We start from the raw sequence: 55,465 nt of genomic DNA, 5'->3' as shown, positions 1-55,465 counted from the left end.
TGGCACATTGACCGGCCTGCCAGTGCGCACCCATCCGCAGTACGGAAACTCTCATGGCTATCAGCAACGCTCAGTCCGCCGCCGCCACGTCGGCGCCCGCCACTTCGCAAAACAGTCCGCTGGTCATGCGCATCATCGGCGCGGTGGCGCTGGCACATCTGATCAACGACCTGATTCAGTCGGTGCTGCCATCGATCTATCCGATGCTCAAGGCCAACTATGGCCTGACCTTCACCCAGATCGGTCTGATCACCCTGACCTTTCAACTGACGGCCTCGCTGTTGCAGCCATGGGTCGGTTACCACACTGATCGTCATCCAAAACCCTGGCTGTTGCCGGCCGGTACTGTCTGCACATTGATCGGCATTCTGATGATGTCTGTGGTCGGTAGCTTCCCGATGATTCTGCTGGCGGCGGGGTTGATCGGTGTCGGCTCATCGACCTTTCACCCGGAAGCTTCTCGTGTAGCGCGATTAGCCTCGGGCGGGCGTTTCGGCCTGGCGCAGTCGACGTTTCAGGTCGGCGGTAATGCGGGCTCGGCTTTCGGGCCGTTGCTGGCGGCGGCGATCATCATTCCCTACGGTCAGGGTCATGTGGCGTGGTTCGGATTGTTCGCGCTGTTTGCGCTGTTCGTGCTGTATCGGATCAGTCGTTGGTACGCCAACCACCTGAACCTGTTCAAGCTCAAACAAGGTCAGGCCGCGACTCACGGCTTGTCGAAAGGCCGGGTGATCAGCGCACTGGTGGTACTGGGGTTGCTGGTGTTCTCCAAGTATTTCTACATGGCCAGCCTCACCAGTTACTTCACGTTCTATCTGATTGAAAAATTCGACCTGTCGGTGTCCAGTTCGCAGTTGCACCTGTTCCTGTTTCTCGGTGCGGTAGCGGCGGGGACCTTCTTCGGCGGGCCGATCGGCGACAAGATCGGGCGCAAGGCAGTGATCTGGTTCTCGATCCTCGGTGTGGCGCCGTTCACGCTGCTATTGCCCCATGTGGACCTGTTCTGGACCAGTGTGTTGAGCGTGGTGATTGGTTTCATTTTGGCTTCGGCGTTCTCGGCCATAGTGGTGTATGCGCAAGAACTGGTGCCGGGGAATGTCGGGATGATTGCCGGGGTGTTCTTCGGCCTGATGTTCGGCTTCGGCGGGATTGGCGCTGCGTTGCTCGGGCATCTGGCGGATGTCCACGGCATCGAGTATGTGTATTTCCTGTGTTCGTTCCTGCCGCTGCTTGGGGTGTTGGCGATCTTCCTGCCACGCACCAAAAAGGTCTGAACCGGACTGACCTGCATAGAAATTTTGTAGTGTTAACAGGGCGTCAGCAGCCGAGATTGCCATTTGCGCAAAAAGTCTGGACGCCCAAGTCAGCGGCGGCATCGGACCGCAACGCTCGGTGTCTTCCATGATCATCAAGTCCCAAGGAATATAGGCCCATGAGTCTCTACAGTCAGTATGCCTTGGCCTGCGTGGGAATGATGCTGCTGTACATTTGTGTAAGACGCTACGTACTCAGGAAATGGCTGGGTATTGCTCTGGTCGGTTTGGGCTTTGGCGTGATGTTTGTGCTGCCGCCCTACATTGGCGGCATCGATGTCGGGATCTTTGCAATCGCGGGAGTGGGGGCGGGGTCTTCGATGTTCTTCAATCGGAGTAAGTACCGAGTCTGAACATAACGTTGGCGGCTCCCGATAAAGGAGCCGCCATAGCATTTGTTGTGCTGGTTTTACCCATAGGTTCAGGCGCCCGTAACTACCGAAACATCAGCCGAGGACGATGAGCGAAAACCGTAGAACAATGCCATGAGGGCCCCGACGGTGCCCATGATTACGCAATAGCCTACGCAAACCCAAGGGCTCCATGGCATCAGCCCGATCAGCAGCAACGGCGTGGTACTGGCCCAGAGTGCGTAGGCAATATTGTAGGTAAAGGAAATGCCGGACACCCGGATCCGAGTCGCAAACAACCCCACCATTACCGAGGGCACGGCGCCCACCACGCCGCAGGTCAGGCCAGCCAGGGCATAGGCCCCGCCGATCCAGAAGCCGCCATTGATCAGACTGGCGTAGAGCACCGCCGTCCCTACCGGCAGCAGCAGGCTATAAATCAGCACCGCACGCCAGGCGCCGATTCGGTCAACCAGTAATCCCGCCAGTACACAGCCGATATTCAGGAACACAATGCCCAGGCTACTCAGCGCGAACGTATGGCTGGCACTCATGCCGAAGCTTTTCTGCATGACGGTGGGGGTGATCACCACCAGCACCACCACCGCCGATGTCAGCACGCAGGTCAAAAGCATCGCCGGCAGGATGGCCTGGCGGTGATCGCGCAACACCGTCAGCAATGGCAACTCCGCATCCATCTCACGTCGCGCCTGCAAGGCCATGAACACTGGGGTTTCGCTCAGCCAGCGCCGCAGCCAGACCCCGATCACTCCGAATACACCGCCGAGCAGAAAGGGGAAACGCCAGGCGAAGTCGAGGATTTCGACGGGGCTGTAGACCCTCGCCAGGAGGGTCGCGGTCAATGCCCCCAGCAAATAGCCGAACGTCAATCCTGCCTGCAATACACCCAGGGCATAGCCACGATGCCCGGCCGGGGCGTGCTCGGCCACGAACACCCAGGCGCTAGGCACTTCGCCACCCACCGCGGCACCTTGCAGCACCCGCAACAGCAGCAGGATCAAGGGGGCCCAGTAACCAATCTGTTCATAGGTCGGCATGATCCCGATCAGCAGGCAGGGCAAGGCCATCATCAGAATGCTCAGACTGAACACCCGCTTGCGCCCCACTCGATCAGCGAAGTGCGCCATCAGAATGCCGCCCAGCGGGCGTGCCAGATAGCCGGTGACGAAAATCCCGAAACTCTGCAGCAAGCGCAGCCACTCAGGCATCTCTGGCGGAAAGAACAACTGGCTGAGGGTCAGGGCGAAGAACACAAAGATGATGAAGTCGTAGATTTCCAGTGCGCCACCCAGCGCCGCCAGACCCAGGGTCTTGTAGTCAGACCGGGAAAAGCGACCGGGTTGTGAATAAATGTGGGCCGTCATAAAGGGACTCTAAGCAGGTATTCATGAACATTCGCGACTGAAACAGCATTCGAAACCAAGCCCTCAAACAGGCCATGCCGTTCAAACAATGCCGTATATAAGTCGGCAATGGTCCATCCAATTACCGGTCAGGACAACCAGACAATGCATCTGGGTTGCTTTTTAGCGCCGGGGGAGATCCCAAGACGCAAAAAATCCCCGTATCAGCAAGTGATTACGGGGATTTTTAGTTTACCGAGGTCCGTGTAAATCCACGGTCATCGTTAGACGTTGACTCTGCCCTGGGTAGAGGCAGATATGCGGGACTTGGATGATGGGCTGGTGGCCGTGTCGATTGCTGATGAGAGCCTCGGATGCATTCGCATCGACCTCTGCGTATAGCGCAACCGTCCCCGTTCGGTGGCGGTGCTCAAGTGCCAGGAAACGATGGCGGGTGCGATGCAGCACTGTGTTCGCTGAACTGAGCCTCAGAATAGGTTGATCGGCACGTTGGCGACGATGCGGAACTCGTCGTAACTGCCGTCAATCTGCCCGCCGCTGGCGCGGTGGTTGTAGACGATGGTGCGCAGCACCGAGTTTTTGAGTTTTCCGGACTGGATGATGTAGCCCAGCATCAAACCGTTTTCGTTGTGTTTCGCGTCGTCCAGGCCGCGCACGTTGTAGCCGGTATTGCGGCCGTAGCGGTCGCCGTCGTAGTGGGTGCCGTCGATGTCCCAGCCTTTGGCGTGCCACAGGCTGGCGGTGAGACCAGGGACTCCGTAGATCGTGAAGTCCAGGTCGTAGCGCAGTTGCCAGGACTTTTCGTTGGGGCCGTTGTAGTCCGCGTATAACGAGTTGGCCATGTAGTTGCCAGTGGATTCCCACACATAGTCAAAGTACTCGTTGCCGAATACTTGCTGCCAGGCAAGCGTCAGGCTATGGGTCAGGTGAGTGGCGGTGAAGGCCAGGCTGGCGGCGTTGTTGTCGATGTAGCCGAGGTTCTTCTTGCCTGAATCACTGGTGTGGTAGTAGTTGAAGGCGGTCTTGAGGGCCAGATCACCTGGGTCGCCCATGCGGTGCGTAACGCCGACGTAGGTCTGGTCCCACATGTCTTCGAAACGCGACGCGTAGACGCTGGCTTCCAGCCCATAACCCGGTTTGACCGTAGCCCCCAGGTAGCTGATGCGCGCGCCACTGTAGGCGCGGTTGCCGAAGGTGGTGGTCAGCTTTTCGGCGCCGGTGCCGGTGCGCGGAATCGCCCGTTCGAAGCTGCCGCCCTGCATCGACAGCCAGTCGAGTTCGTTGCTGAACAGGCCCACGCCCTGGAAGCTGGAGGGCAGGGCGCGGTTGTCCTTGTAGCGCAGGATCGGATTGTCGGTCATTAGCCGGCCGGCCTTGAGCTCGGTGTTGGACAGGCGAACACGCACATCACCTACACCCAGGCGACTCCATGTGGGAATCGCATCGCCGTCGCCGTCTACCAGCACCCGGTCGCCGCCGTTGGCCACCTTTCCGTGGCCGCGCTCCAGGTTTACGGCACTGAAGATCCCTGCATCCATGCCGAGGCCGATCAGGCCCTGGGTATAGCCGGAGCTGTACTTGAGCATGCTCGCCTGCACCCAGGTTTCGCGAACACGGGTGGGTTCGATGCCGCCGGGTTTCTTGATGATCAGGTGAGTGGTGCGTTTGGTGTGTTGGTTGGAATAGTAGTGACGTAGGTTCAGGTCCAGGGTACTGCCTTCCAGAAAGCCTGGCGCGTTAGCTTGGGCTTGCTCTCGGGAAAATGGCTGAGCGAAAGCCTGGGTGCTGGATGCCAAAGTGACGGCCAGCAAAAGACGTGGATACATGGTAAATCCCGTACAAATCAGATGTAAGGCAACCGTCCCGGAAAGGCCTGGGGACGCGTTTATCAGCGGACCTGGGCTTCTGCAAGCCGGATTTCGCGGGCGGGCCGTTCGGGCAGCGACGGACGCGTTTCCTTGGCGAACCAGGCGGCGGTCAGGCACACAAGGTTAGCGATCAGCAGGTACCAGACCGGTGACATCGGGTCACCGGTGGTGCCGATCAGCCAGGTAATGATGATCTGCGCCGTACCGCCAAACGCTGCTACACCGAAGGCGTAGACGATGGAGAAACCGGTGGCGCGCACCGATTTCGGGAAGCTCTCCACCAGCAACACGATCAACGCTGCGCCGCTCATGCCATGCAGACCCGAGAGGACCGCCAGGGTCAGCAGGAAGGTCGCCGGGCTGGGGTGCTCGGTCATCAGTTGCAGGGCCGGAAACAGGATCAACAGCAACACCACTCGGGGCGTCATCAGGGTCACCCGACGCCCGAAGCGGTCGCAGAGCATGCCACCCGCCACCGCGCACACAGCCATGGCAGCACCGGCCACCAGGGTCGAGAGCATGGAAATGCTGGTGGGCAGCTTCAATTCGGTGAGGGCGAAGGTGGTCATGTAGTTCAGGAAGTACTGGGTGATGGTGCTGCCGGAAAGAATCAGCAGCCCCAACACCAGAGCGCGCCGGTGTTTGCCGCCTATTTCCCGTACCAGGTCGCCGGTGCTGGTTTGCTCGCTATGGCCGTGGAAGGTTTCGGCAAGATTGCGGCGGATGTAGATACCGATCGGCAACACCAGCAGGCCGAACACGAACGGTACGCGCCAGCCCCAACTATTGAGGTCTTCCGGGGACAGGACTTTTGTCAGGATGAACCCCACCAGCCCGGCTACCATGGCGGCGACGCCCTGGGCAACCACTTGCCAGCAGGCGTAGGTGCCGCGTTTGTGGGGGGGGGCCGCTTCAAGGATGTAGGTGGTGGCGGGGCCGGCTTCACCGCCCCAAGCCAGGCCCTGGATCACGCGGGTGACCACCAGCAGGATCGGCGCGGCGATGCCGATGGTCTCGTAGCCGGGCAATATCGCGATGCTGCCGGTGCCCACAGCCATCATCACCAGGGTCAGAAGCATCGCCGGTTTGCGCCCGACGCGGTCTGCGTAGGCGCCGATCAGCACCGCACCCAGGGGCCGGACGATAAAGCCGGTGCCGAACGCGACGACCGATAGCATCAGGCTGACGAAGGCACTGTCGGACGGGAAAAACGTGTGGCCGATCATCACCGCAAAAGTTGCGTATACACCAAAGTCGAAAAATTCCACGGCGTTACCCAGGACTACAGCGAAGATGCTCTTCTTGCCGGCGTCCGGGGGTGATGTGTCGAGTGCAGGATCGGGTCGTGTCAATTGTTGTGTGGGCATTCCATTGCCTTTCAGGTCGATAGAGCTCTGGCCAGGACGGCCCGGAGCTACAAGATGGGAGGGGAGTTCTTGAAGGGTCGAAGTCAGGCAGGATTCGGCCAGCAGTGGATTGCGCCACGCCAGTTTTCGTAGGTTTTTGCGATTTGCAGCAGCCATTGATCGGCAAAGCGCGGGGCGATCATCTGCAGCCCGATGGGCATGCCGTCGGCGGCGAAACCGCAATTGATCGACAGCGCCGGTTGTTCGCCCATGTTCCAGGGCACAGTGAACACGATGTGTTCGAACGGTTGCTGCGGGTCATTGCTCGGTGACGGCCAGTCGGCCGCAAAGGCGTTGATCTGGTTGGTGGGGGAGAGCACCAGGTCGAATGTGTCGAACAACTGAGCGGTGCGGCGGCGCATTTCGAAGGTCTGATTGAAGCCCCGTACGGCTTCCACTCCGGTGATATCGGCGCCTGGGGCGGCCCAGTCGCGGATGTACGGCAAGACTTTGTCGAACTGCTCGCTGCTCAAGGCCGACAGTTCGGCCCATTGGCGAGCGCGCCAGAACTGGTCGAGGCCGTCGAGCTGGGCGCGGTCCATGATCGGCGCAATCAAGGTGACCTTGGCACCGTGGGCTTCGAACATCCCCGCTGCTTGCTCCACGGCTTTACAGACGAAATCTTCAGGTGCGAGGCCGGCGCCGGGTTCGAGCATCAGGCCGACACGCAGGCCCTTTACCGACAGCGGCTGATTGCTCCATTCAGTGGTGAGCGGTGGCAGGCTGGTAGCGTCGCGGGAATCGGGGCGGGCCAGGTGTTGCATCAACAACACGCAATCATCGACCGTGCGAGTCATGGGGCCGGCCGTGCGGCCGGTGTAATACGGGTCGATGGGGATGCGCCCCAGCGTCGGCTTGAAGCCGACCAGCCCGCACCAAGCCGCGGGCAGTCGCACCGATCCGCCAATGTCGGTGCCGACGTGTAGCGGCCCGTAACCGGCTGCTGCGGCGGCCGCCGCCCCGGAACTCGAGCCGCCAGTGTTGTTGGCTGTGTTCCAGGGGTTGCGGGTGATGCCGTGGAAGCTGGAAAGGCCTGAAGAGAGCATACCGAAATCCGGAACGGTGGTCTTGGCCAGGATGATTGCCCCGGCTTCACGCAAGCGCGCGGCGGGCGGTGCATCCTTCAGCGCCGGCGTCAGGCGGGTGGCGGCGCTGCCCAAAGGGATGGGCAGGCCCTCGGTGGCGATCAGTTCCTTGAGGGTCACCGGCACACCGTCGAGGGCGCCGTTGGGTTGGCCTTTGTTCCAGCGTTCGGTGGAGGCTTGGGCCTGCTGACGCACTTGTTGCGGGTCGAAGGCGTAGAGCGCATTGATCTGCGGCTCCCAGCGGTCGATGTGGGTCAGAAGCTGGTCGTAGTAGTCGATGGGAGTGAGTTGCCGGCTGGCGAATCGGGCCAGCAGTTCGGCGGCCGTGAGGGTGTGCAGGTCACGCATCAATCTCTTCCTTGGGATGGGTGCAGTGGGGCGACTATATACACCCCGCTGTGCATCGGCCATCACAATCGAGGCAGTTCAGTGTTGCGTTTTTGTATGCGACGGCGCCCCTGATCTGATCGAACAGGGGCTGTATTTGCCGTTGGACACCGTGCCGTTGTCCGCAATGCTGAAGACGTCGAGTGTGGCCGGCTGCCGGGAATTTGTTCGTCCACTGTCCAGCAAAAGCGCTGGGTCACATTTGTATAGACCTTTGTTTTTTAGCGCGGGGGGCTACGGAGAAGATTTGCCAAATTATTGGCCAGCGTCGGTTGCCAACAGTTCAAGCCATTGCTGTGCAGCTACCGACAGCTGTGCGTTTTTGCGCCAGATTACGACGAGTTGCCACTGCAGTTCGGTGCATTCGAGCGGGACGATTTCCACGCCTGGCGGGATATGGTGTTGAGCCAATAGCCTGGGTAATACCATCAGGCCTGCATTCGCGGCCACTAATGACAGGCAAAAGGCCAGGTTGTCGCTCTTGGCTGTCTGTAGACGGCTGACGTCCAGAGCAGGGCAACAGTGCTTAATGCGGTGATTGAGGATAGAGGCACCCTGTAGCTGTACCCATGGGTGATGCGCTAAATCTGGCAGCGTCAGTCGATGGCGGCTGGCGAGTGGGTGGCGAGGCGGCAGGACGACAACGAGTGGCTCCTCACAAATCGGAAGCCAAGCCAGGTCGTCGCCCTCTGGTCGCAGACTGATAGCCAGTTCGATCTCGCCCTTGCGAACGGCCTCTTCCAGGGCTTGTCCTCCTTGTTCACGCAATTGGAGTTCCACTTGGGGAAAGCGTCGCCGAAACTCGGTCAACACGACCGCTACTTGATCGGTACTACCTAAAGGAGGTAGCCCCAGCCGAAGGACGCCGGTGACGAGGCTATTAAGCAAGCTTACGTCGGTCAGCATTTGCTTGCTGCGGCTCAGTAACCCTTTGGCGTGGTGGAATACCACTTCGCCCGACGGGGTCAAGCGTGACGGCACGCCTGGACGGCTGCGAATCAATAGCGTCGTACCCAGTTCTTCTTCGAGCAATTGAACGGCTTTGCTAAGCGCCGATTGGGTGACGTGAATGTTGTGGGATGCCTTCGAGAAGCTGCCATGCTCTGTCACTTCCACGAAATAGCGCAAGTTCTTCAGATCCATCTGTATTCCATTTCCGCATAGAGTTTATAAAAATTGTTCACTCACTCTGGTTGGAAAAATCCTTCTACTATCCGTCCTCCAAAACGTCCGGATGCCAAGACGGGGAACGTCAAATCAGAAGTAGAGGCCAACCTTGTTCAATGATTGTATTCGGCTTGATCAGACGCTGGTTGAAGCTGCACAGCGCTATCCACAGAGGCCCGCGCTACAAGCGGAAGACGCGTCATTCAACTATCAACAACTGAACGAAGCGGTTAATAAATTATGCGAGTTGATGCGTGCAGAAGGAGTGCATGCCGGTGATCGAATAGGCATCTATATTGCGAAGAGCGCAGCCGCTGTTGTGGCGATTTATGCCGCATTAAGGCTGGGGGCATTAGTAGCTCCGATGGATGTCAAGGACCCCGCAGAACGGGGCGCACGGATGTTGGCCAACGCCGACCTGGATTTTTTATTGGCTACCCCTGCAAGCCAAGCAGCAGCATCTAAGGTGGTTTCCATTCATGGTCAGTCTGGCGACGCTCGCACAGTGGGCGGGCTATGGCTGTTCCCCTTGCGAGGACAACCACTTCGACATGCCGGGTGCGAGGGTGGCTATGTTTTGTTTACATCAGGCAGTACCGGCGCGCCCAAGGGTGTATGCCTGTCCCATGCCAACGTCCTACATTTTTCTGCCTGGGCGGCACGCGCAGTTGCTCTGGACTGTGAGGACCGTGTTGGATCACAAGCGGCACTCACATTCGATCTGACGACCTTCGATCTATTCTCGACCGCACTGGCTGGAGCCTGTCTTTGCCTGTTGCCAGACTATCTCAAGACTTTTCCTCGCGATGTGACGCGTTGGCTGGGTGAGCAGTGTATCTCAGTGTTCTACGCAGTACCCACCTTGTATCAGATGCTGCTACAGCAGGGCGGGATTGAGCAAGCGAGGCCGTCTGCACTACGCGCTGCGTTGTACGCGGGTGAACCGTTCCCGCCACAACTGCTTAAGCGCTATCTGACTGCATTCCCCGACTTGCCGTTCTACAACCTGTATGGGCCTACGGAAACCAATGTGTGCACCGCAGAACAGGTGAGTTTGCCGAGTATCGAGACGGTTTTGCCGTCGATCGGTTGGGCGATTGATGGAGTGGAAGTCGAAATCATCGGTGACGACGGTCGCGCAGCGTCGGAGGGTGAGATTTTCGTTGCAGGGCCGACGGTGTTCGCTGGTTATTTGGTTGATGGCGTATGTCGCGATGCCCGCCGTGCAGTGTATTTCCGCGATGGAGTGGAAAGGTTGGCCTATGGCACGGGGGATATCGGGTATCAGGCGGCGGATGGTCGCTTTCATCTGCAAGGTCGACGTGACCATCAGGTGAAGCGTCGCGGCCACCGCATTGATCTTCTGGACATAGAAAGTGCGGTATTGGCATTGCCGGGCGTTGAAACTGCCGCAGTTGTGGCTCGCCAAGGCACAGAGCCGGATTGCGAGATCTGGGTACATGTGGTGAGTGCTGGTGCAGGTCGTGATGACATTGTTCGCGGCTTGAGCGGAGCATTGCCGAAGAGGATGCGACCGGATGGAGTTCGTATGGCGCGAAAGCTGCCAGCCACTGCCAACGGCAAAATAGATCGACGTGCTTTGAGCATGTTGAGTGTAACCATGGAAGGGATAGGTAATGAAGAACATTGAAACGCTGTGCTCGCTGATTCAGTCAAATCTGCTGACGCAATACCAAAGTGCAGACCTTACTGTGGTACCGGATACGGCGTTACTGGAGGAAGGTTGGTTGGACTCTCTCACGATCATATCCATTGTCGTCGACGTTGAGAAAAAGTTCGAGATAGCTTTCCCTGAAAACAAAGTCGTCGCAGCTTCATTTCGCACGCCTGCCGCGCTATGGGCTGTAATTGAAGCCAGCCTGGTCGAGCTCGCTTGAGTCTGTGCCGATAACAGAGAGGGCGAGTGATGCTGTTCGGAGACGAAGACAAGATAGTTGAACAAACGGTGCAGGAGAGCTGCATCCAAGGGGAGGCTTTGCTGCCTAAGTTGGAAGGAAAAACCTTCCGCGAGCAATGGTTGTTGGCAGCGGCTACAGGGCTGCTGCGTTCTTCCAATAGCACGGTGACAAACAAGCTCGCCATGGTGGAAGGATTGGGCATGAGCGGCGTGAGTCCTGCCCTTTGCTATGCACTTGCTTCACAGTTGTTCGGTATGCAATTACCCATGCAGACTTGGCTGAATACCGAGCAGCGGAAACAACTGGCAGGCCTGGAAGATGGGGAGACGCTGTTGTGTCACGCGCTGACTGAAGCGCATGGCGGTAGTGATCCGATGTCGATGGAAACCGTGGCTGAACGTCAGGCGGACGGTAGTTATCGGTTGACGGGCGAGAAGCGCTTCATTACCGCTGCCCCGGTAGCAGATCACGCTTTGGTGTTCGCTCGTACCGGTAAGGGGCGATCACCATTCGATTTATCAGTCGCACTAGTTGACCTGTCGGATGCGGGCGTATTGCGTAGTGAGCCGCTGAACAAGGCCGCATTGCCCGGTGTACCGATGGGCGTGTTGACCTTTGACGGTGTGCGGTTGGAGGAGCACAGCCTGTTGGGAGGCGAGGGGGCGGGTTTCTCTGTATTGACCGCGACTACGACCTGGGAGCGAGCTCTCCTCATGGGGTATGCGCTGGGACCCATGCGCAGGATGCTGGTTCAGACGGTGGAGTGGAGCCGGGATCGAAGTCATTTTGGAAGATCCATGGGTTCCAGTCACTTGGTGGCCGGGCATGTGGCCGACATGAGCATGGCTCTTTATCGTTCGCGAAAATTGCTATATGGCATTGCGCGGCGCATCGATGCCGGAGTGACTATCCGTCAATTGAGTGGTGAGGCTGCGATGGTGAAGATATCGGTTTCTGAAGACTTTACGCGGCTGTCGCAATTGGCGGCCCAGTTAGGTGGTGTGCGTTCTTACATCGCCGATTCCGGTCGGGCGATCGATCTCATCAGTCCATTGGCTTCAATGACCTATGCGGGGGCGAACGATCTGCTACGTATCAGCGTGGCGCGCCAGGCTGGTTTGCCAGTCGAGAACTGAGCGCTAGAGTTTTTGAATCATATACATAAGGTCAACGCATATGGCTTTGCCACATCAAATCGATGAAATTCTCACGTTGGTGGATCGCATCGGTACACGGCTGGTCGACTTGGCTCCGTTGGTAGATAACCAACAATCGGATAGTAGCGAGAGCTATCAACTGATCAAGGAGTCTGGTCTGTTGGGGTTGCTGATCCCTCGCGAGGCTGGGGGGGCGGGTCTAAATTATTTGGAATATAGCCAGGTTCTGGCGCGACTTGCTCAGTATGACGCGGCAACTGCGCTGGGATTCAATATGCACAATGTGGCGCTTGGCTCGTTATGTGAGTCGGCGGGGAAATCGCTGTCAGCGGCTGCGGATGCCTTTCGCTCCTGGGTATTTGATGAGGTGATATCGCACAACAAGATGTTTGCATCTGCAACGTCAGAGCTGGGTAGTGGTGCGCGGTTACGAGGTATCCAGACACATTACCGCCCGCATGAAGGCGGTTTCCTGCTCAATGGCAACAAGTCTTTCGTGTCGTTGGCAGGCGCTGCAGACTATATCGTAGTAACGGCAAAACCTGAGGGTAACGACAGCGACAGCGAAATCAGCCACTTCGTGGTCGGTCGCAATGACGAAGGTGTGCGTTACGGCCAAGTTTGGGACGGGTTTGCCATGAATGGTACCCAGACCGCCAGCATGACTTTTGAAAATGTGCTTTTGACCCGCCAGCGTTTGTTTCTGGCAGTCGAAGGGATGTCTTTATTCAAGCTGGTACGTGAGCCTCATTGGATGATTTCCGGTTATACCGGTGTTTATCTCGGGATTGCTACTGCGTTGCTGCAACACATCACCGAGGCCGTGCGTTCCACGCCTTCCCAACTTGAATCTAGCGCGATCCATCAGGAAGTAGGCAGGCTATCGGCTGAATTACAAGCGGGTCGAGCGTTGCTGAATGAGGCTGGCACACTCATCGTGCAACGGCGCGGAACGATAGAGGCGAATGCCGCTGTGCATGCTGCTAAGTACTTCATCGGTGAGCTTGCGCCGAAGATGGCAATGGCGGCGGTTAAGATTTGTGGTGCGAGCACATTGAATCGTAGCCGACCGCTGGAACGATTCCTGCGCGAATCGTTCTTTTGCAGTGTTATGCCGGCCAAGCCAATGGACTGTCTGGAATACTTAGGCAAGGCCCAACTGGGGGTTAATCTGTTCGATGCACGACAGATTAACTGGTAGTGGCTCATGCGAATTCCAACCCAATTCGGACGCGCCGCCTGGCTCAGCACTTATCTGTTGTTGGTGGTAATGATGGTGGGTACGTTGCCGACGCCGTTGTATCCGCTCTATGCCACGCAATTAGGCTTGTCTCCATTTGTGGTGACGTTGGTATTCGCGTCCTACGCACTAGCCATCCTGTTCAAACTGATGGTGTTTGGTCGATTGTCTGATTTGTTGGGCAGACGAGCAGTGCTGGGGCTCGGGATCGGGTTGACATTTGCCAGTCTGTTGAGTTTTTTACTCTGGCCCACGTTAGCCGGTTTGTTCGTTGGGCGAGTATTGTCCGGGATGGCAGTAGGGTTGATGGTGGGTGCCACGACTGCCTATCTGACCGAGTTGCTATGTAATCGGTCACTCGCGGCTCTGATCTCCAGCTTGAGCAACATGAGTGGTCTAGGGCTTGGAGCGTTACTGTCTGGCTGGGTGGCAGAGAATGCGGCGCATCCGCTCCATGCCAGTTATATAGCACTGCTGTTCATGCTGTTGCCAAGTGTGCTGTTGCCATGGCTACCCGAAACAGTGATGCATGGAGGTTCTCGCCCACCGTTACGATTGCAGCGATTGCGGATACCGAGTGAGATGCGGCAAGCCTTTATGGCCGTGGCGATGTCGGTGCTGTGCGGATTTAGCTTTCTTGGCTTGTTCGCAGCACTGGCAGGTCGTTTCCTCGCTGTTGGATTGCATCACAGTGGCCTTCTGTTGAGCGGAGGCATTGTATTTTTGACTTTTTGCAGTGCTGCCATTGGCCAGTTGTTGGTGTTGCGATTGTCGCCCCGTCGAGTAGTTCCAGTGGGTGTTTTGCTACTGCCCTTGGCTTTGGCCTGTGTATGGCTGGCATTTCATTTTGCATCCTTATCTTTGTTCCTGGGGGGGGCGGTGTTGGGAGGGATGGGCGCGGGTATGGTGCTCCGCGGAGGTCTGGGGTTGGTGACGATGTTGTCTCCTGCCGATCGTATTGCGGAAGTCAGTTCGGGCTTTTTCGTCGCGGCATATTTGGGGTTGATTGTGCCCGTGGTCGGGGTGGGCTTGCTTTTGTCCGTATGGGATATGTCTTCAACCATAGGCCTGTTCGGCGGATTAGTGACGATATTGGTGATTTTCAGCAGCCGTGCGGTTTTGGGGCTTGGCCCGGCACCGGAACCCGGTTTGGCTATTGCGGTAGGGGGTGAATGATGGCGACGATCTCGCTGAATGGCGGAGAAATTGATTATTTGCTGATCGACGGTGAGTCAGATCGTCCTCCGCTTGTACTGCTGCATGAGGGGCTCGGTTGCATTGCGATGTGGCGACGTTTCCCGTATCGACTGGCAGCAATGACCGGACGCCGAGTGCTCACTTATAGCCGCTATGGCTACGGTCACTCGTTTCGAGCGGATCTGCCACGCCGTTCAGACTATATGCACGTGGAGGCGCAGCAGGTATTGCCTGAATTGCTGGAAAAACTGGAGCTTCGTAATCCAGTGCTGGTTGGTCATAGCGATGGCGCTTCCATCGCGTTGCTCCATGCGAGCAAATCTCCTGTTGCGGGGCTGGTGCTACTTGCTCCACATGTTTTCGTCGAATCCATCACATTGAGCGGCATTGACGTCGCGCGAAAATCGTTCTTGGCCGGGAACCTGGAACGACAACTCGCTCTGTTTCATCCCGATCCCAAAGCAGTATTTGAGGGGTGGAGTGATGTCTGGTTGGCCGATCATTTTCGTGACTGGAATATTGAGCAATGCTTGGCCGATATTAGTTGCCCGGTCTTGTTGCTGCAGGGCGATCGGGACGAGTACGGAACGCTGGCGCAACTGAGCGCGATTCAACGGAAGATACCCGGAGTTGTCACCCAGCATTGCCTGATCGATTGCGGACACTCGCCGCATCTTGATCAGACGGAGCACACACTTGATCTGATAGTCGAATTCTTTGACCAGATGACGGGCGCGTCGCCCAAAGCCGACTTGGCGTCAGCCTCGTTTTAAGAGGTCTTTCCTTCAACGCTATTTTCGCGAGGAACTAACTTCATGAGTACCGCTGTCAGTGAAACCCGCCGTCTAACCGTACCAGATATCAGGGCTTACAAGGGCAAACGCAAGATCGTGTCGTTGACCGCGCACAATCGATCGATCGCTGAGATTGTTGACGAATTTGTTGACGTTATCCTGATGGGTGATTCGACCGCGATGGTTGCTTACGGGCAGCCCAACACGCTGGATTTCACATTGGATCAGACGATACAACATAGTCGCGCGGTAGTGCGTGCTACACGCCGCGCGTGTGTGGTGGCTGATCTGCCGTTCGCCTCCTACCAAGAATCACCGGCTCAGGCTTTCCGCAGTGCAGCGCGGTTGATGAAGGAGGCGAATATCGCAGCGGTAAAGGTGGAAGGTAGTGCGGTCATGGCGCCCACCGTGCAGTTTCTGGTGGAACGAGGCATTCCAGTGATGGCGCATATCGGGTTGATGCCTCAGTTTGTCAACACCATGGGTGGGTTCCGAGCCCAAGGTATGGACGATCAATCGGCGAACTCTATCCGTGATGCAGCCACGGCGATGGAATCAGCAGGTGCTTTTTGCATCGTGCTGGAGGGGGTAGCAGAGCCGCTAGCCCGAGAGTTAACCGAGGTACTGCGCGTGCCAACGATCGGAATCGGGGCCTCGCCCGCTTGCGATGGCCAAGTGCTGGTGATCGAAGATATCCTGGGTCTTGGCGGTGAGTTCGTACCGCGTTTCGCTAAACGTTATGTCGATGCCCATGCTGTTATCCGCGATGCAGTGGGCCAGTACGCATCGGATGTCCGCAATGGCTGCTTTCCTGAACTCTCGCAATGCTTTGGAGTTAAACGCTGACATTAATACTGCTTAACTCAGAATGCTAGGTAAGCGTCCGAGCTACACCCTCTTAAAACTCAGACCTTAAGGGGTTGCGCGCGCACTGATAGAGGAAGTCCAAGCTTCGTCAGTTTGCGAGCTGCGTCACGTTCTGAGCGTGCCTCGGCAAGACCAATCTCTGGGTAAGAGCCGATAGCAAAAACATTTTCCTTGCCATCGAGTCGAAATTTCCATCGTCATAGCTTGCTACCGCTTGGCTGCACCAAAAGAAAAAGCCCGCCGCCATCCCCAAGCTTGTAAGGGGCGGCAGCGGGCTTTGCAGTGCGTACTTTAGCGTCTGTGATCAGGTCTTTAGGCATTTGGGTATCTGTGAGGGATGAAGAAAATACCCCCATCCAGAAATCGTGATACCCCTGGTGCTACCCCGCTTTTCTCTAGAACACTATCACCCTTGCTGAACCGCACTGAGCTCTGGATATTTGGCAGACCCTTGTAAGAACAAGGGTTTCAGGCCGGTTTCAGGTTTGGTACGGTTCACTCAGGTTCAGTAGAAGCCTTTACACGTTGAAGCGGAAGTGCATCACGTCGCCGTCTTTAACGATGTAGTCCTTGCCTTCCAGGCGCCATTTACCGGCTTCTTTGGTGCCGGCTTCGCCCTTGTACTGAATGAAGTCGTCATAGGCGATGACTTCGGCGCGGATGAAGCCTTTTTCGAAGTCGGTGTGGATCACGCCAGCGGCTTGTGGTGCGGTGGCACCGACGCGGACGGTCCAGGCGCGGACTTCTTCGACACCAGCGGTGAAGTAGGTCTGCAGGTGCAGCATTTCGTAGCCGGCACGAATCACGCGGTTCAGGCCAGGCTCTTCTAGCCCTAAGGCTTCGAGGAACATGTCTTTCTCTTCGCCGTCTTCCAGTTCGGCGATTTCGGCTTCGATCTTGTTGCAGACCGGAACCACCATGGCGCCTTCTTCTTCGGCGATGGCTTTGACGATGTCCAGCAGCGGGTTGTTCTCGAAACCGTCTTCAGCGACGTTGGCGATGTACATGACCGGCTTGGTGGTCAGCAGATGGAAGCCACGAATCACCGCCTTGTCGTCGGCGCCCATGTTCTTCATCAGCGTGCGCGCAGGCTTGCCGAGGGTGAAGTGAGCGATCAGTTGCTCCAGCAGGCCTTTCTGGACCACGGCGTCCTTGTCACCACCCTTGGCGTTGCGGGCGACTTTTTGCAGTTGCTTCTCGCAGCTGTCGAGGTCGGCGAAGATCAGTTCCAGGTCGATGATCTCGATATCGCGTTTAGGGTCGACGCTGTTGGAGACGTGAATCACGTTCTCGTCTTCGAAGCAGCGGACCACGTGGGCGATGGCATCGGTCTCGCGGATGTTGGCGAGGAATTTGTTGCCCAGGCCTTCACCTTTCGAGGCACCGGCAACCAGGCCAGCGATGTCGACGAATTCCATGGTGGTCGGCAGGATGCGCTTTGGATTGACGATGGCTGCCAGGGCTTCCAGACGCGGATCCGGCATCGGCACGATACCGGTGTTCGGCTCGATGGTGCAGAAGGGGAAGTTCTCGGCCGCGATCCCGGATTTGGTCAGGGCGTTGAATAGGGTGGACTTGCCGACGTTAGGCAGGCCGACGATGCCGCAATTGAATCCCATGGTGTTTCCCCTCGGGTAAGAGTCAGGCCTTCTGGCTGTGCAGGTTTTTCATCGCGCGGTTCCATTCACCGGCGAGGATATCCGGCAGCACGCCGAGGGCAAAGTCGATGCTGGCATCGAGTTTTTCCTGTTCGGCGCGTGGCGCACGACCCAGGACGAAATTTGAAACCATACTGGCAACGCCCGGGTGGCCAATGCCAAGCCGCAAGCGGTGAAAGGTATTCTGATTGCCCAGTTGCGCGATGATGTCGCGCAACCCGTTGTGACCGCCATGGCCGCCGCCCTGTTTGAGCTTGGCAACGCCCGGAGGCAGATCGAGTTCGTCATGCGCCACCAGGATTTCTTCAGGCGTAATACGGAAGAAGCCGGCAAGTGCCGCGACGGCCTGGCCGCTGCGGTTCATGTAGGTGGTGGGAATCAGCAGACGAACATCCTGACCCTGATGCGAATAGCGCCCGGTCAGGCCGAAATATTTGCGATCGGCCACAAGGTTGACACCCTGCGCGTGCGCGATGCGCTCAACAAAAAGGGCCCCTGCGTTATGCCGGGTCTGTTCGTATTCAGCGCCTGGATTTCCCAGGCCAACGATCAGTTTGATGGCAGTCACGATAGGGGCCCTTCCTTGGAGTGGTGGATAACATCGCCGCAATCAGGGTGTGCGGCGAAAGTGGACGACAAGTGCTCATTTACCATTATGTAAACTCCGCGTTCTCGCCCGCTTTCTCGCTACGCTCTAGTCCGCGATGTTTCCGGTCACTCCGGCGAACAGAGTGAAATTACTCTGCTGCGCCTTCAGTAGCTTCTGGAGCAACACGTGGAGCGTGAACGTTGGCAACAGCCAGGTCGTTACCGTGAGCCAGAGCAACAAATTCAACGCCTTTAGGGGCTTTGAGGTCAGACAGGTGAATGATCGCGCCGACTTCGGCGTTAGCCAGGTCAACTTCGATGAATTCAGGCAGGTCTTTTGGCAGGCAGGTCACTTCGATTTCAGAAACAACGTGCGAGATTTCGCCGCCTTTCTTGATCGGAGCAGCTTCGCCAACGAAGTGTACAGGCACGATAGCGGTCAGTTTCTGGCCAGCTACAACGCGTACGAAGTCAGCGTGCAGCACGTGGCCTTTGGCCGGGTGACGCTGCAGGGCTTTGATGATTACGTTTTGCTTGGTGCCGCCAATGTTCAGCTCGATGATGTGGCTGTAAGCCGCTTCGTTTTCGAGCAGTTTGGCAACTTCTTTAGCCAGCATGCTGATGGATTCAGGGGCTTTTTCGCCACCGTAAACTACAGCTGGAACCAGGCTTGCGAGACGACGCAGGCGGCGGCTCGCACCTTTCCCCAGGTCGGAACGCACTTCAGCATTCAGAGTAAAATCGTTCATGTTGTATCTCCAAAATAACCACATTCGCCCCAGCGTTTGCGACCAGCGCTTAAAGGCGATATGGGCAAAAAAGCCCCGCCCCGACAGGAATGCCGGGGCGGGGCGCTTTTCGTCAACGAGATGTAATGAAAAGGGCAGGGCCCTTAACGGAACATCGCGCTGATCGATTCTTCATTGCTGATGCGGCGGACCGCCTCGGCAACTACCGGTGCGATATCCAGTTGGCGGATACGCGCACAGGCTTGTGCTGCAGCGGACAGCGGGATGGTGTTTGTTACCACCAGCTCGTCCAGCACGGAATTTTCAATGTTTTCGATCGCCCGACCCGACAGCACAGGGTGCGTGCAGTAGGCGAAAACCTTGGCAGCGCCATGCTCTTTCAGGGCCTTGGCCGCATGGCACAGAGTGCCGGCGGTATCGACCATGTCATCGACCAGAATACAGGTACGCCCTTCGACATCACCGATGATATGCATCACTTCAGAGTGATTGGCTTTCTCACGGCGTTTGTCGATGATCCCGAGATCCACGCCCAGGGATTTGGCAACAGCCCGTGCACGCACGACGCCACCAATGTCCGGGGACACGATCATCAGGTTTTCGAAGCGCTGATCTTCAATGTCGTCCACCAGTACCGGGGAGCCGTAGATGTTATCTACCGGAATATCGAAGAAACCCTGAATCTGGTCAGCATGCAGATCAACCGTGAGAACACGGTCGATGCCGACTACGGTAAGCATGTCAGCAACGACTTTCGCGCTGATAGCCACACGTGCGGAACGCGGACGGCGATCCTGACGGGCATAACCAAAGTAAGGAATAACAGCAGTGATACGAGTAGCCGAGGAGCGGCGGAAGGCATCAGCCATCACTACCAGTTCCATCAGGTTATCGTTGGTCGGAGCGCAAGTCGGCTGAATAATGAAGACGTCTTTACCGCGGACGTTTTCATTGATCTCGGCAGTAATTTCGCCGTCGGAGAACTTACCGACAGAGATGTCACCGAGAGGGATATGCAGCTGACGTACAACACGCCGAGCCAGATCGGGGTTAGCGTTCCCCGTAAAGACCATCATCTTGGACACGCGCAGTACCTGAAGGCTGAGGGTAACCTGGATGAGTATAGGAAAATGGCAGGGGCGGCTGGATTCGAACCAACGCATGGCAGGATCAAAACCTGCTGCCTTACCGCTTGGCGACGCCCCTGTATCTGTTGCAACGAGTACCCAGTACTCGATTCCTTTTAGAGCAGACTTTGCAGCTTGCGATGCAACATCGAAATGTTGCTTCCTTTTGCTACAAACCCTGTAAGGGTCTCTGTCAGAAGGGCCGAGACTTTATCAGCTTCAGCTTTGCTTGGGAAGCCCCCAAACACACAACTTCCAGTTCCGGTGAGTTTTGCTTCGGTAAATTTACCTAACAAATTCAATGCGTTACGTACATCTGGGTAACGCCTTGCTACCACCGGCAAGCAGTCATTTCGACTGTTTCCCTTGGGAACGGGGCGCACTTTAATGGGAGGAGTGTTACGTGTCAACAGTGGATCTGAAAAAATTTCTGCTGTACTTACAGATACTTGCGGCACCAGCACGAGATACCACGGTTCTTCGGGCTCTACAGGGGTGAGTTTCTCCCCCACGCCCTCGGCGAAAGCCGCGTGGCCACGCACGAAAACCGGGACGTCGGCGCCCAGTGTAAGGCCCAGCGCAGCCAGCCGATCCTCATCCCAATCCAGCTGCCAAAGATGATTGAGGCCCAGCAATGTGGTCGCTGCATTCGAGCTGCCACCACCGATTCCACCGCCCATGGGCAGGATTTTTTCGATCCAGATGTCGACACCCAGCGAACAACCGGATTGTTCCTGAAGTTTTTTTGCGGCTTTAACGATCAGGTTGCTGTCGTGAGGGACGTCGACGAATTCGGTGTGCAACCGAATCACGCCATCGTCGCGCACGGCGAAGGTGATTTCATCGCCGTAATCGAGGAACTGAAAAATCGTCTGCAACTCGTGGTAACCGTCTTCACGGCGACCCAGGATGTGCAGCATCAGGTTGAGCTTGGCGGGCGAGGGCAATGTCAGACGTGGCGCAGTCATGTTCATTGCCCCAGTTTGCGTGGTTGCCATTCCTTGATCACCAGCGTGACATCAAGGTCGGTGCCGTGCAGTTTGATCCGCTCGGGCAGCCAGTAGCCGTTTTGCTCGGCATAACTGAGGTACTCGACCTGCCAGCCATCCTGTTCAAGATTGGCCAGGCGGCTGTCGACATCGAGGGTCAGGCGACTTTTGCTGTCCGGGGCCGGGAGCCCGCGAACCCACCATGCCAGATGGGATACCGGTAATTTCCAGCCCAGTTGTTCTTCAACCAGGGCTTCTGGAGTCGATGCGTCATAGCGGCCCTGATTGGCCACTTCCAGCGAGACTTTGCCCGGGCGACCGGTCAAGCGGGCCGCGCCACGACCCAGCGGGCCGGAAAGACGGATGTCGTAGTAATCCTGGCGTTGCAGCCAGAACAACGTGCCGCTACCCGAATCTTTTGGCGCGCGGATGCCGATTTTGCCGTTGATCTGCCAGCCGTCGAGGCCGGTCAGTTGCTGTTTGTGCTCGCGCCATTGGGCCGTGTTGCCTTGACCCTGGACCGATTCGCGGGCGCCGAAGCCCGCGCAACCGGCGAGCAGGGCGATGAAGCAGAAAACAATGATGTGGCGCAAAAACATAATCTTAAAGAGTCTCTGATCCGGTCAGGCGCTTGATGGTGCCGCGCAGGGTAGGGCTGTCGGGCTGTTCCTTGAGGAACTTGCTCCAGATTTTCTTGGCTTCGCGTTGTTTGCCGTTGGCCCACAAGACTTCGCCCAGGTGAGCGGCGACTTCCTGATCGGGGAAGCGTTCCAGCGCCTGGCGCAAATACCGCTCGGCTTCATCGAGGTTGCCCAGGCGGAAATTGACCCATCCGAGGCTGTCGAGGACGGCCGGGTCTTCCGGATTGAGCTGGTGCGCCTGCTCGATCAAGGCCTTGGCTTCGGCGTAGCGTGTGGTGCGGTCGGACAGGGTGTAGCCGAGAGCGTTCAACGCCATTGCATTGTTCGGGTCACGCTTGATGATCAATCGCAGATCTTTTTCCATCTGCGCCAGGTCATTGCGTTTTTCTGCCAGCATGGCTCGGGTATACAGCAGATTCAGATCGTCCGGGTATTGCTGCAGGGCTTGCTGCAAGACTTTCCAGGCCTTGTCACCCTGTTTGTTGGCGGACAAGGTTTCGGCTTCGATCAGGTACAACTGGATTGCGTAATCGGGTTGCTCGCCGCGCTCGGCTGCCAGACGGCTTTGGGCTTCGGCGGTCTTGCCGTTGCCCATCAGAATATCGGCCTGACGCAACTGCGCCGGCAGGTAATCGTTGCCCGCTCCGACCTGGGCGTATTCGATCAGTGCGCCCTGCGGGTCGTTACGCTCTTCAGCAATGCGTCCCAGGTTCAAGTGTGCCGAGTCGACATGGCTTTCCCGGGCAATCAAGTCTTCCAGGTAACCTTTGGCCTCGTCCCATGCCTTGGCTTCCAGGCAGACCAGCGCCAGGGAGTAACGCAGTTCGTCGTCTTCGGGGTATTGCTGCACAAGGCTCGAGAATTCGACCTTGGCGTCGTCCATGCGATCCTGTTCAACCAGCATGCGCGCATAGGTCAGGCGCAGGCGTTTGTCGTCCGGGTATTTCTTGATGCTTTTTTGCAGCAGCGGCAGGGCTTCATCGCCACGGCTGAGGCCTTGCAGGAGGCGCGCGCGCAGCAGGATCGGCGCTATTTCGCCCTCCTCCGGCGGGTTGTCTTCGAGCAGGGTCAGCGCGCCCTTGGCATCGCCGTCCTGTTGCATCAGCAAGGCCTTGCCGAAAATCAGCTGGTTATTGTGCGGATGGCGCTGCAACAAGCGATCAAAACCTTTCATCAGGCCGTTGCGCGTATCCTGGTCGGTATCGGCGGCGGACAGGGCGAGGAAGTCGAAATGCGTGTCGCCTTTGCCTTGCAGGACTTTCTCCATATAGACCATGGAGTCGTCATAACGCCCTGCGCGGGCGAGTTGCACGGCTGCCGCCCGTTGCGCCTCGAGATCGTCCGGGGCGTTTTTCGCCCAGACCAGTGCGGTATCGAGGGCAGCCTGATCGGCACCCAGATACTCGGCAATGCGAAATGCCCGCTCGGAGATGCCCGGATCCTGGGTATTGATGGCCTGGGTCACGTAGTTGTCCAGGGCAATGTCGTAACGATTGCGCTGGCCAGCCAATTCGGCGCTCAACAGGCTGAAGACGGTTTCTTCACTGAACGAGCTGTAAACCTTGGGCTTTTCAGGAACCGGAGTGCTGTCTTCGACCGGCGGCGTACCGTCCGACGAAACGGGTGCCAAGGCCTGGCAGCCGCTGAGGAAGACAAAAGCGAGGAGCAACGCGGAAGATCTATTCATATAGGAAAAGGACGACTAACCTGCGGTCGGATCATCATGACACAAGCCTTCGGCCAAACATAACCGCCCGGCCAATTTACCCGCGCGGGCAATCCCCGCAGGCCCGGCGTCCTTGTAAACGAGAACGGATCGCAGCCTTTGGCCGTCCTTACAGGAGCGATAGATATCGAGTGGTTGTTCTGGCTCTGTCGAAGTAGGACAATTGTCGGCTTCACGTCACCATCAGCGACCTTGAATGGCCTTCCTTGCACTCGGTATTAACCACAAGACTGCTTCAGTAGACGTCCGCGAGCGCGTGGCCTTTACCCCTGAGCAGCTGGTTGAGGCCTTGCAGCAGCTCTGCCGACTCACCGACAGCCGCGAAGCTGCGATCCTCTCCACCTGCAATCGCAGTGAACTGTATATAGAACAGGATCACCTTTCGGCTGACATCATATTGCGCTGGCTGGCCGATTATCATCATTTGAGCCTCGATGAGCTGCGCGCCAGCGCTTATGTGCATGAAGATGATGCGGCAGTTCGTCACATGATGCGGGTCGCCTCCGGGCTCGATTCGCTGGTGTTGGGCGAACCGCAGATTCTCGGCCAGATGAAATCGGCCTACGCTGTCGCTCGCGAGGCCGGCACCATCGGTCCACTGCTCGGGCGGCTGTTCCAGGCCACGTTCAATGCGGCCAAACAGGTGCGGACCGATACCGCCATCGGCGAGAACCCGGTGTCCGTGGCGTTTGCCGCGGTCAGCCTGGCGAAACAGATTTTCAGTGATTTGCAACGCAGCCAGGCTTTGCTGATCGGCGCCGGCGAAACCATCACCCTGGTCGCCCGCCATCTGCATGAGCTGGGCGTGAAGCGAATCGTGGTTGCCAATCGCACTCTGGAACGCGCGAGCATTCTGGCCGAGCAATTCGGCGCCCACGCGGTGCTGCTCTCCGACATCCCGGCAGAACTGGTGCGCAGCGACATCGTCATCAGTTCCACCGCCAGCCAGTTACCGATTCTCGGTAAAGGCGCAGTGGAAAGTGCCTTGAAATTGCGCAAGCACAAGCCGATTTTCATGGTGGATATTGCTGTTCCTCGGGATATCGAGCCGGAAGTCGGCGAGTTGGACGACGTTTACCTCTATAGCGTCGACGATCTCCATGAAGTGGTCGCCGAAAACCTCAAGAGCCGTCAGGGCGCTGCCCAAGCCGCCGAAGAGATGGTGTCGATTGGTGCCGAAGATTTCATGGTTCGCCTGCGCGAACTGGCGGCGGTGGATGTGCTCAAGGCCTATCGTCAACAAAGCGAGCGCCTGCGCGACGAAGAATTGCAGAAAGCCCAACGCATGCTCGCCAATGGCAGCAGCGCCGAAGATGTGCTAGTGCAACTGGCCCGCGGCCTGACCAACAAACTCTTGCACGCCCCGAGCGTGCAATTGAAAAAGCTCTCTGCCGAAGGCCGCCTCGATGCGCTGGCCATGGCCCAGGAACTCTTTGCCCTCGGTGAGGGCTCATCGGATAGCTTTTCGGATAAAAAACCGCAATGAAAGCGTCACTGCTCAATAAGCTGGACATCCTCCAGGACCGTTTCGAGGAATTGACCGCCCTGCTTGGCGACGGCGAAGTCATTTCCGATCAAAACAAGTTCCGCGCCTATTCCAAGGAATATGCGGAAGTCGAGCCGATCGTTGGCACCTATAAACAGCTGCTTAAAGTGCAGGGCGACCTCGAAGGGGCTCAGGCGCTGCTCAAGGACAGCGACCCGGACATGCGCGAAATGGCCGTGGAAGAAGTCCGCGAAGCCAAAGAGCAATTGATCGAAATCGAAGCCCAACTGCAACGCATGCTGTTGCCCAAAGATCCCAACGACGGGCGCAACGTATTCCTCGAAATCCGTGCCGGCACTGGCGGTGACGAAGCGGCAATCTTCTCCGGCGATCTGTTCCGCATGTATTCGCGTTACGCCGAGCGACGTGGCTGGCGGGTAGAGATTCTCTCGGAGAACGAAGGTGAACACGGCGGCTATAAAGAAGTCATTGCCCGGGTCGAAGGCGAGAACGTTTACGGCAAGCTGAAGTTCGAATCCGGTGCGCATCGCGTGCAGCGGGTTCCGGCCACTGAATCCCAGGGTCGCATCCACACGTCCGCCTGCACCGTGGCCGTGTTGCCCGAGCCGGACGAGCAGGAAGCGATCGAGATCAACCCGGCGGATCTGCGGGTCGACACCTATCGTTCCTCCGGTGCCGGTGGTCAGCACGTCAACAAGACTGACTCGGCGATTCGTATCACGCACTTGCCGTCCGGTATTGTCGTCGAGTGCCAGGAAGAACGTTCCCAGCACAAAAACCGCGCCCGGGCGATGTCCTGGCTGTCGGCCAAGCTCAACGACCAGCAGACCAGCGCCGCAGCGAACGCCATCGCTAGCGAGCGTAAATTGCTGGTAGGTTCCGGTGACCGTTCCGAGCGTATTCGCACCTATAACTTTGCCCAGGGCCGGGTTACCGACCACCGGGTCAACCTGACGCTGTATTCGCTCGATGAAATTCTCGCCGGTGGCGTGGATGCGGTGATCGAACCGCTGCTGGCCGAGTTCCAGGCCGACCAATTGGCTGCGATAGGTGAGTAAATGACGATCATTGCCAGTTTGTTGCGCGCCGCTGATTTGCCCGACTCGCCCACCGCGCGTCTGGATGCCGAATTGCTGCTGGCGGCTGCCTTGGGCAAGTCCCGCAGTTTTCTGCACACCTGGCCCGAGCGTATCGTCCCGAGCGAAGCGGCACTGAAGTTTGCCGAGTACCTGCAGCGCCGCCGTAGTGGTGAGCCGGTGGCCTACATTCTGGAGCAGCAAGGCTTCTGGAAACTCGACCTGGAAGTCGCGCCTCACACGCTGATTCCGCGCCCCGACACCGAATTGCTGGTAGAGACCGCGCTGGAACTGTTGCCGGCCACACAAGCCTTGGTGCTCGATTTGGGCACCGGCAGTGGCGCCATCGCCCTGGCCCTGGCCAGCGAACGTCCGACCTGGAACGTCACCGCCGTGGATCGCGTGCTGGAAGCCGTGGCCCTGGCCGAGCGCAATCGCCAGCGGCTGAACCTGAACAACGCCACAGTGCTGAGTAGCCATTGGTTCAGCGCTTTGGAAGGCCAACGCTTTCAATTGATCATTAGCAATCCGCCCTACATTGCTTCGACCGATCCGCATCTGGCGGAGGGCGACGTGCGCTTCGAACCGGCCAGTGCCTTGGTGGCCGGCGTCGATGGGCTCGACGATTTGCGTCTGATCGTCGATCAGGCACCGGATCATCTTGAGGCGGGGGGCTGGTTGATGCTCGAACATGGTTACGATCAAGCCGCCGCCGTGCGCGATTTGCTGCTGACCCGCGGCTTTGAAGAGGTCCATAGCCGCACCGACCTGGGCGGTCACGAACGCATCAGTCTGGGGCGCTTGCCGTGCTGAATGATCAGGAACTACTGCGCTATAGCCGGCAGATTCTGCTGCAACACATCGACATCGACGGCCAGTTACGGCTCAAAGAAAGCCGCGTGCTAATTGTCGGCCTCGGCGGTCTCGGCTCACCGGTAGCGCTGTACCTGGCCGCGGCCGGTGTTGGTGAGTTGCATCTGGCGGACTTCGACACGGTTGACCTGACCAATCTGCAACGCCAGATCGTTCACGACAGCGACAGCGTAGGCCTGAGCAAAGTCGATTCGGCGATCCGTCGCCTGACCGCGATCAATCCCGAGATTCAGCTGATTGCCCATCGTACCGCCCTGGATGAAGATTCCCTGGCGGCGGCAGTTGCCGCAGTGGATCTGGTGCTGGACTGTTCCGATAATTTTTCCACCCGCGAAGCGGTCAACGCCGCGTGTGTGGCTGCGCGTAAACCGCTGGTCAGCGGTGCGGCGATTCGGCTGGAAGGGCAATTGTCGGTCTTCGACTCCCGTCGTCCGGAAAGCCCTTGCTACCACTGTTTATACGGGCACGGCAGTGAAGCCGAGCTGACTTGCAGCGAAGCCGGCGTACTCGGTCCGCTGGTGGGCCTGGTCGGTAGCCTGCAAGCCCTCGAAGCGCTGAAATTGCTGGTGGGGTTCGGCGAGCCGCTGGTGGGGCGCCTGTTATTGATCGATGCCTTGGGCACGCGCTTTCGTGAATTGCGGGTCAAGCGTGATCCGGGCTGCAGCGTCTGCGGGTCAAGCCATGCGTGAAGCGCCGATTGCAGTATTCGATTCCGGCGTCGGTGGGCTGTCGGTGCTGGCCGAGATCCAGCAGTTGCTGCCCAACGAATCTCTGTTGTACCTCGGCGATTGCGGGAATATTCCCTACGGCGAGAAATCCCCGGCATTCATCAGTCAGCGTTGCAGTGTCATGGCGCAGTTCTTTCAGCAGCAGGGCGCCAAGGCGCTGGTGCTCGCTTGCAACACCGCGACCGTCGCGGGTGTCGCGGATTTGCGACGCGATTTCCCCGAGTGGCCCATCGTCGGCATGGAGCCCGCGGTCAAACCGGCTGCTGCGGCGACGCGCAGCGGTGTGGTTGGCGTACTCGCCACCACCGGCACTTTACAGAGTGCCAAGTTCGCCGCCTTGCTCGACCGTTTTGCAACCGATGTGCGAGTGATTACTCAGCCATGTCCCGGGCTGGTGGAGCTGATTGAAAATGGCGATTTGCACAGCGAAGCTTTGCGTCAGTTGCTGCAAGGGTATATCGATCCGCTGCTGGCTGCAGGTGCAGATACGATCATTCTTGGCTGCACGCATTATCCCTTTCTAAAGCCGCTGCTTAAGCAGATGCTCCCGCCGAGCATCAGCCTGATCGATACTGGTGCCGCTGTGGCACGGCAGCTTCAACGATTGTTGGCCGAGCGTGAGTTGCTGGCCGAGGGACCCGCTCGCGCTGCCCGGTTCTGGTCGAGTGCGGATCCGGAACATTTCAGAAATATCTTGCCAGTTTTATGGCATTCGACGGGTGTTGTGCAAAGCTTCGACTTGTAGATAAAAAGTGATGATACGAATAATTGGGCTGAACCTCTGATCAAGCGTCTACTTCTATAGCGTTGTCTGTTGGTCAGCATAAAAACCATACGAAGTTGTTCGGAAAAGGATGTTTCTAATGAAGCGACTATTCTGCTTGGCCGCAATTGCGACCGCATTGATGGGGCACAGTTTTACCGCACAGGCAGCAGGGGTGGAATTCGGGGTCGGCCAGACCAGCGATTCAACCATGACCTACCGATTGGGCATGCAATTCGATTGGGACAAAAGCTGGCTTCAGAGTGACATCGGGCGCTTGACCGGCTACTGGAGCGGCGCTTATACCTACTGGGAGGGGGACAAAACATCAAGCAATCACAGTTTGTCGTTCTCGCCAGTGTTGGTATACGAGTTTGCCGGTCAGACCATCAAACCCTACGTTGAAGCCGGTATCGGCATCGCGGTGTTTGCCAACACCGAAATCGAAGACAACAAACTGGGCGGGGCCTTTCAGTTCGAAGACCGCTTCGGGTTTGGTCTGCGTTTTACCGGCGGACATGAAGTCGGAATTCGCGCCACGCACTATTCCAATGGCGGGATCAGTAGCCCGAACGATGGCGTAGAGAGTTACTCGCTGCATTACACGATGCCGTTGTAAGCATTACTGCACCTTTAATGTGGGAGCGGGCTTGCTCGCGAATGCGATTGAACATTCAACACTGATGTTGACTGACAATCCGCTTTCGCGAGCAAGCCCGCTCCCACATTGGGTCTTCGGTGGCCTGTTGTATTAGCTCACCGATACGCCGTCGCAATCCCCTGGCGTTCGGTGATGCATTCCGGTGCGCCCATTTCGAACTCCCGGCAGATCAGCGGACGTTTTTCGTAGATGGTGCACATCATGCTGTTGCGATCCAGCGCGGCGCACCAGCCGTCATCCAGGCGCAGCATGACTTCCCCACCCCAGTCGTCGGTATCGATAAAACGCTCGGGCACACCGGTGTCGGTGATCAACATGACTTCAAGCTGACAGCAGCAGGCAGCGCAGGTCGAGCAGGTGACCGCTGGTTCGGCGATTTGCGTGTGGGGAATGGTTTTCATGGCGCGCAGTGTAAGGCAGTGGGCCTGCGCTGTGTGAAAGGCCTGACGGACGCTCAGGCTTCACGGCAGATCCTCGATCGGCGGATTGCTTCGCTCCATGCGTTTGCCGATTGCCAGTCCCGTCTGGCCGGGCTTTTGTGGCAGAGGCCAAAGGACAGGCATGAGCAGTTCCGGTAAGGAGAGCTCCAGTGGCCGATGTTTGAGCATGTCGAAGAGGTATCGCGCAGCTTTGTCCGCCGACCAGTCGAGGTGTACTGGAACGTCGTTGCTCAGGGGGATATCGATAAGTCCTGGGCTGACTATGGTCATTTCGATGTTTTCTGGCGCCACATTGATGCGCAAGGACTCGAAAAGGTGACGCAACCCGGGCTTTGAATCGCCATAAGCTTCGGCCCGTGGCAGGGGCAACCAGGTCACCGAGCTGGCCATGCCCACCAGATGCGGCGCAGTGCCCGCCCGCAGCAGGGGACGGGCGGCTTCGATGCAATAGCTGCTGGCAAGCAGGTTGGTACGCACGATGTGCTCGATGATTGACGAGTCGAACTGATTGCCGTCGACGTATTCGCAGGTGCCTGCGTTGAGGATCATGGTGTCCAGAGAACCCCATTCCTTGGCAATCTGCTCGCCGATTTCGCGCACCCGTTGACCGTTGGTCAAATCCCCCGCGACCACCAGCACCTGCCCGGGATAACGCTGAGACAGGGCTTTCAATGGTGCCAATGAGCGGGAGCTGACAGCCAGATGAGCGCCGGCTTTCAGTATTTCTTCGGCCAGCGCGGCACCAATACCGTTGCTGGCGCCGGTCAACCAGTATCGCCTTGGAGGTGTACGACTCATTCCAATTCCCTTTTTTACCAGATGATTTCCCGGCTCAATACCGTGTTCATAACGTAACGCTGCGGCATCAAGATCATTCCAGTAGCGGTAAACCTTGTCGAGACGGCAGGTTCTTGAACGCCGCCAAGGCCCGTTCGCGGGAACTGCTCAGATTGACGATAGGCGATGGATAATCCGTCACACCGAACAATCCGTCGACTCTCGCGGGATTATGCAGGTCTTTTTTGTTCATTTCATTGATCTGCGGCAACCAATGCTTGATGAAAACCCCTTCGGCATCGAACTTTTCCGACTGGCTCAGTGGGTTGAAAATCCGGAAGTAGGGCGCCGAATCGGTGCCGGTGGACGAACTCCACTGCCAGCCACCATTGTTCGCCGCCAGATCACCGTCAATCAGATGCTGCATGAAGAAACGCTCGCCTTCACGCCAGTCTATCAGCAGGTTTTTGCTCAGAAACATTGCCACAACCATGCGCAAGCGATTGTGCATCCAGCCGGTTTCCAGCAATTGGCGCATGGCAGCATCAATGATCGGCAGGCCGGTACGGCCTTGTTGCCAGGCCTTGAGGTCTTGCGGGGCGTCACGCCAGGCGAGGGCTTCGGTTTCCGGGCGAAAGGCGCGGTGCCGAGAGACCCGTGGGTAGCCCACCAGAATGTGTTTGTAGAATTCGCGCCACAGCAACTCGTTGATCCAGGTAACGGCACCGACCTTGCCGCTTTCGAACTCCCCCTGATTGCTTTGCAACGCGGCATGCAAACACTGACGAGGGGAGATGACCCCAGCGGTGAGATAGGCCGAGAGCTGGCTGGTGCCGGGTTTTGCCGGGAAATCGCGCTCGCTGTGGTAATAGTCGATCTGCGCGTCGGTAAAAGTATCGAGGCGGCGTCGGGCTTCGGCTTCGCCGGCCGGCCAGAGAGCACGCAAACTGTCGCTGGGCGTGTCGAAACCCTCGACACGAGAGGGCGGTTCGTCGCTGGCGATACCCAGCGGCGCCTGAATGGCGGGGGCGGTAACCAGTCTCGGCAATGATGCGTGCAAACGTTCGTAGCAGACCTTGCGGAACTGGCTGAAGACCTGGAAATAGGTGCCGGTTCTGGTCAGCACGGTGCCGGGCTTGAGCAGCAGTTGATCGAGGTAGCGGTAAAAGTCGATGCCCTGGGCTTTCAGGGCTTGGGCCACCGCGGCATCACGGCGGGTTTCATCAATGCCGTATTCCTCATTGGCGTGTACTGCATCGATCTTCAATTGCTGGCACAACTCGAGCAGGACCTTCGGTGCCTCATCCCAGCGGGACGCTTTGCGAATCAGCAGCGGGATGTTCAGGGCGCCCAGCGCAAGACGTAATTCGCTCAGGTTGCGCAGCCAGAAATCCACTTTGCACGGCGCGTCGTCATGCGCCAGCCATTGCTGCGGACTCAGCAAATACACCGCCACACTCGGGCCCCGCGCTGCGGCGGCCGAGAGGGCGGTGTTGTCATGTAGACGCAAGTCGCTGCGCAGCCAGATCAATTGCATGGTGGTATCCGCGCGATCCATTAAAAATCCGATTTAAATGAGCCCACGCTGAATCAGGCCCTGATGGGCCGATAACGGGTCTTCGGCCAGGGACAAGTCAGCAATGGCGGCGGTTCTTGCGGATAACTCGGTGTGGTGAATACGCACCGTTGATCCGGCGATCATTTTTGGGCAACTGACGCCATTCAAAAGTTTCGTCAGCTGCGAAAGATTCATGGCTTTGCTGGAATACAGCAGTACGCCGCGGGCTTGCAGGTGATCGACCGCCAGCGCAAGTTCGCCAGCGGGGAGCGGCCAGTCGAAGACTTCCACCGGGCAATCGACGCTGCTGATCAGCCAGGCCGTGAGCCACAGATAAGGCTCCAGCGGCAGGTCGGAGTGATTGATCAGCAGCAGCGGCGCGGTGCGTAACTGACGGTTGTTATGGTAGATCCTCGCGCCGAATTTGCTGCGCAACCAGGAATAAACAAATACCCGCTCCATCTGCGCGCCGAACTGGCCTTGCCAGCGTTGTTCCAGTTCCGCCAGCAACGGCATCAACAATTTTTCACACAATGTACGTGGCGGATACAGCGCCATCGCCTGATTCACCGTGTCATCGAGGGTGCGTTCGGCCAGCTGAGTGACCGCTTGCAGCAGTGTCTGACGCAGCACCAACCAATCGTTCCCGATGGGATCGGTAAGCCCCTGAGGCGTGTCGAGCAGTTGTTTGACCTGGCTGACAGCCACGCCGCGATTGAGCCAGGTGAGGATCGTCAGGATTCGTTGAACGTGTTCGGCACAGAACAGCCGATGCCCCTTGGGCGTACGCTGGGGCACGATCAGCCCATAGCGTCGTTCCCAGGCGCGCAAGGTGACGGCATTGACCCCGGTCTGCCGGGCCACTTCACGAATGGGTAACCAACCAGCGTCAAGGGCCTTCTTGAAGTCGGTGCCGAGGTCTTCGCTGGCGCTGGTGTCCGGTGGATTTTTCATTAAATCGCGTTTCGCAGGCTGAGGTTTTCCGGATGCGGTTGCAGGTAAACCTGTTGCGCAATGTATGGATCCGGGTGTTGGCGAAAGTAGTGTTTGAGCAGCGTCAATGGCACCACCAGCGGCACGATGCCCTTGTGATACTGGCCGATGACGTGCTGCATCTCCTGTTTGTCTTCAGGGCTGATGGCTTGTTTGAGATAGCCGCTGATGTGCTGCAGCACGTTGGTGTGGGTGCGGCGTGTGGCGCATTTTTTCAGGGCCGTCATCAACTCGCTGAAATAGCGCGGGCCGATCTCTTCGAGATCGGACTGGCCCATATTGCCCAACAAGTTGCCCAGGGTTTTGTATTGCACCGGGTTGTGGGCCATCAACAGGTATTTGTAGCGCGAGTGAAAGTCAGTGAGGCTGCGCCGGGTCAGGCGTGTTTGCAGCAACTGCTGCCAGGCGCTGTAGGCGAACACGCGGGTGAGGAAGTTTTCCCGCAGCACCGGGTCGTTGAGGCGGCCGTCTTCTTCCACCGGTAGATCAGGATGCAATGCACAGAAGGCTTGGGCGTAGATACCACGGCTACCACCGTCCACTGGCGCGCCGTTGGCGTGGTAGACCTTGACCCGTTCCAGCCCGCACGAAGGGGATTTCTGCATGAAGATATAGCCGCAGATGTCGCCCAGCTCCATCGCCATTTTTTGACCATACTCGGCCAGCGGCCGGGTGACGTTGATCTCAGGGTGGACAGTGCCGACAGCCTTCGGGTGTTCGGGGTTGCCGACCAGACGGATCGGTTCGCGAGGGATACCCAGGCCAATGGCGACTTCCGGGCACACCGGGACGAAATCGAAATAATCGGTGAGGGTAATGCTGCACAGCCGCGATGCTTTGTGCCCGCCGTTGTAACGCACTTCGGCTCCCATCAGGCAAGCGCTGATGGCGATTTTGGGTTTCATGGCTGTAGGGGGCATCGGAGCGCCTCGAATCCAGGCCTGTACAGATTATTAGGTCTGTACAACATGACTTCATCATAGATTCAAAGGTGTACAAGTCAAATTTTTTGTATAGGTTTTTGCGGGGCTGCTGCCCATGTCGACAGCAGCGATGGGCCGGACTTGATTCAATTCACTGCAGGTGTTCATGCAGCCGGCGGGCTGCTTCCTGACCACTGAGCCAGGCACCTTCGACACGGCCAGACAGACACCAGTCGCCGCACACATACAGGCCCAGATCGGCATCGGCCAGGGCACCCCATTCATGGCTGCTGGCCGGCCGGGCGTACAGCCAGCGGTGAGCGAGGCTGAAAGTCGGAGCAGGCATGGCGTCGTGCAGCAGTTCGGCAAAGGCACCGTGCAATTGTTCGATCACCGCTTCCTTGGGCAGGTCGATATGCTGCCGGCTCCAGGCACTGGTAGCGTGCAGCACCCAGGTGTCGAGGGTGGTGTCGCGTCCTGGCTTGCTGCGGTTGCGCGCCAGCCAGTCGAGAGGACTGTCCTGCACGAAGCAACCTTCGATGGCGGTTTCCAGTGGCGTGTCGAACGCCAGGGCGACGGCCCAGGTGGGTTCCATTTTTACCCCGGCAGCGGCCCCGGCGAGTTTCGGCGCGGCCGCCAGCAGTGCGGTCGCTTGAGGGGCGGGCGTGGCGATGACGACATGGCTGAACGGGCCGTGAGTGAAGCCGTCGGCATCTTGCAGATGCCAATGTTCTTCACCGCGATAGACCTCGGTGATGCGGCAAGCGAAATGCACTTCCAGATCACCGAGCAGGCCGCGCGTGATCGCGCTCATGCGTGGTGTGCCGACCCAGCGTGTCTGTTCGTCCGGCGAAGGCCTGAGCTGGCCGCCGTGAAAGGTATAGAGCTGCGGCGTCCATACGGCGACCCAGCCGTTGGCTTGCCAGCGCTGGACTTCGGTGACGAAGCGACGGTCGCGGGCAGTGAAATATTGCGCGCCCATGTCCAGAGCACCCGCATCGCTGCGCTTGCTCGACATGCGTCCGCCACTGCCGCGGCTTTTATCGAAAAGTTGAACGACATGCCCGGCCTCCGTAAGGGCTTGGGCGGCTGAGAGTCCGGCGATGCCGGTGCCGATGATTGCGATAGGTACAGTCATAGGGGCCTCGTTTACCTGTCTGTACAGACTACGCCGTGGTTCAAACCTGTACAATGTTGTTTTTTGGTATAACTTTTAGCGTTCTCGTTCTGACAGCTTGGCCTATTGTTAAGCACAGAGCCTGCCCGATACCAAAGATCCCTGCTTATAAAAATAGACTAGTGATCAGGGTAAAACGCCACGCGAGGAAGATGTCATGCACATATTGCTGACCGGCGGTACTGGTTTGATAGGACGTCAACTCTGCCAACACTGGTTGAGTCAGGGACATCGCCTGACAGTCTGGAGTCGCACACCTGCAAAAGTTGCCCAAGTCTGTGGCACTCAAGTACGTGGAATCGCACGACTGGAGGACCTGGGTCAAGAGCCGGTGGATGCCATTATCAATCTCGCGGGGGCCCCGATTGCCGATCGGCTCTGGACTCATAAACGCAAAACCTTGTTGTGGAGCAGTCGGATCACCCTGACCGAAACCCAGCTGGCCTGGCTCGAAAGTCGCGAGCAGAAACCGCAGGTTTTGATTTCCGGCTCCGCGATCGGTTGGTACGGCGACGGTGGTGAGCGGGAGTTGACTGAAGAATCGCCACCGGTCATTGATGATTTCGCCAGCCAGTTGTGCGTCGCCTGGGAGGAAACCGCGCAGCGCGCCGAAGCCTTGGGCATTCGCGTGATCCTCATTCGTACCGGGTTGGTGCTGTCCGACGAGGGCGGCTTTTTGTCGCGGCTGTTGTTGCCGTTCAAACTGGGGCTGGGCGGGCCGATTGGCAATGGTCGGCAGTGGATGTCATGGATTCATATCAAGGATCAAATCGCCCTGATTGATTTTCTTCTGCATCGCAATGAGGCCAGCGGTCCATATAATGCCTGCGCGCCCAAACCGGTGCGCAATCGTGAATTCGCCCAGACGTTGGGTAGCGTGTTGCATCGTCCGGCGTTCATGCCGATGCCGACCCTCGTGTTGAAGGTGTGCCTGGGCGAGTTGTCTTTGTTGCTGCTGGGTGGCCAGAAGGCCATGCCGGCTCGCTTGCTGGAAGCGGGCTTCACTTTCCAGTTCACTGATTTGCGCGCGGCGTTGGACGATTTGTCCAGCCGCCTTAAGAAATAGGACGTTGCATGACCGATCACGCGTTGCTTCTGGTCAACCTGGGTTCACCTGCTTCCACCTCGGTGGCGGATGTGCGCAGCTACCTCAATCAATTTCTGATGGACCCGTATGTGATCGACCTGCCGTGGCCGGTGCGGCGTTTGCTGGTGTCGTTGATTCTGATCAAACGCCCAGAACAATCGGCCCACGCTTATGCGTCGATCTGGTGGGCGGACGGCTCGCCACTGGTGGTGCTCAGCCGTCGTCTGCAACGGGCCATGACCGCGCAGTGGACCCACGGGCCAGTGGAACTGGCGATGCGCTACGGCGAGCCATCCATTGAGTCGACATTGGTTCGTCTGGCGGCTCAGGGTCACAAGAAAGTCACCCTGGCGCCGCTCTATCCGCAGTTCGCCGATAGCACCGTGACCACGGTAGTCGAGGAAGCCAAACGGGTGGTGCGGGAGAAGAAACTCGACGTGCAGTTCTCGATTCTCCAGCCGTTCTACGATCAGCCGGAATACCTCGATGCCCTGGTGGCCAGCGCCAAACCTTATCTGCAGCAGGATTACGATCACCTGCTGCTGAGCTTTCATGGTTTGCCGGAACGGCACCTGAAGAAGCTTAATCCGGGTCACAGCTTCGAAGGTGGCGGCGATTGCTGCGCCGGTGCGCCGCCGGAAGTGGTCGCGACCTGTTACCGCGGTCAGTGTCTGCGTACCGCCGCAGAGTTTGCCAAGCGCATGGGCCTGCCGGATGACAAGTGGTCGGTGTCGTTCCAGTCGCGTCTGGGCCGGGCCAAGTGGATCGAACCCTACACCGAAGCGCGCCTTGATGAGTTGGCCAAAAGCGGCGTGAAGAAAGTCCTGGTGATGTGCCCGGCGTTCGTCGCCGATTGCATCGAAACCCTGGAAGAGATCGGTGATCGTGGGAAGGAGCAGTTCCGCGAAGCGGGAGGGGAGGAGTTGGTGCTGGTGCCGTGCCTCAACGATGATCCGCAGTGGGCCAAGGCGTTGAACGCGTTGTGTGAAAGGGCTCCGATAGCTTTGTAAGAACACACTTTGAAGTGAAGGTGGGCTTGTTGTGGCGAGGGAGCTTGCTCCCGCTGGGTCGCGAAGCGGCCCCAAAATCCTTGCTGTCGATGAAGATTTTGTGAGTGCTGCGCACTCAAGCGGGAGCAAGCTCCCTCGCCACAGGGTATTGAGTCGCCTGTTACAACAACTCTTCCGCCTTCTTGTGCTTCCAGCTGTCATTGCCCGGCAGCAACAGGTTCAGCGCAATCGCCACCACCGCGCACAGCGCGATGCCCTTGAGTCCGAAATCGTCCGGGCCAGTTCCTGTGCCGACCAATACGCCGCCAATCCCGAACACCAGCGTCACCGAGACAATCACCAGATTGCGTGCTTCGCCCAGGTCGATCTTGTGGCGAATCATTGTGTTCATCCCCACCGCCGCAATCGAACCGAACAACAGGCAGAGAATCCCGCCCATCACCGGCACCGGGATGCTTTGCAGCAGGGCGCCGAACTTGCCGATGAACGCCAGGCTGATCGCAAAGATCGCCGCCCAGGTCATGATTTTCGGGTTGTAGTTTTTGGTCAGCATCACCGCGCCAGTCACTTCGGCGTAGGTGGTGTTGGGTGGGCCGCCAAACAGACCGGCCGCGGTGGTGGCAATGCCATCGCCGAGCAAGGTGCGGTGCAGGCCAGGCTTTTTCAGGTAATCGCGACCGGTCACGCTACCGACCGCGATCACGCCGCCGATGTGCTCGATGGCCGGGGCCAGGGCTACCGGTACGATGAACAGAATCGCCTGCCAGTTGAATTCCGGCGCGGTGAAGTGTGGAATCGCGAACCACGGTGCAGCAGCAATCTTCGCGGTGTCGACCACCCCGAAATAGAACGCCATCGCAAAACCCACCAGTACACCGGAGATGATCGGCACCAGGCGGAAAATGCCTTTGCCGAATACCGCGACGATCAGGGTGGTCAGCAGCGCCGGCATCGAGATCAACATCGCCGTCTGGTAAGCAATCAGCTCGGTGCCGTCGCCGGCCTTGCCCATCGCCATGTTGGCAGCGATCGGCGCCATGGCCAGGCCGATGGAGATGATCACTGGGCCAATGACCACTGGCGGTAGCATGCGGTCGATGAACCCGGTGCCTTTGATCTTCACGGCAAGGCCGAGGAAGGTGTAGACGAAACCCGCCGCCATCACGCCGCCCATGGTCGCCGCCAGGCCAAACTGACCCTTGGCGAGAATGATCGGCGTGATGAAGGCGAAGCTCGAGGCGAGGAACACCGGCACCTGACGCCCGGTGACGATCTGGAACAGAATCGTCCCAAGGCCTGCGGTGAACAGCGCCACGTTCGGGTCGAGACCGGTAATCAACGGCATCAGCACCAGCGCGCCAAAGGCCACGAACAGCATCTGCGCACCCGACAACACTGTGCGCCAGAGCGGATCGTTGAACTCTTGCTGCATGCTCAAGCGTCCTTCTGCTTGGTGCCGAAGATCTTGTCACCGGCATCGCCCAAGCCTGGGATGATGTAACCGTGTTCGTTCAGTTTTTGATCGATGGAAGCGGTGTAGATCATCACGTCCGGGTGAGCTTTGCCTACAGCGGCGATGCCTTCAGGGGCAGCCACCAGGACCATCGCGCGAATGTCCTTGCAGCCGGCCTTTTTCAACAGGTCGATGGTGGCAACCATGGAACTGCCGGTGGCGAGCATCGGGTCGATGATCATCGCCAGGCGTTCGTCGATTTCCGGCACCAGTTTTTCCAGATAGGTGTGGGCCTGCAGGGTTTGTTCGTTGCGGGCCACGCCCACGGCACTGACTTTGGCGCCCGGGATCAGGCTCAGTACGCCTTCGAGCATGCCGATACCGGCACGCAGGATCGGCACCACGGTAATTTTCTTGCCGGCGATTTTCTCGACCGACACCGTGCCGCACCAGCCTTCGATGTCGTAGCTTTCCAGCGGCAGGTCTTTGGTGGCTTCATAGGTCAGCAGGGCACCGACTTCCTGAGCGAGCTCACGGAAATTCTTCGTGCTAATGTCGGCGCGGCGCATAAGGCCAAGTTTATGACGGATCAGCGGATGGCGGATCTCGAGGATGGGCATGGGAAAGGCTCCGGGGGCGGGCAAAAAAAACCGGCCCAGATTAATCTATCCGAGGGTGTTGTCCTATAGACATATAGAACGTTAGTCCACAAACGCTTGATCTGGCCGTGCGGGATGCGTACCTTTGCCCGCTTTTCCGAATCCGTCCCTCCCCCTCAACCCCCTGGAGAGCGCCATGTCCGCTGATCTCGAGCATATCCGTCAAATCATGCGAGAGGCTGACTGCCTGTACACCGAAGCTGAAGTCGAGGCGGCCATCGCCCGCGTCGGTGCACAAATCAACGATCAACTGGCTGAACGCAACCCGGTGGTGTTCTGCGTGATGAACGGCGGGCTGATTTTCTCCGGCAAGCTGCTGACCTATCTGAACTTCCCGCTGGAAGCGTCCTACCTGCACGCCACCCGCTATCGCAACGAAACCAGCGGCGGCGACCTGTTCTGGAAAGCCAAGCCGGAAGTCTCGTTCATCGACCGTGACGTGCTGATCATCGACGATATTCTCGATGAAGGTCACACCTTGGGCGCGATCATCGACTTCTGCAAACACGCTGGCGCCCGCGCCGTGCACACTGCCGTGCTGATCGACAAGGACCACGACCGTAAGGCTCGCCCGGACCTGAAAGCCGATTTCGTCGGCCTGCCATGCATCGATCGTTACATCTTCGGTTACGGCATGGACTACAAAGGCTACTGGCGTAACGCCAACGGGATTTTTGCCGTTAAAGGCATGTAAACAGGATGACTGTCTGGGGGCGACTTGCCGCCAGGCACGTTGAGGCTTGAATGCAAGGCCTCACATCGGAATGCGTGCGCAGTTTGCTTGAACTGCGCGCTCAGCCCTGTCCGGCGAGCCAGCGTTCGCTTTTGCGTCGAGCTTGTTCCAGGTTGTTCACGTAGGCCAACTGGCGCTGTTCCCGATGGATGCCCGCGCGCCTGAGTTTCAGGCGTACCCGTGGAGCCGTTCCGACCAGAATCAGGCCGATGCCGTCGGTGCGGTAATCCCTGAGGATATTGTCGAAGGCCGCCAACGCCGTCATGTCCAGCATGGGCACGGCACTCATCTCGACAATCACCACTTTGACCTCCGGGCTGAATTTGCGCAGTACGCCCAGGGCTTTTTCCGCAGCACCGAAAAACAGCGGTCCGCGTATCGCATAGCAACGAACATGCTCCGGCATATCCTGTAAGGCTTGATGGAACTCGCGAGGCAGTTCGGCGGTGTCCGTGAGGTCGCTCATGCGTTTGATGAACAACCCGGCGGCCAGTAGCAGGCCGACGGCGACGGCCAGCACCATATCGAACAGCACCGTCAGGCTCAGGCAGGTCAGCAAGACCAGCACATCGCTGCGCGGTGCAATGCGCAAGGTGTGCACGACGTGCCGGGCCTCGCTCATGTTCCACGCCACCATCACCAGCAATGCCGCCAGCGCGGCCATCGGCAAGTAGCTGAACAGTGGCGCGAGGACGAGTATCGCCAGCAACACCACCGCACTGTGGATAATCGCCGCCAATGGCGAAAACGCTCCGCTGCGCACGTTGGTGGCGCTGCGGGCGATTGCCGCGGTGGCGGTAATGCCGCCGAACAGCGGTGCGACCAGATTGCCCAGGCCTTGACCCAGAAGTTCGGCGTTAGGGTCGTGTTTGCTGCCCGTCATGCCGTCGGCCACCACCGCGCACAACAACGATTCGATGGCACCGAGCATGGCGATGGCAAAGGCTGGCGCCATTAATTGGCGGATCAGATCGTAAGACAGGTGCAGCGGCTGGCCGTAGGGCCCCGGCAGATTCCACGGCCAGTCGAAGCTCGGCAGAAACGGCGGTATGCCGGGGTGGCTGACGCCATCGACGATATAGCTGAAGCGCTCCCCCAGCGTCGCAACCGGTAACCCGCCGCTTTCCAGTGCCAGCCCCAGCAATGCGCCGACGGCCAGCGCCACCAGATGCCCCGGAATCCTCGGCACAAAACGCGGCCAGACGATCAGCACCGCCAGGCACATGCCACCGATGATCCCGTCCCCCAGACGAGCGCTGGGTAACGCCTGGAGCAGCCCGCCTAATTGCTCGATGTAATGTTCGGCATGCCCGGTGGTACTCAGGCCCAGCAAATCCTTTAATTGAAGGGTGGCGATGACAATGCCGATCCCGGCGGTAAAGCCCAAGGTCACTGGATAAGGGATGTACTGAATCAGCCGTCCGGCCCGAATCAGCCCCAAGGCAATCAGGATTGCCCCGGCTAGCATGGTGCAGAGCAGCAGGCCACCCAGACCATATTGTTGGGTGATTGGCAGCAGTATCACCACGAATGCGGCTGTCGGCCCGCTGACATTGAAGCGCGAGCCTCCCGTCAGGGCGATCAGGGGCGCGGCGATCAGCACCGTATACAGACCTTGCTGGGGCGCTACCCCCACCGCAATCGCCAGGGCCATGGCCAGAGGGATGGCGATAATCCCGACCGTCACCCCGGCGCTGATATCGCCGCGCAAACGTCTGAGGCTATAACCTGCGCGCCAAGTCTGACGCCAGGCGGCGAATAACGGGGGCATGGAGAATGACATGGGTACTCCACAACAGAGGGTGCACTGTCGAAATGGGGCTGAAAGCTCTTTCAGTATGCCCAGCCTTGTCTTCCAGAGTATTGACCGGGATCGGTTATTCGCCGGGTAGATCCTCATGCTAGAGTGCTCGGCCCCGCCCCCGGAGCCATCCATGAGCCTTTTGATCCGCAGCTGCGCCGCCCTGTTGCTGACCGTCAGCCTGCCCCTGGCCGCCGCCCCGTCGCCGATGCATGCGCAGTTTTTGCCCCCGGACGACCTGACCCTGCGCGATGCTGAACCCGAGCAGCAGCAACTGTTGCAGATCACCGAGTATTCGGTGGTGATCGGCAGCCAGCGCCAGTCCAACCAACAGCCGATCCCGGTCACGTCGCCCTTGCTGATCCGCCTCAAGGGCAAATCCTTGAACAAGGGCGCGACCATCAGCCAGGTGCTGGTCAACTTCGATGGCGAAAGCAAAAGCCTGAAAAAGCCAATCTACGATGAAAAAAGCAAAACTCTGACGCTCTATTACCCGTTGGCTCAGTACCGGGTGGTGATCGACTTGTTGCGCAATGACACGGTGTATTGCCAGTTCCTCAGCTACGCCAACGGCCATGTCTGGGCCGATCTGCACACCGGCAGCGTTCGTGCGCGTTGAGCCCTGTGCCCGCGCAGGGGTAAACTGCCCGCCCCGTGAAATGTCTGCGAGCTGGAGTCGGCAATGCGTAAAGATAAGAAGCAAGTGATTGGTGACGAGATCGGCGATGAGCAGATCAAGCTGTTCCTCGATTTTGAGCCGGTCGACGCCACTTCACCGTCGCTGCATAAACTGATCAAGGCCTACCGTGGCCTGCGCATCGATGACTTCGAGCGTTTTCTGACGTTCTTTGTTGAAGCCGGCTATGACCTGGATGGCAAGGATGAGCACGACAATGACTTCGTTGCCCTGATTCAGGATCAGCGCAACGCCGCCGAGTACATCGAGCTGATCAGCAAGGCTCGCGGTTAACGTCAACACACCGGCATTTGTGTCGAGGGAGCTTGCTCCCGCTTGAGTGCGCAGCGCTCACAAAAATCTCCGCCGTTCGCAGAATTTTGGGGCCGCTTCGCAGCCCGGCGGGAGCAAGCTCCCTCGCCACAAAGCTTGTTTCACCGCACATAAAAAAACGCCCCGCCCTCAATGAGGACAGGGCGTTTTTTTAGGCCGAATCAAGCGTAGCTTTCGGTCTCGTTACTGGCTTCAACCAGTTCCAGCGCGACGTTGTTGTGCGCATTGATCTTGCGATACAGCGTAGCGTCGGTTTCCAGAACCTTTTCCCGAGCCGGGAAGATTTCCGCCAGTTTGGCAGCCCATTCGCCGGAGGCTTTGTTCGGGAAGCATTTTTCGATCAGCTCAAGCATGATCGAAACAGTCACCGAAGCGCCTGGGGATGCGCCGAGCAGGGCCGCAAGGGAACCGTCCTTGGCTGCGACCAATTCGGTACCGAACTGCAGAACGCCGCCTTTCTTCGGGTCTTTCTTGATGATCTGCACCCGTTGGCCGGCCACTTCCAGGCGCCAGTCTTCGGCTTTCGCTTCAGGGTAGAAGCGACGCAGGGAATCCAGACGCTGCTCCATCGACTGCATCACTTCGCTGACCAGGTACTTGGTCAGGTCCATGTTGTTTTTGGCCACGGCCAGCATCGGGCCGATGTTGCCGGCGCGGACCGACATCGGCAGGTCCATGAACGAACCGTGTTTGAGGAACTTGGTGGTGAAGCCGGCATAAGGTCCGAACAGCAGGGACTTCTTGCCATCGACTACACGGGTGTCCAGGTGCGGCACGGACATCGGTGGCGAACCCACGGCGGCCTGGCTATAGACCTTGGCCTGGTGGTGCTTGACCACTTCCGGGTTGTCGCAACGCAGCCATTGGCCACTGATCGGGAAACCGCCGAAGCCTTTGCTTTCTTCGATGCCCGAAGCTTGCAACAGTGGCAGTGCAGCACCGCCGGCGCCAAGGAACACGAATTTCGCATCGACGTCACGGGTATTGCCGCTGTTGACGTCCTTGATGCTGACAGTCCAGCCACCGTTGTTACGCTTCAGACCCGTCACACGCTTGCAGTACTTGACCTGGGCATCAGGTGCGCTGGTCAGGTGCTTGAGCAATTGGTTGGTCAGGGCGCCGAAGTTGACGTCGGTGCCGTTCATCACGCGGGTGGCGGCGACGACTTCGTCAGCCGGGCGGCCCGGCATCATCAACGGCATCCACTCGGCCATGGTGGCCTTGTCTTCGGTGTATTCCATATCCGAGAAGGCGTGGTGTTTGCTCAGCGTCTTGAAACGTTCCTTGAGGAAGGAGACGCCGTCGTCGCCCTGCACGAAGCTCAGGTGCGGCACCGGGCTGATGAACGACTTGCACGAGCCGAACGTGCCTTTCCTGGTCAGGTAGGACCAGAACTGCTTCGACACCTCGAACTGGGTGTTGATGTGCACGGCTTTCTTGATGTCGACGGTGCCGTCGGCGGCCTGTGGCGTGTAGTTCAGCTCACACAGCCCGGCGTGACCGGTACCGGCGTTGTTCCACGGATTGGAACTCTCCGCGGCACCGGAATCCATCAGCTCGACGACTTCCAGCTTGATTGCGGGGTCGAGCTCTTTGAGCAGTACAGCCAAGGTGGCACTCATGATGCCGGCCCCAACCAGTACTACGTCGACTGCTTCGTTATGCGCCATTTAACGCGTCTCCAAAATCTGCAGCACCAAATTGTCGGCATAGCTGCCAGGAGTGACGGGGCGTGTCAGTGATGCCCCAGGTACCCATGGCCAGGATCGCCATGTCCGAATCTTCGCAATTTTTCGCAACTTCGACGGATGCATGCAGCCTGGCCTCAAGAGTCACATGAACTCATTTCGGCACGCGGCTGGCAATTCGACTTATGGTCGAGACATCCGTTTGTGCAACCAAATCCGTAGCGGACAGGCTTCAGGCTCCGGTGTTCGAGGAATACTCGGTCCTGTGTCGTTGGGCTGTTTCAGACGCTAATGGTGCATGTTCAGACGCAAAACTATTCATTTGCTCGCCACACTCTTGTGAAGTTGTGAAAACCCGTTTTTTTCACGCTCTTTTGAAGACGTGAACCTCAAAAAAGGGCTGTCCCAGCCTGGCACCGTGCCCGGATGGATTGCCGCCATGGGGTACATGACAAGCAAAACGGGCAAACAGCTCAGTGACCTAGCGTAATGACAGCTCTGCAGATTCGCGAAAAGTGGTGTTTTTGCTTAGGGAACAGCAAGCGCGCCAGCTTCACTCGATCTGTGTGGGCGGCTCTCTGTGGGCGGTGCGGGGGTGTCAATACCGAGGCATTGACGATGCTGCGAGGCCCGATCAGGAGACGTCCTTATAATCGGGGGGAGATTGTAACGAAGAAACGCAGGGAAATGGTCGTGTTTAATGACTTTTATTAGGCGTCCGGTCAGGTGGTCAACAGTTGTTGCGCACGAGCACGTGGCTGGTGCTGGCTGACACGGGCGCTGGCGGGCAGGGGATGGTGCAGCCAGTTGAGGCGGATTTCTTCGATTTCGACCCAGCCATCGCCCATGGGCTGCAGGCTGCACTGTTTGAACGCCTGGCAACGGCCATCGCGGTCGAGCAGGGCAAAGCAACGATGCAGTGGGCGTGGCGCGAACAGGGAGATGAGAACACGCATGGCAACGTACCTTGTGGGTGACTGTCGTGAAGCTTGCCAGTGAGCGATGACATGCCTGTGTCTGGGCGATGACAGATGTGTGACAGGAACCGCTCTGTGCCGGGTTTGTCAGAGATTTCAGTAATCGTTGTTCGAAGCTAGTTCGCCGCAGTGGCGCACCGCTATACTGCGGGTACTGTTTGTGCCTGATTCTGGAGAGAAGAGCATGTTGCAACGCCTGTTGTTCGGTTTGATCACTGTGACCAGTTTGACCCTCGTCGGCTGCGCCCACAGCCCGCAACAACTGAACCCGGAACCCAAGCTGACAGCTCAGCTGGCGCCGGTCGGCCGTGGCCAGCCGGTGGTGGTGCGTGTGGTGGACGGTCGTCCGTCGCCAACGCTGGGGACTCGTGGTGGCCTGTATCCGGAGACCAGCGCGATCACCGTGCAGGGCGCGCAGATTCTGCCGAAGCTGCAGGCTCAGGCTGAAGCGGCCGTGCGCTTGCTGGGCTTTACCCCGACGGCCAATGCGCTGAATGCACCGCAATTGACGGTGACCCTGGCCGAGCTGAAGTATCAGTCGCCCAAGGAAGGCCTGTATGTGACTGAGGCAACGATTGGCGCGACGTTCCGTTCGGATGTGCAGAATGCCAACCGTCGTTACAGCGGTCGTTACGGTGCGTCGCTGGATCAGCGTTTTGGCATGGCGCCGAATCAGGAAACCAATACCAAGCTGGTCAGTGATGTCTTGAGTGATGCGTTGACCCGCTTGTTCAAGGACCCGACGATTGGTCAGGTGCTGGCCGAGTAACGGTTTGCGGCTTGTTTAAATAACCCGGTGTCAGTGATGGCACCGGGTTTTTTTGTGCCTGCAGATTCATTGTGGGAGCGAACCTGCTCGCGATGGCGGCCTTTGGGCCGACCATGTTTTGGTTGGGTTGTGTGCATATCCGTTGCTGCGGTAACGGCGGCTTATGGTTTCGCCCTTACGGCGACTCCCTTTTTTACAAGCGCCTAAAAAAGGAAGCAAAAAACGCTCGCCCCAAGCGTCCGGCCCCTCGCTAAGGCTCGGCGTTCCTTCGCTCCGGTATCCATCTGGGGGCATCGCCCTACGGTCTGCTTCGCTACGACCTACATGCGATGGGTTCGAGTGCGTCGAACGGCGCTGCGCGCCAATCCCCAGATGAACACCTCCGCTCAGCCTCCCGAAGGGGCGGGTGGATCAAAATCAAAAGCAAGATCAAAAGCGGCAGGCGAGCTAACGCTCGGCCTGTCGAGTGGTGAGGGGCGGGTGTACGCCGCTCTACTGTGGGAGCGGGCTTGCCCGCGATGGCGGCCTGACAGCCGACCAATCTCTCGCAGATGTACACGGTTCAATTGTAGGAGCGAGGCCGTGGCGAGGGGGCTTGCCCCCGTTTGAGTGCGTAGCACTCACAAGATCTTTGGTGTATCAGAGATTTTGGGGCTGCTTCGCAGCCCAACGGGGGCAAGCCCCCTCGCCACAGGTCGCTCCCACAGGGGGATTAGCTGTGTGGCGCGGGTTTTGGTACGCCCACGTTATCCAGCATCCGGTTCACCGCCAGTTCTGCCAGCATGACGATCTGTTGAATCGCCATCGCCGTGTGCCGGTGCGGCCCTTCCAGATACCCCGCAAAATCACTCGCCATCACACTGGCCTGGGCCAACGATTCACAGGTATGGGCCAACAGGTCTTCGTCTTTGATATCCGGCGCAACCATATACATCGTGCTCGGTTTGCGGGCCACGGGTGATTTGAGGGCGGCTGGGTTGAGGTAGTGATCGAGCGCGCGGTTAGCGGCGTCGTGGAGTTTTGTTGAATCGAGGGATTCGTAGGGGGAAACGTCGTCGGTTTCCGGGGGATTCGGTGTTTCTTTGAACATGATGAAGCTCCAAGTAAGTAATGGAGCTGCCACTGATCGCCGCGACGCGATGGAGGGTGGCAGCTGTACGCAGGTTCGCGGACCGAGCTACTTGGAAACTCGGCATACCCGAAGGTATCCCGCGCACAGCCACCATGAGACCAAACGACAGGAACGTCGATTGGGGCCGGTGATTATGCACCAAGTAAGCTAATTCAGGCCGCGACGCCCGGTCGCTGATGTGCAGCGACCCCCAAAGCCTATCCACCCCATTTCCGAGCGACAACCTTCAAAACCTGTCGGAATCTTCCCTTTCAATCACTGCGTTTGTAGGACGCTCAAGCCGCCTCCGAATAAAAATCCAGAACACTCACCCCCGTCAGCAAATCCGCTTCCGGCAAATCCGCATGTTGATGCCCGCCCAGCGCGCAATACACCAGCCAATGCCGGTCCTGTACGTTGAAGGCGAGGCTGCCGACTAAGGTTTGTTGTTCGTCGCTTTGGGCAATGAGGTAGAGGCGGTCCTGGTTTTCGGCGTGGAGCATGACGGAGTCCGTGTCGGTTTCGAGGGGCGACAGACTGGCGGATTCAGATGACGGCGTCGTGACACAGGACAGTAATCGACTAAATGGTTTCGTTATTTGTCGGAAAGCCGGGGCAGGTCGGAGCGCTTTCGGTAGAATCTGCGCCGTGGTCGTCGGTCCGGCGTCTGCTACACCGGTTTGCCTGAGGTTTGTGATGTCGCTGCATTTGATTTCGCTCTTTACCGCTCATCCCGCCAAATTGATCAATTTGCTGGCCTTGCTGTTAGCCTTCCCGGGCGGCTGGTTGCTGCACGCCACCCGTCGCCGCGAACAGCGCGCCCTGGCCAGTATCGAAGCGCAGCGCCAACGTCGTCCCAGTGAAGAGCCAACGCTGGATTGGGCGACCCTGCGCATGAACCGGTTTTTCTATCGCTTCGGGTTTGCCTGCCTCGGGATGGCGTTGCTGGTGTCGTGGATCAGCACTCGCGTCTGAAGATCTGACACAAGCCCCTGTGGCGAGGGAGCTTGCTCCCGCTGGGCTGCGAAGCGGTCCCAAACCAGTCACCCTGGTAGTGTCAGATACACCGCGAGCGCTGATTTTACGACTGCTGCGCAGCCGGGCGGGAGCAAGCTCCCTCGCCACAGGTACAGTGCCTGACTGATCTACCGCATCCAAGACAAACAAAAACGGCGCCCGAAGGCGCCGTTGTCGTATCCAGTCATTGCCTTACAGCGGCAACCCGGCCTTCACCCGATACTGATTGCGCACCGGCGTCGCATATTGCAGCACCAGGAACGGACGATGCTCCTCAGGGCAGGCATCCAGCCGACGCTGCCATTCTTCCTGGGCCTTGGCCAGTTCATCAGCCGCAAACACCTCGGCCGCTTTCGGCACCTGCAGTTGCGGGTCGGCGTCTTTCCACTGCGCATACGCCAGGTAGTGCGCCGGGAACAACCGGTAACCGCTGAGGATCTGCTTGTCCATTTCGATCGCCAATTGCTTGGTGTCTTCGAACAGTTCGGTGATCGGCGCGGCGAAGTTCACGTGGACCCGGCCTTTGTAACCGGTGATGCCTTTGGCGATGCTGACGTCATCCTCGCCCGGCACCTTGGTGTAGCTGCCGGTGGTGGCGCGGATGTACAGCTCGCGGGCCTTGGCCTGGTCGCACGGGTCGTATTCGTAGCTGATCGACACCGGGGTGAGGTTCAGCGAGCGAATGACTTCGCCGAACGGCTCGTCCTTGCGGCTCATGTGGAACATCTTGAGGATCGCCGACTCGGTGCGATCGTCGCCGTCTTTGGCCCGGCCTTCAGCCTGGGCGATCCAGATCGAGGCGCAATCGTTGCGGATCGAGTGGTTGATGTACGCCGACAGCAACTGATACGCCGCCATTTTTTCCCGGCGACCAGTGATCGAACGGTGCACGATGAAGCTCTTGTTCAGGCGCATCAAATCGCTGACAAAAGGCTTTTGCAGCAGGTTGTCGCCAATGGCGATGCGCGGGGTCGGCAGGCCGGCGTGGTACACGGCGTAGTTGACGAAGGCCGGGTCCATCACGATGTCACGGTGGTTGGCGATGAACAGGTAGGCACTGCCGGACTTGAATTGCTCCACGCCGGTGTACGTCACACCGTCCGTGGCACGCTCGATGGTGTGGTCGACGTAAAACTCGACTTTGTCCTGCAATGTGGCCACCGACGTGATGCCGGCGAACTCACGGCGCAGTCGATGAGCTATAAGAGGCTTGAGCATCCAGCCGAAGGCACCGGCATAGCGCGGGAAGCGGAAGTGGATGAGGATATCTAGAAACGCCTTGTCGCCGAGCAGCCGGTTCAGCACTGCTGGGACTTCGCTGTCGTCGTAAGGTCGGATGGCATCGAATTCGCCCATCATGCTCTCTTGTTAGAAACGGCTAGGGTAAGTAAAGGTTTTGATAAAAAACCAACGGGGCACGGTCTGAAAAGGTAGCCAGACGAAAATAGCCCTGCAAATAGACCGGCGATTATACGCACAAGTCACTTGGGAGACCGCGATGCTGGAAACCGAGCGCTATGAATGTCCGTATTGCGGTGAAGAGGTCGAGGCTGTTCTGGACTTGTCCGGCGGCGATCAGACCTATATCGAAGATTGTCCTGTGTGTTGCCGTCCCATTACTTTTGTTTTGCAGACTGACGGTCATGAATGGTTGCTCGAAGTTCACAGTGAAAACGAGTGAGGGTCTATGCAGCGCATCTACGAACCGGAAAACCTGATGGAAGGCGAATTGCTGCAAGGCATGCTCGCCAGTGAGGGTATCGAGGCGCATCTGGTAGGCCGGGATTTGATCGGCGGCACCGGGGAGCTGCCGATATTCGGCCTGCTGGGCCTATCGGTGGATAATGACCAGGCCGAATACGCCCGGGAGCTGATCACCGCGTACAATGCCGCGCTGCCGCTGTCCGGCGATGAACCGGACAGTTTTCCCGGCACGCTGGTCTGTTAGGCTGACGTTCGTTAGATCAAGAGTCGTATTGCCCCATGTGTGGACGTTATGCCCTGTTTCGCTGGAACCCCGCTTTCGCGGCCCTGCCCGGATTCCCCGCCGATCAGCAGGCCCAGTGGAATATTTCCCCCAACGATTCGGTGTTGATGCTGCGTGCCGGCGCAGACGGGCAACGCGAGCTGGCCCGCGCCCGCTGGGGCCTGACGCCGCCGTGGCTGACCGACCTGTCCCGCACTCCGGCCCATGCCCGCGCCGAAACCGTTGCCGAACAACCGATGTTTCGCGAAGCCTTGCGCCTGCGTCGCTGCCTGCTGCCGGCCAATGGTTTCTACGAATGGCGCGGCACCACCCGCAAACGTCCGTACTGGCTGACACCGGGGGAGGGTTCGGCGCTGTTCTTCGCGGCGATCTGGGAGGCGTATCCGGTGCAGGAGCAGGTGTGGCTGAGTACGGCGGTGATTACCCAGCCGGCCTCGAGTCAGCGTCGACCGTTGATTCTCGATGCGGCGGGGCAGGAAGCCTGGCTCAACCCCGAAACGCCGTTGCATGCGTTGCAGGCGTTGCTGGCCAGTGAACCCGCGGCGTTGCGTGAGCGGGTGCTGGCGAACCTGGTGAATGATCCGAAGCTCAATGGGCCGGAGTGTTTGACTCCGGGTTGATGGGGTGTCTGGGCTGAAGCCATCGCGAGCAGGCTCGCTCCCACATTGGATCTCCAGAGTTCACAAATATTGTGGTCACAGAACATCCCCTGTGGGAGCGAGCCTGCTCGCGATAAGGTCCGCAGGACCTTCCGGCGGTTTTAAACCTTGAACTGATTGATTAACCGCCGCTGCTGTTCCGCCAACTTGGTCAAGTCCGCACTGGCCGCGCTCGATTCATCCGCCCCACCGGCCACTTCATTGGCCACTTGCCCGATGTTGATCACATTACGGTTGATGTCGTCGGCCACCGCACTCTGTTCCTCGGCAGCGCTGGCGATCTGGGTGTTCATGTCGTTGATCACCGACACCGCTTGCGTAATGGTCTCCAGCGCCTCGGCGGCTTTCGCCGCGTGTTGCACGCTTTCGTCGGTGCGGTTCTGGCTGTCTTCCATGACCCGCACCACATCGCGGGTGCCTTGCTGCAGATGCTGGATCATGGTCTGGATTTCTTCAGTGGCCTTCTGGGTTTTCTGCGCCAGGTTGCGCACTTCATCGGCCACCACTGCAAACCCACGACCCTGCTCACCAGCACGGGCGGCTTCGATGGCCGCGTTCAAGGCCAGCAGATTGGTCTGCTCGGCGATGCCGCGAATGGCCGTCAGGATCGCGTTGATGTTTTCGCTGTCCTTGGCCAGGGTCTGCACCACGCCGACGGCTTTGCCGATTTCCACCGCCAGTACGCCAATTGAATTCGAGGTGTCACGGACGATTTGCATGCCCTGCGCCGCTGCCTGATCCGCATGGCTGGCGGCTTGCGCGGCCTGGGTCGCATTGCGCGCGACATCCTGGGCGGTGGCGGTCATTTCGTGCACGGCGGTCGCGACCTGATCGATCTCGGCCATTTGTTTATGCACGCCGATGTTGGTGCGAATGGCAATGTCAGCGGTGTGTTCCGACGAGTCGCTGACGCTCTGCACCGACGTCACCACTTGCGTGATCATCGCCTGCAACTTGGCGAGGAAGGTGTTGAAGCCTTTGGCGATCGAGCCCAATTCGTCGGCGCGGTCACTGCTCAGGCGACGGGTCAGGTCGCCTTCGCCCTGGGCAATATCATCAAGCATCGCGACCATTTGCTTGAGTGGTCGAGCAATGCCGTGGCCCACCAGCCAGATCACCAACAAACCGATACCAGCGATCAACAGGCCGACCATGGCCATGCCAAAGGTGTCGGATTTGCGCTGTGCGTCCAGATCACCCTGAAGCTTTTGCAGATCAGCCATCACCGCGTTCAGCGGCAATTGCAGCATCAAGGTCCAGCGGGCGTCGGTCTGGCCAATGCCGAAGGGCAAGTACAACTCGATCCGGCCTTGGGCCTTGTCGACGCTGTAAGTCACTTCGCCGTGCTTGAGATTGGCCATGTTGGCAATCTGCTTGCTGTCGAGGATGTCACTGACCTTTTCGCCGAATTTGCTCGGGTCCTTGGTGTAGGCGACGATCCGGCCATTACCGCCGATCAGGGCCATTTCCCCGGCGCCGCTGTACAGTTTCTGATTCGCCCCCAGGAGCATTTCCTGGATGAAGTTCACCGACAGGTCGGCGCCGACGATGCCTTGGAACGCGCCATTGAGCATGATCGGCTCAATGAAAGACGCGAGCATGACGATCTTGTCGCCGACCTTGTAGGGCGCCGGATCGATCACGCAGGATTTTTTGGTTTCCTTGGAGCACAGGTAGTACTCGCTGGCGCGCACACCGGTGGACAGGGTTTTCTGGTCGTCGACGTCCACCAGTTTGTCCAGGCCCAGGCTGCCGTCTTCGTTGCGGAACCACCACGGCAGGAAGCGCCCGTTGCTGGCGTCGATGCCGACCACAGGGGTGTCGACGTAGGCCGCATCATTGTGGTCGAGGGCGTTTTTTTCCCAACCGATGTAGGTGCCGAGAATTTTCGGGTTCCGGGCGACGTTTTCCTTAATCAGGCTAATCAGTTGCTCACGGCTCAGGCTCAACTGTGGCTGACCATCGGCGCCGGGGGTACCGATCAACGCATTCACCCGCACCAGGCCGCCGGCAATCAGCAGCGGTGCTTCGAGTTCGCGCTGGATCTGGCTGACCTGTGTTTGCGCCAGCGAGGTCAGGCGCTGTTCGATGACTTGCTCGAACTGCGCCTGAGTCCGTTGCTGAACCATATCTTGGGTCTTGGCGCCGGAAAAAAGCGCGTACAGCACCAGGGCTGCAACGACGCTGAGCACAATGGCGCCGGCCAGGGCGGCAACGGAAAACTGGATCGACTTGAATTTCATGGGTGCTCCGCACGCAAGAGGACGTCTGCGGTGCTGTATCGGCAGGAAGCTGGAAGGTCATGAACGACCCATGATGAATTGGCTGTTTTGGAGTGCTGGATGTCGTAAATGAATCATTGCTGACCGTGATCGGCCGTGGCGGGCGCCGTTATATGAAATTTTTCCTACGGTGATAAGGGCTTTGTCTGAAATGTACGTGTTACACGTCCGTTGTATCTGGCGCCGATACAAATCCCCACCTAGGATACGCGGCATGTTTCCAGGGAGCTTCTTGATGAATAAGACATTGGTTTTGTGTGCACTGAGCGCAAGTTTGCTGCTCGCCGGTTGTCAGTCGGTCAACACCACCAGCGGTGGCGCCGTGGGCGTTGAGCGCAAGCAATACATGTTCAGCATGTTGTCGACCTCTGAGGTCAATCAGATGTACGCCCAGTCTTATCAAAAGACCGTCGGTGAGGCGAGCAGCAAAGGGGTGCTGGACAAAACCAGTAACGATGCGAAGCGCGTTCAGGCGATCTCCAAGCGGCTGATTGCCCAGGCGCCGGTGTTCCGTCCGGATTCGGCCCAGTGGCAATGGGAAGTGAATTTGATCAAGAGCGACGATCTGAATGCCTCCTGCGGGCCTGGCGGCAAGATCATTTTCTACTCGGGGCTGATCGACACCCTGCAACTCACCGACGACGAAATCGCCGCCATCATCGGCCATGAAATCGCTCACGCCTTGCGCGAGCACGGTCGCGAAGCGATGTCCAAGGCTTACGGTATCGAAATGGCCAAGCAGGGTGCTGGTGCGTTGTTCGGTCTGGGCGAGGGCAGCCTGGCCCTGGCGGACACCGTAGCCCAATACGGCATGACCTTGCCCAACAGTCGCGGCAATGAAAACGAAGCAGACTTGATCGGCCTCGAATTGGCTGCCCGCGCCGGGTACAACCCGAACGCGGCGATCACCCTGTGGAACAAAATGAGCAAAGCCTCGAATGGTGCGCCGCCAGAGTTTTTGAGCACGCACCCGGCGTCGGCCAGTCGGATTGCTGCCTTGCAGGCGGCGATTCCTAAAGTCATGCCGTTATATGAAAAAGCCAAGAAATCCTGACAGATAGGCGTTAATGCCGCTGACGCCTTCGCGGGCAAGCCCGCTCCCACAGGTTTTGTGCCATACACAAATGATGTAATCGACCGAAAACCTGTGGGAGCGTGGCTTGCCCGCGAAGAACGATGACGCGGTACTACTGACCTACCGCGTCAAACCCACCCACTGCTCTCCATCGCCTTGTACACCGCAACAATTGCCAAAATCAGGAACGCCGATGCCGCCAGTCGACGGATCAGGGTCAAGGGCAGTTTGTCCGCCGCAAAGTTACCTGCCAGTACCACCGGCACGTTGGCAATCAACATCCCGGCGGTAGTGCCGATGATCACCAGCCACAGATCCGGGTATTGCGCGGCAAGCATCACGGTGGCGACTTGGGTCTTGTCACCCATTTCCGCGAGGAAGAACGCAATCAGCGTGGTCAGGAATGGCCCGAATTTTCGGGCGGTGCTGGCTTCATCTTCGTCCATCTTGTCCGGCACCAGCGTCCACAGCGCGGTGGCGGTAAAGCTCGCGGCGAGGATCCAGTGCAACGTCGCATTCGAGAAGAAACTACCGAACCAGGCGCCTACCGCACCGGCTGCCGCATGGTTGGCCAGGGTCGCGGCGACGATGCCGGCGATGATTGGCCAGGGTTTGCGAAAGCGGGCAGCGAGAATGAGCGCGAGCAGTTGCGTCTTGTCGCCGATTTCGGCCAAGGCAACGATTGCGGTGGGAACGAGCAGAGAGTCCAGCATCATCAGGGTTTTCCTAAGGGGCGGGTCGACACGGCTATGACACGTACAGCCTTCCCGCCCCGGGTAAGGTGTTCGTGTCATAGGTCTTGTCAAACCCTGCGATCCGTCTGATGCGGACGCTTGGGTCGCATACGCCATGGTCTGAGGACCAAGTATGTTGACGTATGCCGGACGAGCATGGCGCTCGTGGGAGACTACTCCCCTAGGACGGAGCGGATTCTGCCTAGGCAAATCCGATTGGGCAAGCCCCAATGTCGGGTAGTTAAGTTGCAGAACCTGTGGGAGCGTGGCTTGCCCGCGAAGAACGATGACGCGTAATACCTGAAAAACCGCGGTGCATTCTTCG

General features: G+C 58.4%; 54 protein-coding genes, 1 tRNA gene, 1 pseudogene and 1 riboswitch. Of the genes and pseudogenes, 26 read left to right on the top strand and 30 right to left on the bottom strand.

Annotated features, from left to right (window positions below):
• Positions 1-53 precede the first annotated feature (53 nt).
• Together ACZ3HH_RS28220 and ACZ3HH_RS28215 are read left to right on the top strand one after the other, a co-directional pair.
• Positions 54-1,274, top strand: coding sequence for an MFS transporter (locus ACZ3HH_RS28220; RefSeq protein WP_465809639.1), 1,221 nt, complete (start codon positions 54-56; stop codon positions 1,272-1,274).
• 158 nt (positions 1,275-1,432) lie between these two features.
• Positions 1,433-1,666: a hypothetical protein gene (locus ACZ3HH_RS28215; protein ID WP_465809636.1), complete on the top strand. Its 234-nt coding sequence runs from the start codon at positions 1,433-1,435 to the stop codon at positions 1,664-1,666.
• 68 nt (positions 1,667-1,734) lie between these two features.
• Here the strand turns inward: ACZ3HH_RS28215 and ACZ3HH_RS28210 are convergent, their stop codons facing one another.
• The 5 genes from ACZ3HH_RS28210 to ACZ3HH_RS28190 form a co-directional block, all read right to left on the bottom strand.
• Positions 1,735-3,048: an MFS transporter gene (locus ACZ3HH_RS28210; protein ID WP_465809634.1), complete on the bottom strand. Its 1,314-nt coding sequence runs from the start codon at positions 3,046-3,048 to the stop codon at positions 1,735-1,737.
• A 467-nt stretch (positions 3,049-3,515) separates the two neighbouring features.
• Positions 3,516-4,874 carry an OprD family outer membrane porin gene (locus tag ACZ3HH_RS28205; RefSeq protein WP_465809632.1) on the bottom strand — a complete coding sequence of 453 codons (1,359 nt, stop codon included), beginning with the start codon at positions 4,872-4,874 and terminating at the stop codon, positions 3,516-3,518.
• A 62-nt stretch (positions 4,875-4,936) separates the two neighbouring features.
• The gene (locus ACZ3HH_RS28200) at positions 4,937-6,283 is read right to left on the bottom strand and encodes a citrate-proton symporter (RefSeq protein ID WP_465809630.1); all 1,347 of its coding nucleotides are present in this window, start codon (positions 6,281-6,283) and stop codon (positions 4,937-4,939) included.
• A gap of 83 nt (positions 6,284-6,366) precedes the next feature.
• Positions 6,367-7,755: an amidase gene (locus tag ACZ3HH_RS28195; protein WP_465809628.1), complete on the bottom strand. Its 1,389-nt coding sequence runs from the start codon at positions 7,753-7,755 to the stop codon at positions 6,367-6,369.
• Positions 7,756-8,049: 294 nt separating this feature from the next.
• Positions 8,050-8,937: a LysR family transcriptional regulator gene (locus ACZ3HH_RS28190; protein ID WP_465809626.1), complete on the bottom strand. Its 888-nt coding sequence runs from the start codon at positions 8,935-8,937 to the stop codon at positions 8,050-8,052.
• A 133-nt stretch (positions 8,938-9,070) separates the two neighbouring features.
• Between ACZ3HH_RS28190 and ACZ3HH_RS28185 the strand changes: the two genes are divergently transcribed.
• Genes ACZ3HH_RS28185 through panB form a run of 7 tightly spaced genes read left to right on the top strand, consistent with a single transcriptional unit; the run spans position 9,071 to position 16,114 of the window.
• Complete coding sequence (locus tag ACZ3HH_RS28185; RefSeq protein ID WP_465809623.1) at positions 9,071-10,612, top strand: AMP-binding protein; 1,542 nt, start codon at positions 9,071-9,073, stop codon at positions 10,610-10,612.
• Positions 10,599-10,859, top strand: a complete 261-nt coding sequence (locus ACZ3HH_RS28180; RefSeq protein ID WP_465809621.1) for an acyl carrier protein — start codon at positions 10,599-10,601, stop codon at positions 10,857-10,859. The genes ACZ3HH_RS28185 and ACZ3HH_RS28180 overlap by 14 nt, the downstream gene beginning before the upstream one ends.
• A 29-nt stretch (positions 10,860-10,888) precedes the next feature.
• Positions 10,889-12,016 carry an acyl-CoA dehydrogenase family protein gene (locus ACZ3HH_RS28175; RefSeq protein WP_465809619.1) on the top strand — a complete coding sequence of 376 codons (1,128 nt, stop codon included), beginning with the start codon at positions 10,889-10,891 and terminating at the stop codon, positions 12,014-12,016.
• Positions 12,017-12,056: 40 nt separating this feature from the next.
• Positions 12,057-13,238: an acyl-CoA dehydrogenase family protein gene (locus ACZ3HH_RS28170; protein WP_081013737.1), complete on the top strand. Its 1,182-nt coding sequence runs from the start codon at positions 12,057-12,059 to the stop codon at positions 13,236-13,238.
• Between the two features lie 6 nt (positions 13,239-13,244).
• Complete coding sequence (locus ACZ3HH_RS28165; protein WP_465809616.1) at positions 13,245-14,453, top strand: MFS transporter; 1,209 nt, start codon at positions 13,245-13,247, stop codon at positions 14,451-14,453.
• The gene (locus tag ACZ3HH_RS28160) at positions 14,450-15,247 is read left to right on the top strand and encodes an alpha/beta fold hydrolase (protein WP_465809614.1); all 798 of its coding nucleotides are present in this window, start codon (positions 14,450-14,452) and stop codon (positions 15,245-15,247) included. The genes ACZ3HH_RS28165 and ACZ3HH_RS28160 overlap by 4 nt, the downstream gene beginning before the upstream one ends.
• A gap of 42 nt (positions 15,248-15,289) precedes the next feature.
• Positions 15,290-16,114 carry a 3-methyl-2-oxobutanoate hydroxymethyltransferase gene (gene panB, locus ACZ3HH_RS28155; protein WP_465809612.1) on the top strand — a complete coding sequence of 275 codons (825 nt, stop codon included), beginning with the start codon at positions 15,290-15,292 and terminating at the stop codon, positions 16,112-16,114.
• A 59-nt stretch (positions 16,115-16,173) separates the two neighbouring features.
• On the opposite strand, the pseudogene ACZ3HH_RS28150 reads toward panB, so the two are convergent.
• The 9 genes and pseudogenes from ACZ3HH_RS28150 to ACZ3HH_RS28110 form a co-directional block, all read right to left on the bottom strand.
• Positions 16,174-16,317: pseudogene (locus ACZ3HH_RS28150) on the bottom strand (Arm DNA-binding domain-containing protein); the annotation flags it as partial.
• A 336-nt stretch (positions 16,318-16,653) separates the two neighbouring features.
• The gene (ychF, locus tag ACZ3HH_RS28145; RefSeq protein ID WP_008011955.1) at positions 16,654-17,754 is read right to left on the bottom strand and encodes a redox-regulated ATPase YchF; all 1,101 of its coding nucleotides are present in this window, start codon (positions 17,752-17,754) and stop codon (positions 16,654-16,656) included.
• 22 nt (positions 17,755-17,776) lie between these two features.
• The gene (gene pth, locus ACZ3HH_RS28140) at positions 17,777-18,361 is read right to left on the bottom strand and encodes an aminoacyl-tRNA hydrolase (RefSeq protein ID WP_259496602.1); all 585 of its coding nucleotides are present in this window, start codon (positions 18,359-18,361) and stop codon (positions 17,777-17,779) included.
• A 169-nt stretch (positions 18,362-18,530) separates the two neighbouring features.
• A complete protein-coding gene (locus ACZ3HH_RS28135; protein WP_465809609.1) occupies positions 18,531-19,130 on the bottom strand; it encodes a 50S ribosomal protein L25/general stress protein Ctc in 600 nt (199 codons plus the stop codon).
• A gap of 143 nt (positions 19,131-19,273) precedes the next feature.
• Positions 19,274-20,215 carry a ribose-phosphate pyrophosphokinase gene (locus ACZ3HH_RS28130; protein WP_003171603.1) on the bottom strand — a complete coding sequence of 314 codons (942 nt, stop codon included), beginning with the start codon at positions 20,213-20,215 and terminating at the stop codon, positions 19,274-19,276.
• A 46-nt stretch (positions 20,216-20,261) separates the two neighbouring features.
• Positions 20,262-20,336, bottom strand: a tRNA-Gln gene (locus tag ACZ3HH_RS28125).
• Positions 20,337-20,373: 37 nt separating this feature from the next.
• Positions 20,374-21,225 carry a 4-(cytidine 5'-diphospho)-2-C-methyl-D-erythritol kinase gene (ispE, locus tag ACZ3HH_RS28120; protein ID WP_465809607.1) on the bottom strand — a complete coding sequence of 284 codons (852 nt, stop codon included), beginning with the start codon at positions 21,223-21,225 and terminating at the stop codon, positions 20,374-20,376.
• Between the two features lie 2 nt (positions 21,226-21,227).
• Positions 21,228-21,845 carry a lipoprotein insertase outer membrane protein LolB gene (lolB, locus tag ACZ3HH_RS28115; RefSeq protein ID WP_367372932.1) on the bottom strand — a complete coding sequence of 206 codons (618 nt, stop codon included), beginning with the start codon at positions 21,843-21,845 and terminating at the stop codon, positions 21,228-21,230.
• Between the two features lie 4 nt (positions 21,846-21,849).
• Positions 21,850-23,574: a tetratricopeptide repeat protein gene (locus ACZ3HH_RS28110; RefSeq protein ID WP_465809605.1), complete on the bottom strand. Its 1,725-nt coding sequence runs from the start codon at positions 23,572-23,574 to the stop codon at positions 21,850-21,852.
• A 235-nt stretch (positions 23,575-23,809) separates the two neighbouring features.
• Here ACZ3HH_RS28110 and hemA point away from each other — a divergent pair, with 235 nt between their 5' ends.
• The 6 genes from hemA to ACZ3HH_RS28080 all read left to right on the top strand — a co-directional run bounded on the left by hemA (position 23,810) and on the right by ACZ3HH_RS28080 (position 29,179).
• Complete coding sequence (gene hemA / locus ACZ3HH_RS28105; RefSeq protein ID WP_258617091.1) at positions 23,810-25,099, top strand: glutamyl-tRNA reductase; 1,290 nt, start codon at positions 23,810-23,812, stop codon at positions 25,097-25,099.
• A complete protein-coding gene (prfA, locus tag ACZ3HH_RS28100; protein ID WP_460144669.1) occupies positions 25,096-26,178 on the top strand; it encodes a peptide chain release factor 1 in 1,083 nt (360 codons plus the stop codon). The genes hemA and prfA overlap by 4 nt, the downstream gene beginning before the upstream one ends.
• Positions 26,179-27,009, top strand: coding sequence for a peptide chain release factor N(5)-glutamine methyltransferase (gene prmC / locus ACZ3HH_RS28095; protein ID WP_465809602.1), 831 nt, complete (start codon positions 26,179-26,181; stop codon positions 27,007-27,009).
• Entirely contained in the window at positions 27,003-27,758 is a 756-nt protein-coding gene (locus tag ACZ3HH_RS28090; protein WP_465809600.1) for a molybdopterin-synthase adenylyltransferase MoeB, read from the top strand. The genes prmC and ACZ3HH_RS28090 overlap by 7 nt, the downstream gene beginning before the upstream one ends.
• A complete protein-coding gene (gene murI / locus ACZ3HH_RS28085; RefSeq protein ID WP_465809597.1) occupies positions 27,751-28,542 on the top strand; it encodes a glutamate racemase in 792 nt (263 codons plus the stop codon). The genes ACZ3HH_RS28090 and murI overlap by 8 nt, the downstream gene beginning before the upstream one ends.
• A 118-nt stretch (positions 28,543-28,660) precedes the next feature.
• Positions 28,661-29,179 carry an acyloxyacyl hydrolase gene (locus ACZ3HH_RS28080; RefSeq protein WP_465809595.1) on the top strand — a complete coding sequence of 173 codons (519 nt, stop codon included), beginning with the start codon at positions 28,661-28,663 and terminating at the stop codon, positions 29,177-29,179.
• 137 nt (positions 29,180-29,316) lie between these two features.
• Here ACZ3HH_RS28080 and ACZ3HH_RS28075 read toward each other — a convergent pair whose 3' ends face one another.
• From ACZ3HH_RS28075 to ACZ3HH_RS28050, 6 genes are all read right to left on the bottom strand, one after another.
• On the bottom strand, positions 29,317-29,622 hold the full coding sequence (locus ACZ3HH_RS28075; RefSeq protein WP_007905822.1) for a YkgJ family cysteine cluster protein: 306 nt from the start codon (positions 29,620-29,622) through the stop codon (positions 29,317-29,319).
• Positions 29,623-29,682: 60 nt separating this feature from the next.
• The gene (locus ACZ3HH_RS28070; RefSeq protein WP_465809593.1) at positions 29,683-30,459 is read right to left on the bottom strand and encodes an SDR family NAD(P)-dependent oxidoreductase; all 777 of its coding nucleotides are present in this window, start codon (positions 30,457-30,459) and stop codon (positions 29,683-29,685) included.
• A 73-nt stretch (positions 30,460-30,532) separates the two neighbouring features.
• A complete protein-coding gene (gene phrB, locus ACZ3HH_RS28065) occupies positions 30,533-31,975 on the bottom strand; it encodes a deoxyribodipyrimidine photo-lyase (protein ID WP_465809591.1) in 1,443 nt (480 codons plus the stop codon).
• 33 nt (positions 31,976-32,008) lie between these two features.
• Positions 32,009-32,950 carry a MerR family transcriptional regulator gene (locus ACZ3HH_RS28060; RefSeq protein ID WP_465809589.1) on the bottom strand — a complete coding sequence of 314 codons (942 nt, stop codon included), beginning with the start codon at positions 32,948-32,950 and terminating at the stop codon, positions 32,009-32,011.
• Positions 32,950-33,909, bottom strand: a complete 960-nt coding sequence (locus ACZ3HH_RS28055; RefSeq protein WP_465809587.1) for a YbgA family protein — start codon at positions 33,907-33,909, stop codon at positions 32,950-32,952. Before ACZ3HH_RS28055 ends, ACZ3HH_RS28060 begins: the two co-directional genes overlap by 1 nt.
• A gap of 154 nt (positions 33,910-34,063) precedes the next feature.
• A complete protein-coding gene (locus ACZ3HH_RS28050; protein ID WP_465809585.1) occupies positions 34,064-35,050 on the bottom strand; it encodes an NAD(P)/FAD-dependent oxidoreductase in 987 nt (328 codons plus the stop codon).
• 196 nt (positions 35,051-35,246) lie between these two features.
• On the opposite strand from ACZ3HH_RS28050, the gene ACZ3HH_RS28045 reads away from it, so the two are divergent.
• Positions 35,247-36,155, top strand: a complete 909-nt coding sequence (locus ACZ3HH_RS28045) for a TIGR01777 family oxidoreductase (protein ID WP_465809583.1) — start codon at positions 35,247-35,249, stop codon at positions 36,153-36,155.
• Between the two features lie 8 nt (positions 36,156-36,163).
• Entirely contained in the window at positions 36,164-37,186 is a 1,023-nt protein-coding gene (gene hemH, locus ACZ3HH_RS28040) for a ferrochelatase (protein ID WP_465809582.1), read from the top strand.
• 160 nt (positions 37,187-37,346) lie between these two features.
• Here the strand turns inward: hemH and ACZ3HH_RS28035 are convergent, their stop codons facing one another.
• Both ACZ3HH_RS28035 and upp read right to left on the bottom strand, forming a co-directional pair.
• On the bottom strand, positions 37,347-38,618 hold the full coding sequence (locus tag ACZ3HH_RS28035) for a uracil-xanthine permease family protein (protein WP_465809580.1): 1,272 nt from the start codon (positions 38,616-38,618) through the stop codon (positions 37,347-37,349).
• Between the two features lie 2 nt (positions 38,619-38,620).
• Positions 38,621-39,259, bottom strand: a complete 639-nt coding sequence (gene upp / locus ACZ3HH_RS28030) for a uracil phosphoribosyltransferase (RefSeq protein WP_465809578.1) — start codon at positions 39,257-39,259, stop codon at positions 38,621-38,623.
• Positions 39,260-39,434: 175 nt separating this feature from the next.
• Here upp and ACZ3HH_RS28025 point away from each other — a divergent pair, with 175 nt between their 5' ends.
• Positions 39,435-39,992 carry a hypoxanthine-guanine phosphoribosyltransferase gene (locus ACZ3HH_RS28025; protein WP_253552804.1) on the top strand — a complete coding sequence of 186 codons (558 nt, stop codon included), beginning with the start codon at positions 39,435-39,437 and terminating at the stop codon, positions 39,990-39,992.
• Between the two features lie 100 nt (positions 39,993-40,092).
• Here the strand turns inward: ACZ3HH_RS28025 and dauA are convergent, their stop codons facing one another.
• Positions 40,093-41,814 (bottom strand): C4-dicarboxylic acid transporter DauA, encoded by a 1,722-nt coding sequence (gene dauA, locus ACZ3HH_RS28020; RefSeq protein ID WP_465809576.1) that lies wholly within the window; start codon positions 41,812-41,814, stop codon positions 40,093-40,095.
• Between the two features lie 151 nt (positions 41,815-41,965).
• On the opposite strand from dauA, the gene ACZ3HH_RS28015 reads away from it, so the two are divergent.
• Positions 41,966-42,451, top strand: coding sequence for a hypothetical protein (locus ACZ3HH_RS28015; protein ID WP_465809574.1), 486 nt, complete (start codon positions 41,966-41,968; stop codon positions 42,449-42,451).
• A gap of 63 nt (positions 42,452-42,514) precedes the next feature.
• The gene (locus ACZ3HH_RS28010; protein ID WP_465809572.1) at positions 42,515-42,802 is read left to right on the top strand and encodes a PA4642 family protein; all 288 of its coding nucleotides are present in this window, start codon (positions 42,515-42,517) and stop codon (positions 42,800-42,802) included.
• A 200-nt stretch (positions 42,803-43,002) separates the two neighbouring features.
• On the opposite strand, the gene mqo is transcribed toward ACZ3HH_RS28010, so the two are convergent.
• Together mqo and ACZ3HH_RS28000 are read right to left on the bottom strand one after the other, a co-directional pair.
• A complete protein-coding gene (gene mqo, locus ACZ3HH_RS28005) occupies positions 43,003-44,511 on the bottom strand; it encodes a malate dehydrogenase (quinone) (RefSeq protein WP_465809570.1) in 1,509 nt (502 codons plus the stop codon).
• A 740-nt stretch (positions 44,512-45,251) separates the two neighbouring features.
• Positions 45,252-45,485: a hypothetical protein gene (locus tag ACZ3HH_RS28000; RefSeq protein WP_367372913.1), complete on the bottom strand. Its 234-nt coding sequence runs from the start codon at positions 45,483-45,485 to the stop codon at positions 45,252-45,254.
• A 205-nt stretch (positions 45,486-45,690) separates the two neighbouring features.
• On the opposite strand from ACZ3HH_RS28000, the gene ACZ3HH_RS27995 reads away from it, so the two are divergent.
• Positions 45,691-46,275 carry a YajG family lipoprotein gene (locus tag ACZ3HH_RS27995; protein WP_007905851.1) on the top strand — a complete coding sequence of 195 codons (585 nt, stop codon included), beginning with the start codon at positions 45,691-45,693 and terminating at the stop codon, positions 46,273-46,275.
• A 712-nt stretch (positions 46,276-46,987) separates the two neighbouring features.
• Here ACZ3HH_RS27995 and ACZ3HH_RS27990 read toward each other — a convergent pair.
• A complete protein-coding gene (locus ACZ3HH_RS27990) occupies positions 46,988-47,365 on the bottom strand; it encodes a DUF6124 family protein (RefSeq protein ID WP_465809567.1) in 378 nt (125 codons plus the stop codon).
• A gap of 317 nt (positions 47,366-47,682) precedes the next feature.
• Positions 47,683-47,889, bottom strand: coding sequence for a hypothetical protein (locus ACZ3HH_RS27985; RefSeq protein ID WP_030129737.1), 207 nt, complete (start codon positions 47,887-47,889; stop codon positions 47,683-47,685).
• Between the two features lie 193 nt (positions 47,890-48,082).
• Here ACZ3HH_RS27985 and ACZ3HH_RS27980 point away from each other — a divergent pair, with 193 nt between their 5' ends.
• A complete protein-coding gene (locus ACZ3HH_RS27980; protein ID WP_465809565.1) occupies positions 48,083-48,361 on the top strand; it encodes a hypothetical protein in 279 nt (92 codons plus the stop codon).
• A 234-nt stretch (positions 48,362-48,595) separates the two neighbouring features.
• Here the strand turns inward: ACZ3HH_RS27980 and ACZ3HH_RS27975 are convergent, their stop codons facing one another.
• A complete protein-coding gene (locus ACZ3HH_RS27975; protein WP_465809562.1) occupies positions 48,596-49,759 on the bottom strand; it encodes a 1-acyl-sn-glycerol-3-phosphate acyltransferase in 1,164 nt (387 codons plus the stop codon).
• 142 nt (positions 49,760-49,901) lie between these two features.
• Between ACZ3HH_RS27975 and ACZ3HH_RS27970 the strand changes: the two genes are divergently transcribed.
• Genes ACZ3HH_RS27970 through ACZ3HH_RS27960 form a run of 3 tightly spaced genes read left to right on the top strand, consistent with a single transcriptional unit; the run spans position 49,902 to position 51,010 of the window.
• Entirely contained in the window at positions 49,902-50,084 is a 183-nt protein-coding gene (locus ACZ3HH_RS27970) for a CPXCG motif-containing cysteine-rich protein (RefSeq protein ID WP_052967976.1), read from the top strand.
• 6 nt (positions 50,085-50,090) lie between these two features.
• On the top strand, positions 50,091-50,351 hold the full coding sequence (locus ACZ3HH_RS27965) for a putative signal transducing protein (RefSeq protein WP_465809559.1): 261 nt from the start codon (positions 50,091-50,093) through the stop codon (positions 50,349-50,351).
• 35 nt (positions 50,352-50,386) lie between these two features.
• Entirely contained in the window at positions 50,387-51,010 is a 624-nt protein-coding gene (locus ACZ3HH_RS27960; RefSeq protein ID WP_038981601.1) for an SOS response-associated peptidase, read from the top strand.
• A gap of 140 nt (positions 51,011-51,150) precedes the next feature.
• On the opposite strand, the gene ACZ3HH_RS27955 is transcribed toward ACZ3HH_RS27960, so the two are convergent.
• On the bottom strand, positions 51,151-53,292 hold the full coding sequence (locus ACZ3HH_RS27955) for a methyl-accepting chemotaxis protein (RefSeq protein WP_465809557.1): 2,142 nt from the start codon (positions 53,290-53,292) through the stop codon (positions 51,151-51,153).
• A gap of 274 nt (positions 53,293-53,566) precedes the next feature.
• On the opposite strand from ACZ3HH_RS27955, the gene ACZ3HH_RS27950 reads away from it, so the two are divergent.
• Positions 53,567-54,385, top strand: coding sequence for a M48 family metallopeptidase (locus tag ACZ3HH_RS27950; protein ID WP_465809555.1), 819 nt, complete (start codon positions 53,567-53,569; stop codon positions 54,383-54,385).
• Positions 54,386-54,534: 149 nt separating this feature from the next.
• Here the strand turns inward: ACZ3HH_RS27950 and ACZ3HH_RS27945 are convergent, their stop codons facing one another.
• Positions 54,535-55,119: a TMEM165/GDT1 family protein gene (locus tag ACZ3HH_RS27945; protein WP_032836242.1), complete on the bottom strand. Its 585-nt coding sequence runs from the start codon at positions 55,117-55,119 to the stop codon at positions 54,535-54,537.
• A gap of 91 nt (positions 55,120-55,210) precedes the next feature.
• A riboswitch (yybP-ykoY riboswitch) is annotated at positions 55,211-55,335 on the bottom strand.
• Positions 55,336-55,465: the final 130 nt, after the last annotated feature.

It is taken from the genome of Pseudomonas sp. PME37.24/025, assembly GCF_055556615.1.
Note: the sequence above shows the minus strand (reverse complement) of the source record. Positions and strands in the feature narration are given on the sequence as shown.

Excerpts from the sequence above, each read along its gene's own strand:
- ACZ3HH_RS27995 (WP_007905851.1), top strand. The coding sequence starts at position 45,691 with ATGTTGCAACGCCTGTTGTTCGGTTTGATCACTGTGACCAGTTTGACC.
- upp (WP_465809578.1), bottom strand. The coding sequence starts at position 39,259 with ATGCCCATCCTCGAGATCCGCCATCCGCTGATCCGTCATAAACTTGGC.
- ispE (WP_465809607.1), bottom strand. The coding sequence starts at position 21,225 with ATGACTGCGCCACGTCTGACATTGCCCTCGCCCGCCAAGCTCAACCTG.
- mqo (WP_465809570.1), bottom strand. The coding sequence starts at position 44,511 with ATGGCGCATAACGAAGCAGTCGACGTAGTACTGGTTGGGGCCGGCATC.
- ACZ3HH_RS28110 (WP_465809605.1), bottom strand. The coding sequence starts at position 23,574 with ATGAATAGATCTTCCGCGTTGCTCCTCGCTTTTGTCTTCCTCAGCGGC.
- ACZ3HH_RS27965 (WP_465809559.1), top strand. The coding sequence starts at position 50,091 with ATGCAGCGCATCTACGAACCGGAAAACCTGATGGAAGGCGAATTGCTG.
- ACZ3HH_RS28015 (WP_465809574.1), top strand. The coding sequence starts at position 41,966 with ATGAGCCTTTTGATCCGCAGCTGCGCCGCCCTGTTGCTGACCGTCAGC.
- ACZ3HH_RS28200 (WP_465809630.1), bottom strand. The coding sequence starts at position 6,283 with ATGCCCACACAACAATTGACACGACCCGATCCTGCACTCGACACATCA.
- ACZ3HH_RS28205 (WP_465809632.1), bottom strand. The coding sequence starts at position 4,874 with ATGTATCCACGTCTTTTGCTGGCCGTCACTTTGGCATCCAGCACCCAG.
- ACZ3HH_RS28045 (WP_465809583.1), top strand. The coding sequence starts at position 35,247 with ATGCACATATTGCTGACCGGCGGTACTGGTTTGATAGGACGTCAACTC.
- ACZ3HH_RS28175 (WP_465809619.1), top strand. The coding sequence starts at position 10,889 with ATGCTGTTCGGAGACGAAGACAAGATAGTTGAACAAACGGTGCAGGAG.
- ACZ3HH_RS28025 (WP_253552804.1), top strand. The coding sequence starts at position 39,435 with ATGTCCGCTGATCTCGAGCATATCCGTCAAATCATGCGAGAGGCTGAC.
- murI (WP_465809597.1), top strand. The coding sequence starts at position 27,751 with ATGCGTGAAGCGCCGATTGCAGTATTCGATTCCGGCGTCGGTGGGCTG.
- prmC (WP_465809602.1), top strand. The coding sequence starts at position 26,179 with ATGACGATCATTGCCAGTTTGTTGCGCGCCGCTGATTTGCCCGACTCG.
- ACZ3HH_RS28135 (WP_465809609.1), bottom strand. The coding sequence starts at position 19,130 with ATGAACGATTTTACTCTGAATGCTGAAGTGCGTTCCGACCTGGGGAAA.
- ACZ3HH_RS28070 (WP_465809593.1), bottom strand. The coding sequence starts at position 30,459 with ATGAGTCGTACACCTCCAAGGCGATACTGGTTGACCGGCGCCAGCAAC.
- ACZ3HH_RS28035 (WP_465809580.1), bottom strand. The coding sequence starts at position 38,618 with ATGCAGCAAGAGTTCAACGATCCGCTCTGGCGCACAGTGTTGTCGGGT.
- prfA (WP_460144669.1), top strand. The coding sequence starts at position 25,096 with ATGAAAGCGTCACTGCTCAATAAGCTGGACATCCTCCAGGACCGTTTC.
- ACZ3HH_RS28055 (WP_465809587.1), bottom strand. The coding sequence starts at position 33,909 with ATGCCCCCTACAGCCATGAAACCCAAAATCGCCATCAGCGCTTGCCTG.
- ychF (WP_008011955.1), bottom strand. The coding sequence starts at position 17,754 with ATGGGATTCAATTGCGGCATCGTCGGCCTGCCTAACGTCGGCAAGTCC.
- hemA (WP_258617091.1), top strand. The coding sequence starts at position 23,810 with ATGGCCTTCCTTGCACTCGGTATTAACCACAAGACTGCTTCAGTAGAC.
- ACZ3HH_RS28075 (WP_007905822.1), bottom strand. The coding sequence starts at position 29,622 with ATGAAAACCATTCCCCACACGCAAATCGCCGAACCAGCGGTCACCTGC.
- dauA (WP_465809576.1), bottom strand. The coding sequence starts at position 41,814 with ATGTCATTCTCCATGCCCCCGTTATTCGCCGCCTGGCGTCAGACTTGG.
- ACZ3HH_RS27980 (WP_465809565.1), top strand. The coding sequence starts at position 48,083 with ATGTCGCTGCATTTGATTTCGCTCTTTACCGCTCATCCCGCCAAATTG.
- ACZ3HH_RS28060 (WP_465809589.1), bottom strand. The coding sequence starts at position 32,950 with ATGAAAAATCCACCGGACACCAGCGCCAGCGAAGACCTCGGCACCGAC.
- ACZ3HH_RS27990 (WP_465809567.1), bottom strand. The coding sequence starts at position 47,365 with ATGTTCAAAGAAACACCGAATCCCCCGGAAACCGACGACGTTTCCCCC.
- ACZ3HH_RS28210 (WP_465809634.1), bottom strand. The coding sequence starts at position 3,048 with ATGACGGCCCACATTTATTCACAACCCGGTCGCTTTTCCCGGTCTGAC.
- ACZ3HH_RS27950 (WP_465809555.1), top strand. The coding sequence starts at position 53,567 with ATGAATAAGACATTGGTTTTGTGTGCACTGAGCGCAAGTTTGCTGCTC.
- ACZ3HH_RS28220 (WP_465809639.1), top strand. The coding sequence starts at position 54 with ATGGCTATCAGCAACGCTCAGTCCGCCGCCGCCACGTCGGCGCCCGCC.
- ACZ3HH_RS28180 (WP_465809621.1), top strand. The coding sequence starts at position 10,599 with ATGAAGAACATTGAAACGCTGTGCTCGCTGATTCAGTCAAATCTGCTG.
- phrB (WP_465809591.1), bottom strand. The coding sequence starts at position 31,975 with ATGCAATTGATCTGGCTGCGCAGCGACTTGCGTCTACATGACAACACC.
- ACZ3HH_RS28165 (WP_465809616.1), top strand. The coding sequence starts at position 13,245 with ATGCGAATTCCAACCCAATTCGGACGCGCCGCCTGGCTCAGCACTTAT.
- ACZ3HH_RS27955 (WP_465809557.1), bottom strand. The coding sequence starts at position 53,292 with ATGAAATTCAAGTCGATCCAGTTTTCCGTTGCCGCCCTGGCCGGCGCC.
- ACZ3HH_RS28215 (WP_465809636.1), top strand. The coding sequence starts at position 1,433 with ATGAGTCTCTACAGTCAGTATGCCTTGGCCTGCGTGGGAATGATGCTG.
- lolB (WP_367372932.1), bottom strand. The coding sequence starts at position 21,845 with ATGTTTTTGCGCCACATCATTGTTTTCTGCTTCATCGCCCTGCTCGCC.
- ACZ3HH_RS28080 (WP_465809595.1), top strand. The coding sequence starts at position 28,661 with ATGAAGCGACTATTCTGCTTGGCCGCAATTGCGACCGCATTGATGGGG.
- ACZ3HH_RS28170 (WP_081013737.1), top strand. The coding sequence starts at position 12,057 with ATGGCTTTGCCACATCAAATCGATGAAATTCTCACGTTGGTGGATCGC.
- ACZ3HH_RS27970 (WP_052967976.1), top strand. The coding sequence starts at position 49,902 with ATGCTGGAAACCGAGCGCTATGAATGTCCGTATTGCGGTGAAGAGGTC.
- ACZ3HH_RS27960 (WP_038981601.1), top strand. The coding sequence starts at position 50,387 with ATGTGTGGACGTTATGCCCTGTTTCGCTGGAACCCCGCTTTCGCGGCC.
- ACZ3HH_RS28195 (WP_465809628.1), bottom strand. The coding sequence starts at position 7,755 with ATGCGTGACCTGCACACCCTCACGGCCGCCGAACTGCTGGCCCGATTC.
- ACZ3HH_RS27945 (WP_032836242.1), bottom strand. The coding sequence starts at position 55,119 with ATGCTGGACTCTCTGCTCGTTCCCACCGCAATCGTTGCCTTGGCCGAA.
- ACZ3HH_RS27985 (WP_030129737.1), bottom strand. The coding sequence starts at position 47,889 with ATGCTCCACGCCGAAAACCAGGACCGCCTCTACCTCATTGCCCAAAGC.
- ACZ3HH_RS28010 (WP_465809572.1), top strand. The coding sequence starts at position 42,515 with ATGCGTAAAGATAAGAAGCAAGTGATTGGTGACGAGATCGGCGATGAG.
- hemH (WP_465809582.1), top strand. The coding sequence starts at position 36,164 with ATGACCGATCACGCGTTGCTTCTGGTCAACCTGGGTTCACCTGCTTCC.
- ACZ3HH_RS28050 (WP_465809585.1), bottom strand. The coding sequence starts at position 35,050 with ATGACTGTACCTATCGCAATCATCGGCACCGGCATCGCCGGACTCTCA.
- ACZ3HH_RS28190 (WP_465809626.1), bottom strand. The coding sequence starts at position 8,937 with ATGGATCTGAAGAACTTGCGCTATTTCGTGGAAGTGACAGAGCATGGC.
- ACZ3HH_RS28000 (WP_367372913.1), bottom strand. The coding sequence starts at position 45,485 with ATGCGTGTTCTCATCTCCCTGTTCGCGCCACGCCCACTGCATCGTTGC.
- ACZ3HH_RS27975 (WP_465809562.1), bottom strand. The coding sequence starts at position 49,759 with ATGGGCGAATTCGATGCCATCCGACCTTACGACGACAGCGAAGTCCCA.
- ACZ3HH_RS28160 (WP_465809614.1), top strand. The coding sequence starts at position 14,450 with ATGATGGCGACGATCTCGCTGAATGGCGGAGAAATTGATTATTTGCTG.
- panB (WP_465809612.1), top strand. The coding sequence starts at position 15,290 with ATGAGTACCGCTGTCAGTGAAACCCGCCGTCTAACCGTACCAGATATC.